The following is a 55,990-nucleotide window of genomic DNA, read 5'->3' as shown; positions in this document are numbered from 1 at the left end:
TGCGCACGCGCTCGATATGCAGACCGTTCGGCCGATCCCATTGTGCGATCACGTCGCCAACCGGGTCGCGCAATTCGGCGATCTCCCTGATGCCGTCGGCCATGGCGCGAATGCGCGCCGGATCGAGCTTCAGCCGGTCCATGAAGGAGGCGGAAAGCCCGGATTCCTGGCCGTTCGAGACATCGATGGCGTTGGCGTCGAGAATGTCTTGCTGCCTGGCGACGATCGCCTCGGCCATGGCGGCAAGTGCAGCATTCTTGGCGGCGGTGGTGGCAATGGCCAACGGTCGGGCGGCAGCGCGGGCGCGGCGGCCGATATCGGCCATCAGCGCCACTGTGTCTTCTCCGGATTTTTCATGCTGCTTCAGCATGCTCATCCTCCGCTTATGGCGCCACCGGCCAGTACTTGGTCGCTAGCCCCTACTTGGGCACCAGAATGACTCACCACAAGGTCGTCGCGGTGGATCATCGCCGAACGCGCCTCGTAGCCGAGCACGGTTTCGATCTCGGCCGTCTTCAGGCCAGCGATCCTTACGGCATCGGCGGCATCGTAGGCAACCAGCCCGCGCGCGATCTCGCGGCCCTCGGGCGACAGGATCGCCACCGTGTCGCCGCGCGAGAAATTGCCGCTGACCAGCTTGACGCCGGCCGGAAGCAGCGACTTGCCCGACAGCAGCGCGCCGATGGCGCCGGCATCGACTGTCAGCCGGCCGGCCGGTTCGAGTTGGCCGGCGATCCAGGTCTTGTAACCCTTGACCGGATTGGAACTCGGCCGGAACAAGGTGGCGCGTTCGCCGCGTTCAATCGCCATCAGCGGCGACAGCCGAGTGCCCGACGTGATGATCATCGCGGTGCCGGCGGCGGTGGCGATCTTGCCGGCATCGAGCTTCGTGCGCATGCCGCCGCGCGACAGTTCGGAAGCGGCCGCACCCGCCATCGCCTCGATATCGGGCGTGATGCGGTCGACCACCGGAATGAATTTGGCGTTGGGGTCACGCGCCGGCGGCGCCGTATAGAGCCCGTCGATGTCGGAGAGCAGCACCAGGAGGTCGGCGCCCATCATGGTGGCGACGCGAGCCGCCAGCCGGTCATTGTCGCCATAGCGGATTTCAGAGGTCGCGACCGTGTCGTTCTCGTTGATGACCGGCACCGCCTTCATCTTGAGCAGCGTCGAGATCGTCGCCCGCGCATTGAGGTAGCGGCGGCGCTCCTCGGTGTCGCCGAGAGTCAGCAGGATCTGGCCCGATTTCAGGCTGCCCTTGCCGAGCGCATCCGACCACGCGCCGGCCAATGCGATCTGCCCCACGGCTGCCGCGGCCTGGCTCTCTTCGAGCTTCAAGGCCCGCTTGCCGAGGCCAAGGATGGTGCGGCCAAGCGCGATGGCGCCGGAGGAGACGACGAGGATTTCAGCGCCGCCCTGCGCAAGCACCGCAATATCGTCGGCAAGCGAGGCCAGCCAGTCTCGCTTGAGGCCCGTCGCGCGGTCGACGAGCAGCGCCGAGCCGATCTTGACGGTGATGCGCCGATATTTTTTCAGCGACTGCATCGTCCTACTTTTCCCAGCGCGTCTCGACCGGAGCCGCGATCCGCGCACGCGCCTCGCCCACCACCGACATCAGCGCCCGCAGCACCGCCTCGACACCTTCGCCGGTGACCGCCGACAACAGCATCGGCGCGCGGCCGGCGGCGCGCTTCAGCGACGCGACCTTCTTCTTGCGTGCCTCGGCGTCGAGCGTGTCGACCTGGGAAAGCGCCACGATCTCGGCCTTGTCGGTCAGGCCGTTGCCATAGGCCTCAAGTTCCGCGCGCACGGTCTTGTAGGCTTTGCCCGGATTTTCCTCCTGCGCCGAAACCAGATGCAGCAGCACGCGCGTGCGCTCGACATGGCCAAGAAAGCGATCGCCAATGCCGACGCCCTCATGCGCGCCTTCGATGAGACCCGGAATGTCGGCGATGACGAACTCGCGCGCGTCGATCCGGGCAACACCGAGGCCGGGATGCAGCGTCGTGAACGGATAGTCGGCGATCTTCGGCTTGGCTGCGGTGACCGCCGCCAGGAATGTCGACTTGCCGGCATTGGGCAGCCCGACCAGCCCGGCATCGGCGATCAGCTTCAGCCGCAGCCAGATGTTGAGCTCCTGCCCCGGCAGGCCGGGATTGGCGCGGCGCGGCGCCTGGTTGGTCGAGGTCTTGAAATGCTGGTTGCCGAAACCGCCATTTCCGCCCTTGGCCAGCAGAAAGCGCTGGCCGACCACGGTCAGATCGCAGATCAGCGTCTCGTTGTCCTCTTCGAACACCTGCGTTCCCGCCGGCACCTTCAGCGTGACATCGGCGCCCTTGGCGCCGGTCATGTTGCGGCCCATGCCGTGGATGCCGGTCTTGGCCTTGAAGTGCTGCTGGTAGCGATAGTCGATCAGCGTGTTCAGCCCGTTGACTGCCTCCAGCCAGACATCGCCGCCACGGCCGCCATCACCGCCATCCGGCCCGCCGAACTCGATGAACTTTTCGCGCCGGAACGACACCGAACCGGCGCCACCGTCACCGGAGCGGATGTAGACCTTGGCTTGATCGAGAAATTTCATGGGATTGTACAGTTTCTACTAGTGGCCTTGCGGCATTGCTCTAAACCTTGGCCCTTGCTCTAAACCAAGGCGCGGCGAAGGGCGAGGCCGTTTTGTGACAATGGCCGCGTGGGATCGGCCGGAGAGATGCCGGAATGAAGCTTGTAACTTACAACATCCAGTACGGCATCGGCCTCGACGGGCAATACGATGTCGGGCGCATCGCTGATGCTGTGCGCGGCGCCGACGTGATCGCTTTGCAGGAGGTGACCCGCAACAATCCCAGGAATAGCGGCCGCGACATGGTCGCCGAGATCGGCGAGGCGCTGCCCGACTACTTCGCCGTCTATGGCAGCAATTTCGAGGCCAATATCGGTTCGCACATCGACAATGGCCGCGCAATCACGAAAACCTTCCAGCTCGGCAACATGGTGCTGTCGAAAACGCCTATTCATCTGTCGCGCAACCTGCTTTTGCCGCGCAGCCGCAGCTTCGAGATGATGAACTTCCAGCGTGGCGCGCTGGAAGCGCTGATCGAGACGCCGCTTGGTTTCATCCGCTTCTATTCCATCCATCTCGATCACCGCAGCCCCGTCGAACGCGCCAGCCAGATCCAGTTCCTGCGCCAACGCATGCTGAACTACGCGCTCGAAGGCGGCGCGCTGTCCGGCGTCGCCGAGATCGGCCTGCCAGAATTGCCGCATCCCGAAGCCTTTGTCGGCATGGGCGATTTCAACATGCTGGCCGGTTCACCCGAATATGTCGAACTCGCCGGCCGGCCGGACCATGAATTCGGCATGCCGCTGACCGCCGACTTTGCCGTCGATGCCGCCTTGCGCCTGAACGCCACCGGCGACGATCTCATCAGCTGGGTCGACCCGAAACAACCCACCGACCCCAGCCGCCACAAGCGCATCGACTATATCTTCACAAGCGCTTCGCTTGCCAGATCCCTGCAGCGCCTGTGGGTCGACCGGAAAGCTGACGGTTCGGACCACCTGCCGGTGTGGGTCGAACTGGGCTGATGGCCTTTCATCCGGCAGTGTTTTCACGTTCGACGATCGCCATCATGATCGTATCGCGGTATTCCCCGTCGATATGGACGGCGTCGCGCTGCACGCCCTCCCTGACAAACCCGACCTTGTCGTAAAGAGAGATGGCGCGAGCATTGTCGGAATGCACGGAAAGCTCGACGCGGATAAAGCCGGTCTTGCGCGCCTGTGCCAAGGTCGCATTGATGAGCCGCAGTCCCAGGCCACGCTCCCGATAGGAAGGAATGATCCCCATTCCGAGGGAGCCGCGATGCGCATGGATGAGCCGATCGTGGCGTGAGATGTCGCACCAGCCGACGACCTCGCCACGAACAACGGCCACGAACCCCGGATCGCCTCTCCCGATACGGTCCATTGCGAAACTTCTGACTTGATCCAGCGGTGGCGCCTCTAGGAAGGACAGGTACTTTCGCTCACGCGCGACGACATCGAGCGCGCGATGAAAGCTTTCGATATCCCCGGGCGTCATCGGCGCGATCGCGACCGTTTCAATATCGCTGCTGTCGACCATTGGCTTGACCGTCGTCACACATCAAAAATGTACCCAGTTCCGCAGGCTGGTCCAGGTCTTGCGATCGAGCCGGTAGCGCTCGACGGGAACCTGGCCGGCGACGATCGAATTCAGCATGCCCTGGCCGGCATATTGGAACCCGCATTTGTGGATGACGCGGCGCGAGGCCGGATTGATGACCCGCGTCGAGGCCTGCAGCACCTGGATCGACGTCCTCTGGAAGGCGAGATCGACCAGCGCATGGGCTGCTTCCGTCGCATAGCCCTTCTTCCAGTAAGGCTCGCCGATCCAGTAGCCGAGTTCCAGCCCGCGTTCGGTGGTGTTGAGACCGGCACAGCCGACGAACGTGTCGGTTCCGGCCAGCGTCAGGGCATAGGCGATGCCGGCCCGGCGCGACCTGGTCATGGCGAGGAAGGAGCGCGCCTCGGCCTCGCCATAGGGGTGCGGCATGCGTGCCAGCATTTCGGCGACATGACGGTTGTCGGCAAGTTCGACCAGTTGCGCGACATCGCCTTCATGGGGCGCCCGCATCACCAGCCGCTCGGTGACCAGCACCGGGCAGTCTATCGCGTAACTTCCGTCTTCTGAGTCTTCCGCTTCGGCAACCATTTGAAAGTCCTCCAGGCACAAGAAAAAGGGGAGATGGAAACCCATCTCCCCTGATCCTTTTCCTGGCTTTGCCAGACACCGGTTCCCGAGATGGGCGCCGGTGTTCTAGTGCGGAACCGGCTACTCCGCGGCTTTGGCAATCGGGTTGACCGATACGTAGGTTCGGCCGTTGGCTTTTTTGTTGAACGTCACGGCGCCGGTCTCGAGCGCAAAAAGCGTATGATCCGTGCCCATGCCGACATTGACGCCGGGATGCCACGTGGTGCCGCGTTGACGAATGATGATGTTGCCCGGGATGACGGCTTCGCCGCCGAACTTCTTCACGCCCAGACGCTTGGAATGCGAGTCGCGACCGTTGCGCGACGAGCCGCCAGCTTTCTTGTGTGCCATCTAACTAACTCCGTTGCGCCGCAAGGCGCCTAAAAGGCCTTATGAACGCGTTCGCGTTCCGTTTCAAGTCCGATCCGGCGACCCAATCGCCAGAAAATTACTTCGCAGCCAATTCCTTGGCCTGCTCGCGCCAGTCCTTGATCTGGTCGGCGCTGAAGGGCATGTGCTCGTCGATCTTGGCGACATCCTTCTCGGTCAGCTTGGCAAGCTGCGCGAAGGTGATGATGCCCTGCTCGTTCAGGTCCTTGGCTGCGACCGGGCCGATGCCCTTGATCACGGTCAGATCGTCCGGTTCACCCTTCGGCGCCTTGAACAGCGGCGCTGCGGCGGTCTCGGCTGCCTTTGTCTCGGCTGCCTTGGCCTTGGGCTCCTTCTTCGGCGCGGCTTCCGCCTGCACCTCGGTGGCGGCCTCGGCCTTCACCTTCTTCGGCGCCTTGGCCGCTGCCGTCTTGGTCGGCTTGGCGCCACCCAGCAGGATCTCGGAGATCCGCACGGTGGTCAAAAGCTGGCGATGGCCGATCTTGCGGCGCGAATTCTGCCGGCGGCGCTTCTTGAAGGCGATGACGGTGCGGTTCTTGCCCTGTTCGACGACTTCGGCGGTGACCACCGCGCCGTCGACGAACGGCGCGCCAAACGTGACATTCTCGCCTTCGCCATGCGCCAGAACGTGGCCGATTTCGACCATATCGCCGACATTGGCTTCAACTTTTTCGATCTTCAGGAGATCGTTGGCGGCAACGCGATACTGCTTGCCACCCGTTTTAATGACTGCGAACATTTTTTGCCTTTCGCTGTTCGGTCGGCCTTGATGAACCGCCTCTGGCAGTTCAGCCGTCTTTTTGTCAGTCTGCGGGTTCAAAAAACAAGCGGCGCGGAAGAACCCTCCACGCCGATTGCGCGCTGTCCCTAACCGAAGGTTGGGGGCGAGTCAAGGCAAACCAGCCGCGCCGTTTCCGAGATTGTCATTGGCGGGCACGGACCGGCTGTGCCGACATGCCCACGGCGTTGCCCCGCCTGGGCTGAGGATGGGTGACTGGTCGGCAATCTGCCTCGGGTCTCGCTGTACCCCACCAGCCGTGAATCCGCCGCTTGCCAAGCAAGCCAAATAACTGACGGATTGGCCTTGTAACCTGCCCGTTCAGCCGTTATCTAGTGCGCCGCGCCGGCAACGGCCGACCATGACCGCGGAGAGGTGGCAGAGTGGTCGAATGCACCGCACTCGAAATGCGGCATGGGTGCAAGCCCATCGGGGGTTCGAATCCCTCCCTCTCCGCCATTTAGCCCAAGAACCTGACATCTCCTGGGCTGCTAGCCGCCTGCCGCATATCGCGCAGCCAACAGGACAAAGCCGCCCGAGCCGGGACACTCTGGCCTTTGCGGAGGCGTAAAGCTTCGGCGATGGGCAGGCCCATTCGGCTCTCCGCACATGGTTTTCTGTCCGCAAGCGCAGCCATGTCGCTGTGAATTTGCCAGCCGGTTTGGCCCAAATGGGGGAAGTGGCCGGCCCAAGATCTCGTAATGGTTGGTTCGCCCAGCCAGTTAGGAGACCACTATGCGCAAAGCCTCTCTCGCCGTCACAGTCGTCGGCACGGCCTTCTTCAGTCTTTCCACTGTCGCATCGGCATGCGTGTCGATGGACGGCAACTTCGTCGTAAACAACTGCAATTATCGCGTCATGGGAAATTGCAAAGGCTCGGATGGCAGTTGGGGTGGCTTCGGACCCATCCGCCCGGGCGGTCGTGAGGTAACTTCCAAAAGACGCGATGCCGGCTGGGACGTCAGCTATTGCAATTACGATTCATGGGTGGCCGGCACATGTCGGCCGAAGGATCCCAGGCAGATGTAAGCCGCTTTCAAGCACGTCACTTTGCGCGCTCGGCTCGTTGCTGACGATGTGGCCGGCGTCGAACACCGGCCACTCTGTCGGTGCACGATAAATCCGTTACTGCTCCTTCTTGAACAGGTCCTGGAAGATCAGCTGGCCCCAAGTGCGGCCGCGTGCGTGCACCAGTGCGCCACCCTCGTTGAGCTTCCCCAGCTTGACCGGTGCGAACCCGAGTTGTTTGGCTAAGGCCGCCACGGGAGCGATCGCGTCCTCGTCGTCGCTCGACAGAAAGACGACCCGGTGCCCGCCCTCGACGATCGGATCGGCAGCCAAAGTGGCTGCAATCAGGTGATTGAACCCTTTGACGAGCTTGGCACCGGTGAACGCCTTTGCGACGAAGGCGGAGGACGGCAGACCGTCCAGCTCTTCAGGGGCTGGAAACACGTTCGTCGCGTCGATGATCGTCTTGCCTTCCCAGCTTGACAGCGCCTTCGCGACATCTGGGTGCGACTCGAAACGAACCGCCAGAAAGACGATGTCCGCCTTGATCGCTTCCGCCAGCGTTTTCGGGATAATCGTGGGTCCGATCGCGGCCGCATCGGCTGCAAAGCTTTCCGGGTCGCGCGTGGTTGCCACGGACACTTCGATGCCGTTGCGGGCAAACGCCTTGGCAAGAGCGTGGCCGATCTTGCCGAAGCCAATAATTGCATAGCTCATGTATATTCTCCTTCAGTTTACCACGCCCTGCGGGCCCGGAATATCGAATGGAATGAACGGCGGGGCGTAGCGTCAGATTTGCGCCAGGCCCCCGTCGACGGCGACCTCGCTGGCGGTCATGAAGCTGCTGTCGGGCGACGCGAGAAACGCAGCCGCCGCTCCAACCTCCGCCGGATCGGCCATGCGCTGGAGCGGGTTCATCGAGGCGAAGGCCTTCAAGCCCTCCTCCCCTATCGCTGCCTTCGCGAGTTCGGTCGCTGTCGGCCCGGGCGACAGCACGTTTACCCGGATGCCGGTGCCCTTCAGGTCCTCCGCCCAGCTCCGCGCAAGATTGCGCACGGCCGCCTTGCTCGCGCTGTAGACGCTGAATGCGGGGGCGCCCGTGGTGCCGGCGCTCGATCCGGTCAGGATGATCGAACCGCCCTCGCCCATCAGCGGCAGCGCCTTCTGGACCGTGAATATCGTACCCTTCACATTGGTGTCGAAGGTTTCGTCAATGTGCTCGGCGGTGATCTCGCCGAGCGGAAGCAGGCCTCCCGCCCCGGCATTGGCGAAGACGATGTCGAGGGTTCCGCGCTCGGCCTTCACCGCCGCGTAGAGCCGGTCGAGGTCGGCCTCGTCGGAAACCGAGCCTTTCACCGCGCGGGCATTGGCCCCGGGGTTGGCCACAGCAGCGTCGAGCACATCCTGCCGACGGCCGAAAATGAAGACGAAAGCGCCCTCCTCGATGAAGCGCTTTGCAGCGGCGAGGCCGATGCCGGTGGCGCCACCCGTAATAACCGCAACCTTACCATCTAGTTTTCCCATAGCTCAATCCTTCCAGGCTCTGTCTTTGGTCGTTCGGGTACGCCCCGAGAACCTCTAGATGGGCCCGTCAGAGTCACGCGGTGAGTGCGGAAGCGCGCACATCGGTGGTGCAAAATCGATCCGCTTTCAGGAACTGACGCCAGCCGTGACGATCCGTGTCCGCCATTCGGAATTGCGCCGCCCCTGTCGACATAAGCTATGATGTCCCGCCCGTACTGCTGTAGCATGCGTTAGATACGGGCTTGGGAAGGCGCACCGCGCGGTGCCGGATTGCACCATGATCGACTGGGATGACATTCGCTACTTTCTTGCCGTCGCGCGCGGAGGCTCGGTGCGGGCTGCCGGCGCGCAGCTCGGGGTGAATCACTCGACCGTGCTGCGACGCGTCGCCCAGCTCGAGGAACGCCTCGGAGCGCACATGTTCGAAAAGCTGCCTTCGGGCTACCGCCTAACGGCTGCGGGCGAGGAGGTCCTCGATCTCGCGAACCAGATGGAAGCGTCGTCGCACCAGCTGGAGACGCGCGTCTTCGGGCGCGACCAGGGTGTGCGCGGGCTTCTGCGGGTGACGCTGGCACCGCCCCTCGCGACACACCTGCTCATGCCGGACTTCGCCGATTTCGCGCGTCTGCACCCGGACATCGAGATGGAAATCCTGTCGTCCGGCGAGCTGGCAAATCTGACCAACCGAGAGGCCGACGTCGCGATCCGCGTCGTCTACGACCGCAAAACCCTGCCGCTCAATCTTCACGGCCTGAAGGGACCGGAGGTGTTCGGCGGCGTCTACATGTCCCGCGATCGCCTGGCCGCGTGGCGTGCGGGCGCGCCTGATCCCATCCGGTGGATCGTCATAAGCGTTCATGGAATTCCAGAGTGGGCCGGCGCGGGTGAGGTTCGCACCACTGGCGTTCCATTCAGGACCACGGACGCCGAGGCGCAGATCGTTGCCGTACGGCAAGGTCTCGGGATCACGACACTGCCGTGCTTCGTCGGAGATGCCGACCCCCTGCTGGTGAGGGTGCCGGGCACCGACCTGCACATGTACGGAACGCTCTGGCTTCTCACACAGGGGGAGACACGCAAGACGAAGCGCGTGCGGCTCTTCACGGAGTTCGTATCCCGCAGGCTCGCCGCCTACGCTCCGCTTTTCACGGGACTGTCCATATCGCGCGACTGACGCTCGGCGGGTCGACGCTGCGGTGGATAAGCGGACAGCGGCACCTATTGCGGTTGCAGATGCTCAGCCAAGAAGTCGATGAACGCCTCAGTCTGGGCCTGATCTGTCGACTGGCCGGCCAGAGAACATTGAACTGATCGGTCTCGGCGGGGGCATGGGCGGTGGAGGAATGGGCGGCGACGGAACAGGAGGTTTCGGAACGGATGCCTTCTCCGAAGATCCCTATGCTTCAGGGCGCGTGACCAGTCGCTGATCTGACCTCAGGCCGAACCATCGGATTGGTGCTCGGCAATCGCACTCAGAAAAACCTGGCCGAACTCCTTCAGCTTTGCCGCCCCAACCCCATTCACTTCAGCGAAGGCGTCGAGGTCGTTTGGGCGGCGCTCTGCCATGTCGATCAGGGTGCGATCGGAAAACACCACATAGGCCGGCACCTGGCGCTCCTTGGCGAGCCGCAGTCGCAAGGTCTTCAGCGCGGCCAGCAGCCCGGTGTCCACATCCGATTGCCCGAAATCCTGCCCGGAGCGCGTCTTGCCGCGCAAGGCGCGGCTGCGTACCTCGACACGATAATGGAACGGCACCTCGCCACGGCCAAGCGCCTGGCCCTTTTCGGCGATGGCGAGCCCGCCATGGCCGGCCGGATCCGGGATCAGGAACCCGCCGGCGACGAGTTGCCGGATCAGCGACAGCCAAAAATCCTTCTTATGCGCCAGTCCGCTGCCGAAGCTGGCGAGCCTCTGGTGGTTCCTGGCCAGCACCTTCTCGGTTTCATGGCCGAGCAGAATGTCGATGACATGGCCGGCACCGAAGCGTTCGCCACTCTGGGCGATGGCTGCCAGGATGATCCGCGCCTCCGCTCCGCCATCGGCGCGCGGCGCCTGGTCGAGGCAGGTGTCGCAATTGCCGCAAGGCTGCGCTTCTTCGCCGAAATAGCCGAGCAGCACCTGGCGGCGGCACTGCGCCGTCTCGCAATAGCCGATCAGCGTGTCGAGCCGGCCATGCGAGCGCCTCTTGTGCTCGGGCGGCGCATCCTCGTCGTCGATGAACATCCGGCGCATGCGGATATCGCCAAGGCCGAACAGCATATGCGCCTCGGCGTCCCGCCCATCGCGGCCGGCGCGGCCGATCTCCTGGTAGTAGGCCTCCAGGCTGCCCGGCATGTCGGTGTGGAAGACATAGGCGACATCAGGCTTGTCGATGCCCATGCCGAAAGCGATGGTCGCCACCATGACGACGCCTGAAAGGGTCATGAAGCTGTTCTGGTTGGCGTCTCGCGCCTCCTTGCTCATGCCGGCATGATAGGCGAGCGCGGTCACGCCGTTCTTCTCGAGGAAGGCCGCCATCTCCTCCGTCTTCTTGCGCGACAGGCAGTAGACGATGCCGCTGCGGCCGGGATGGCGCGCGACGAAGCGCAGCAATTGCCGCTTGCTGTCCTGCTTGGCCTCGATGGCAAGCTTGATGTTCGGCCGGTCGAAGCCCAGCACCAGGGTCTCGACGCGCTCGGCAAATAGCCGGGATTCGATGTCGGTGCGCGTGCCTTCGTCCGCCGTTGCCGTCAGCGCGATGATCGGCACGTTGGGAAAGATGCCGCGCAGACGCGACAGGTCCTCGTATTCGCGCCGGAACGCCGGCCCCCATTGCGAGATGCAATGCGCCTCGTCGACGGCGATCAGGCTGATATCGAGCCTGGCCAGCGCCTCGAGCATGCGCTCGGTCATCAGCCGCTCCGGCGCGAGATAGAGCAGGCGCGTCTGGCCCGAGGCGACGCGACGCCATGCGGCGATATTGGCATCGCGGTCGATCGAGGAATTGATCGTGTCGGCCGCCACGCCGGCAAGCCGCAAGGCGGCGACCTGATCCTGCATCAGCGCCACCAGCGGCGAAACGACAATGGTGAGCCCACCCAGGACCAGTGCCGGCACTTGGTAGCAGAGCGATTTGCCCGCACCTGTCGGCATGACGGCCAGCACATGACGCCCAGCCAGCAGCGCGTCCATGACATCGGCCTGGCCGGGGCGAAAATCATCGAAGCCGAACACGTCTTTCAGCACGCGCCGCTTGGGATCTCGCTCTTCTGTCGCGACGGCCGCCGGTGCCTGCATCACCGCGCGTCCACGGTCGGCGTGCTTATTGGCATGTCATAGCCGAACTCGGCGCAGAAACGCCGGACGCCGACGAGAAATGCCGGGGGCAGACCGTCGAGATAGGTCCTGAATTCTTCATTCCGTTCCCATTTTCTCAACGAAGCCACCCGGATCGGATTGTCCGGATCCTCGCTGAAACGAATACGCGGTGTCAGTCCGAACGACTGCGCGATTCTGTCCTGCTGCGCATCGGGCGCGCCGATCATGTCTTCGTAGCGGACAAAGAGTATCTGCCGGTGCGGTTGTGCCTTCTTCAGCCGGGTCAGCGCGTCGTATTCGGCCAGCCAGCGATGCGGCGTGACGTGGAACCGACGCTCGTGGCGTGTTTGCGGATGCGAACTTGTCAGCGTGTCGAATGGATGGCGCACACAATAGATCAAGCCGATGGAGGGAGGTAGCTTCGCCAGATGCGCAAAACCGCGCGCATCGCGCTTGACGACGAGGTTCGATTCCGGCCGATCCAGCATGTCCAGCATTGTGTATCGCGCTTCGGGCGGATGGACGAAAATATCCCCGAAACACCTCATCAGCCGCTGTGTCAGCGTCGTTCCGCTGCGCGCGCAGCCCGAAATGAAAATTCTGTTGGCGGGCGTTGCGCGTGCGTATGTGCGTCTTTGCATGCGCTGTTTCAGAGACAGCGGCACGAATCGCAGAAACTCCCGCATAACCCTTCGCGCGGCCGCTCCAAACGCAGCCTCAAGCCTGCGCGCGCCCTTCATCCGCAATTCCGCTGGCGCAATGCGGCAACCCGATCTTGCATCAGGGCCACCCGGGACGAAACGCGCCGCCTGCGGGCCACGGCCAAGATGCTCATCGCCGATGCCTGCATCAGGCAGACACCGGGCTGCAATTTCGTGGATTGGAGAGGATGTGGAAACCGGTCAAAACGACTCTCCGCATGGGCACCTTGCCTTAGCGCAGCTGACACCGGACCACAACCAGAACAAGCCGGCCCAAGGAAAGCCTGCGGCGCGAACGCGGAAGCTGACCGATTGATCCAAGGCTCGCCGCAGCACCTTCCCTTGTGAGACCTGCACCCCCGCTGGATTCCGCCACGCACCACGATGTAAGCTCGGCCCGACAAGTCAGGGAGGGCGCGATGCTGCAGGCCATTCAGGATGCTCTCGGCGAGCGGTTTCGGTTGCAGCGTGCTGCCTTCGAGGCGCAGCCTTTCCCCAACTTTGGCATCCGCAAGGATCGCCTGAAACGCCTGTTGGCGTTGACCGAGCGGCATGAAGCCGACATCTGCACCGCCATCGACACCGACTTTGGCGGCCGTTCCGCGCATGAGACGCGTCTTGCGGAACTGTTCGTCGTGCGCGCCGGTATCCGCCACGCGCTGTCGCACCTCAGGGGCTGGATGCGCGAACGCCGCGTTGTCACCACCATGCCGTTCCTGCCCGGCCGAAATCGCCTCGTCCCGCAGCCGCTCGGCGTCGTCGGCATCGTGTCGCCCTGGAATTATCCTTTCCAGCTCGCCGTCGCGCCGGTCACGGCGGCACTCGCGGCCGGCAATCGCGTGCTTATAAAACCTTCCGAATTGACGCCGGCATTTTCAGCGCTGCTGGCCAAACTCGTTGCCGAGCATTTCGCACCCGATGAGCTCAGCGTCATCAGCGGCGACGCGGAGATGGGAAAGACCTTCGTGTCGATGCCTTTCGATCATTTGCTGTTCACCGGCTCGACCGCGGTCGGACGCCAGGTCGCGATCGCCGCGGCCGCCAACCTGACCCCGGTCACGCTCGAACTCGGCGGCAAGTCGCCGGCAATCTTCGATCCGTCATGCGATCTCGACGCGGCGGTATCCAGCATTGCCTATGGCAAGCTGTTGAATGCCGGGCAGACCTGCATCGCGCCGGATTATCTGCTGGTGCCGAAGGGACAGGCAGGCACGGTCGCTGCCAAGCTCGCAACGGCGATCACGAAGCTCTACCCAACCCTGCGCGACAACCCCGATTATACCGCCATCATCAGCGAGCGGCACCACCAGCGCCTGCGCGACATGATCACCGAGGCGCGTAATGCCGGCGCCGATGTCACCGAAATCAACCCGGCCGGCGAGGCATTCGGCGCGACAAACCGGAAATTGCCGCCGACCCTGGTCCGCAACGCCGGCGCAAACCTGCGGCTGATGCGCGAGGAGATTTTTGGGCCGGTACTGCCCATCGTCGAATATGCCGGGATCGACGAGGCGATAGCCCATGTGAACGGGGCGGACCGGCCGCTGGCGCTCTACTGGTTCGGGCGCGACAGCGGCAACCGTCAACGCATCCTGCATGAGACCGTCGCCGGCGGCGTCACCATCAACGACTGCATGCTGCATCTGGTGCAGGAGAACCAGCCTTTCGGCGGCGTCGGCGCCAGCGGCGTGGGCGCCTATCACGGCGAATGGGGCTTTCGCACCTTCAGCAAGGAGAAGCCGGTTTTCCTGCAGTCCCGGCTGAGCGCGGGAGCCTTGTTGCGCCCGCCCTACGGCAAGACGTTCGAGCGGCTCTTCAGCCTGCTCCGGCATATCACCTGACCGACGCAGTCACCGCCATCACGAACACCCGGCGCGTTAAGCCTATGTTCACCATCATGCGGCAGGTTCGCATCCTGCGGTCATGTCTTGAGTACCGCGGCGCCACAAGCGCCCAGGCAACAACCCGCGCCTCTTTTGAGGTGCGGGTCTTCCCTGGCTAGCCGAGGAAATCGGCCCGGTGCGGCGTGAAGCTGTCGACCAGCCGCCCTGCTTCCAGCGCCTTGACGCCGTGCACCAGACCGGACGGCACAATGAAGCTGCCGCCGGTCTCGATGGTTTCGGTCCTACCGTCGATGGTCACCTCGAAGCGGCCCTCGGCGACATAGCTAGCCTGGACGTGTGGGTGCGAATGCAGGGCGCCGACGCCACCCTTGTCGAAGCCGAATTCGACCAGCATCAACTCGTCGGTATGCAGGAGAACGCGTCGCCTGTTGCCGTCCGGGGTCGGCGTCCAGGCGCCCTCGCCGGCATGCGCGAAAATCTTTGTGGTCATCGTCGTCTCCTCATCGCGCAAGCCAGCCGCCATCCACAGGCACCACCGCTCCATGCATGTAGTTCGACGCCGGCGCCAGCAGGAACACGGCGGCATCGCCAATGTCGCCCGCTTCCCCCCAGCGACCGGCCGGGATCCGCGCCAGGATGGCGGCGCTGCGGTCGGGATCGGCGCGCAGCGCCTGCGTGTTGTTGGTCTCGATATAGCCCGGCGCGATGGCGTTGACGTTGATGCCTTTTTGCGCCCATTCGCAGGCGAGCAGCCGGGTGATGCCGAGCACGCCATGCTTCGAGGCCGTGTAAGACGCGACACGGATGCCGCCCTGAAAGCCCAGCACCGAGGCGATGTTGACGATCTTGCCTTTCCGCTCAGCGGCCAAGGCACGCCTTGCAAAGCTTTGGCAGAGCAAGAAAACCGTCTTCAGGTTGACGTCCATGACGTCGTCCCAATCGGCCTCTCTGAGATCGACGGCATCGGCGCGGCGGATGATGCCGGCATTGTTGACCAGCGCGTCGAGCGGACCGCTTTCGTCCCAGATCCGGTCGAGCAACAGGCCGGCGGCCGAAGTGTCGGCAAGGTCGGCGCTCACCGCTTCGAATTGCCCGCCCACCGCCGCAATCTTGTCTGCCGTATCGTCCATCGACGAGCGGCCGACGCCGACCACCGCGCCCCCGGCGCGTGCGACGCACACGGCGATGCCTTGGCCGATGCCAGTGTTGGCGCCGGTGACCAGGATACGTTTTCCGGTAAGGCTGAAGGGGTCGCTCACCGCAGATCCCCCAACGCCACCGGGTCGACATCGGTATAGTCGACATTGTCGCCGGCCATCGCCCAGATGAAAGCATAATTGGAAGTGCCGGCACCGGAGTGGATCGACCATCCCGGCGACAGCACCGCCTCCTCATTGCCCATGACGATATGGCGCGTCTCGTCAGGCTCGCCCATGAAATGGAAGACGCGCGCCGTCTCGGCCAGGTCGAAATAGAGATAGGCCTCCATGCGCCGGTCATGCACATGGCATGGCATGGTGTTCCACACCGATCCTGGAGCCAACTGAGTCATGCCGACCACCAGCTGGCAGGTCTTCACGCCCTCGGCATGGATGAACTGGAAGATCGAACGCTCGTTGCAGGTGTCCTTGCTGCCGAGATCGAGGCGCTTGGCGTCGCCGATGCGGATCAGCCGGCTGGGCCAGGCCTGATGCGCAGGCGCGCTGAGCAGATAGAATTTAGCCGGCGCGGTCTTGTCCACCGAGGCGAAGGACACGTCGGTGGTGCCCATGCCGAGATAGAGCATGTCGCGCGCCTGCAATTCGAAGGACTGGCCGCCGGCCGTGATGACGCCCGCGCCGCCGATGTTGACGGCGATCAGCTCGCGACGGTCGAGAAAGTTCTTCGTGCCGGTCGGCTTAATCGCTTCCAGCGGCAGCGGTGCGCCAGTCGGCACGGCGCCACCAACGATCATGCGGTCGTAATGGGTGTAGGTCAGGCTGATGCGGCCGCGCTGGAACAGGCCGTCAATGTGGAAATTGTGACGCAGCTCATCGGTTCCCATCGCCGCGGCGGCGACCGGGTCGATGGCAAAGCGTGATGTACAGTCGATATGGCTCTGGCTCATTTTCGTCCTGACTTGAGATGGGTCATTTGCCGGCGGCGGCCTTGACCGAACTGGAATAAAAAGCCTGACGTGCATGCAGCCGCTCGCGGTAACGCTGCTGGCTGGCGGTGAGGTGTGCGCGCATCGCCTCGCGCGCGGCCTCGGCATCGCCAGAGGTAATGGCGTTGAGGATCACCAGGTGCTCGCGTTGCAGCCCGCGCTGGTAGCTGTCGGATTGCGCCAGTTCGGTCGACCAGGGCGAAGTCACGTCGCACGGGATGGCGCGCCGGCCGAGCACGTCGAGCATCTCGACATAGAAGGGGTTGCTGGTGGCGCTGGCGATGGCGCGATGGAAGGCGAGGTCGGCCGGACCGGTCGGCTCGCTGGCAAGCAGCAGCCGCTCGAATTCGAAGAAGGCTTCCTGGATCGCCGCCTCCTGCGCGGCGTTGCGACGGATGGCGGCGAGCCCGGCCGATTCGATCTCGATCGCCAGCCGCACTTCGAGCACGTTGAGTGCGATCGAATCCTTGCTGCCCATGTCGGCGGCCAGCGCGCCGAACATTGTCGAGATGTGCTCTGTGACGAAGACGCCGGCGCCCTGGCGCGGTTCGACCAGCCCGTCGGCGGCAAGCTTGGCCAGCGCCTCGCGGATGACGGTGCGGCTGACGCCGAAGGTTTCGGTCAGTTGGCCTTCGGTCGGTAATTTATGGCCGGGCAGGATCTCACCCGCCTGCAACTGCTTGCGGATCGTCGCGACCACGGTCTCCGACAGTTTGGGTTTTCTCTCGACCCTGAGGTCGGTTGCGGTGTCCGATGCCATGTCGCCCCTATTTGAAGACGCTCGGTAGCCAGAGCGAAATGGCCGGAATGTAAGTGACGAGCCCCAGTACCACGAGCCCGGCACCATAGAACGGCCAGATCGAGCGCATCGCTTCCCAGACGGATATCTTGCCCACTGCGCACGCCACGAACTGCACAGCGCCCACCGGCGGCGTATTCAGCCCGATGCCGAAGTTGAGGATCATGATAACGCCAAAATGCACCGGGTCGACGCCGTAGGCTTGCGCCACGGGCAGGAAGATCGGCGTGCAGATGATGATCGTCGGCCCCATGTCCATGAAGGTGCCGAGGAACAGCATCAAGACGTTGAGCAGGAGAAGCACGACCAGCGGATCGTCCGAGATCGCGTTCATGGAGGCTATGAGCGCTGCCGGCACTTTCAGGAAGGCCATCAACCACGAGAACGCCGCCGCCATGCCGATGATGAGCAGCACCATGGCCGTGGTGCGCACGGCACCATGGGTGGCATGAACGAAACCTTCCCAAGTCATCTGCCGGTAAACGAAGACAGTAACGAGCAACGCATAGATGACCGCGACGCAGGAACTCTCGGTCGCCGTGAAAACGCCCGATCGTACGCCACCGAAGATGATCGCGATCAGCAGCAGGCCGGGCACCGCAACAGCGAAGAGATGCGCGACGGCGGTGAAGCCCGGAAACGGCTCGGTCGGATAGCCGCGGGAGCGCGCCACGAAATAGGCGGTGATCATCAGCGACAGGGCCAACAGCAGGCCCGGAATGATGCCGGCCGTGAACAGGTCGGCGATGGAGATCTTTCCACCTGCCGAGATCGAGTAGATGATCATGTTGTGCGACGGCGGTAAGAGCAGCGCGATCAGCGCCGCCATCGACGTGACGTTGACTGCGTAATCCGCTCCATATCCACGCGCCTTCATCTGCGGGATCATCAAGCCGCCGACCGCCGCTGCCTCGGCCACCGCGGAGCCCGAAATGCCGCCGAACAGTGTAGCGGTCGCAATGTTGACCTGCCCGAGGCCGCCGCGCAAATGGCCAACAAGCGAGCCGGCGAAGGCAACGATCTTGCTGGCGATGCCGCCGCGCACCATCAAGTCGCCGGCATAGATGAAGAAGGGAATGGCCAGCAGCGAAAAGACGCTCATGCCGGAATTCAGGCGCTGGAACACGATGAGCGGCGGCAGACCCATGTAGAGGACGGTGGCAAAGCTTGCGACGCCGAGGCAGAAAGCGATCGGCGTGCCTATAAGCATCAGAAGGGTGAAGACGCCGAAGAGGATCCAGAGTTCCATGGCGTCAGACCTTCACGTTCGCCGTGTCGAGTTCGGTTGCGACTTCCGCCGGCGGCAGTTCATCGAGCACATCGTCGATCGGCGCACCGGAGAGACGAAGCACGATGCGCTCCAGCGTGAAGAGCGCGACGAGCACGCCTCCCGCGACCAGCGGGACGTAGTCCCAGCCCCCCGATATGCCGAGCGACGGCAAGGTAGCGCCCCAGGTCAATGCGACCAGTTGGCTGCCATACCAGATCATACCGATGCCGAAGGCGAGCGCGACGAGGTCCGAGATCATCCGCAGCCAACGCTTGCCGCCTTTGGGCAGCACGTAGAGCAGGACGTCGAAGCCGAGGTGATAGTTCTCGCGCACCCCGACGGCAGCGCCGAGGAAAATGAACCAGCTCATCAGCATCACCGAGCCCTGCTCGGTCCAGCTTGGCGAGCGGTTCAGGACATAACGACCGAACACCTGCCAGGCGACGAAGGCGGTCATCAGCACCAGCCCGATGCCTGCGACCCATAGCGCCGCTGTGCTGACGCGCGACATCATGCGCGCGACGCCGGACAGGGGCGGTCTGTGTTCTGGGCTGGAGGTCACCGGTTCTCTCCGCAAGAGGATGGCGGCGCGGAATGCCCGCGCCGCCGCTTGATCACTGCACGGCCTTGATGGCTTCGACCATGGCCTTCAGCTTGTCGTCCTTGACGTGCTTCTCGTAGACCGGACCCATGGCGTCGATGAAGGGCTGCTTGTCCGGCGTCGTGATCTGCGAACCGGCCGCTTCGACTTTGGCGCGCGATTCCTTGACCTTGGCGGTCCACAGCTCGCGCTGCCTGGCGACGCTCTCCTTGGCGGCCGCCTTGAAGATCGCCTGATCCTCCGGCGTCAGCTTGTCCCAGCTCGACTTCGCCATGACGAAGGCTTCCGGCACCATAGTGTGCTCGTCGAGCGAATAGAACTTGGCGACTTCCGCATGCTTGGCGGTGTCGTAGCTCGGAAAATTGTTTTCCGCGCCGTCAATGACCCCGGTCTCGATCGCCGAATACACCTCGCCATACGGCATCGGCGTCGCGTTGGCGCCGAGTGCCGCCACCATGTCGACGAAGATGTCGGACTGGATGACGCGGAACTTCATGCCGGCCAGATCGGCTAATGAGTTGATCGGTTTCTTCGAATTGTAGAAGGAGCGCGCGCCACTGTCATAAAAGGCGAGCAGCACCAGCCCGACCTGTTCGAACGCCGCCGCGATCTGGTCGCCGACCGCCCCGTCCATGACCTTGTGCATATGGTCTTCCGAGCGGAAGATGTAGGGCAGCGAGGGCACAGTGGTTTCGGGAATGAGCCCGTTGAACGGCGCCATCGAGATGCGGTTGAGGTCGATCACGCCGGTGCGAACCTGCTCGATCGTGTCCTTTTCTTCGCCTAGCTGCGCGGAATGATAGAGCTCGACCGCATAGCGGCCGGCCGTACGCTCCTTTACAAGCTCGCCGAAATATTTGACTGCCTCGACCGTCGGATAGCCGTCCGGGTGGGTGTCGGACGAGCGCAGAACCGTCTGGGCACTTGCCGTTCCGGCCATCAGTGCGGCGGCGAGCAGCGCAGCTCCCGTCAGTCTTGAAAAATGCAACATGGTTTCCTCCCTTTGCATTGCGGGCGAGTTGCCCCTTCAGAGCCGATACGCCTTTTTCGCCAGCGTATAGGTCAGTTCCCGCGCCAGCTCATGCGCCTCGTCCTCGCGCAGCCTGTGCTCGGCGACGAGACGCGCCAGGAACGCGCAGTCGACTCGCCGCGCCACATCGTGACGCGCCGGGATCGAGGGAAAGGCACGGGTGTCGTCGTTGAAACCGACGGTGTTGTAGAAGCCGGCCGTCTCGGTGGTCATCTCGCGGAAGCGCCGGATGCCTTCCGGGCTGTCGTGGAACCACCAGGCCGGCCCGAGCTTCAGCGCCGGGTAGACGCCGGCCAGCGGAGCCAGCTCGCGCGCATAGCTGGTTTCGTCGAGCGTAAAGAGAATGACGGTGAGGTCGCGCTCCAGCCCGACGCAGTCGAGCAGCGGCTTCAGCGCCGTCACATAGTCGGTCCGGGTCGGGATATCGAAGCCCTTGTCGCGGCCGAATTTTTGGAAGATTGCGGGCGAATGGTTGCGCCAGGAGCCGGGATGGATCTGCAGGACCAGCCCATCGTCGAGGCTCATCTTGGCCATCTCGGTCAGCATCTGGGCGCGGAACAGTTTTCGCTCGCGCTCATCGTCGGAACCACGGCGAACCCGATTGAACAGCTCTTGCGCCGCCGCATCCGAAAGATTGGCGGTCTCGGCCGTCGGATGGCCATGATCCGACGAAGTCGCGCCGAAGCTTTTGAAGAAGGCGCGCCGCTGGCGATGCGCGTCGAGATATCCGGCCCAGCTGCCGGTGTCGCAGCCGGTGATCTCGCCGAGCCGATCGAGATTGGGTGAAAACCCCTCGAAATCAGGATCGACGACGGCATCCGGCCGGTAGGCGGTGACCACACGGCCCTGCCAGCCGCTGTCGCGGATCATCTGGTGCCATTTGAGATCGTCGAGCGCGCCTTCCGTGGTCGCGATGACCTCGATGTTGAAACGCTCGAACAGCGCGCGCGGGCGAAAATTCTCCCACTGCAGCAGCGTTGCAATCGTGTCGTAGTGGCGGTCGGCCGTCGCGGCGGTCAGCGGTTCGTCGATGCCGAACAGATCGGCAAGTACGTGGTCGAACCACAGCCGGGTCGGTGTGCCCCGAAACAGATAATAGTGCTCGGCAAAGCGCCGCCAGATCGTCCGGCCGTCGGTTTCGACAGGCGCGCCGTCCAGCGTCGCGACGCCGAGATCCTCGAGGCGGACGCCCTGGCTGAACAGCATGCGGAAGATGTAGTGATCCGGGACGATGAGCAGTTGCGCCGGATCCGGGAATGGCTCGTTCAGCGCATACCAGCGCGGATCGGTGTGGCCATGCGGGCTGACAAGGGGCAGGTCCTTGATCCCGGCATAGAGATCACGGGCAATCGCGCGCGAATGCGCCTCGGCGGGAAACAGCAGATCCGCATGGGTCAGTGTCACGGTCATCCTCCCAAGGCCACTATCGGTAGGGGCGGCAAGAAATAATGTCAACATACAAAAATCCGATTGTTGTATGATGACTTTTCGACCCATTGTGTGGCAGGAAATCGAATGTTACGCCGCTTTGCCGATCCCTGCCGAGGCCACTCATGTCATCCGACCAGACCAGTCGCACCACGACGACCGAACGCCTTTCCACGAAGACGGTGCGCGCGCTGCCGGCTTCGATCGCGACACCTGCGTATGATCGCAGCCGCGTCGTCCCGGGCATCGTGCACCTTGGTGTCGGCGCCTTCCACCGCGCCCATCAGGCAGCCTATGTCGACGATTGCCTGGCGGCAGGCGACGCGGATTGGGGCATAACAGGCGTTTCGCTGCGCAGCACCGACACGCGCGACGCTCTCACGCCGCAGGACGGGCTCTACACGCTGGCGATCAGAAGCAGTGGAACCGAAAGGCTTCAGGTCATCGGTTCGATCGGTGTGATGCTGGTGGCGCCGGAGGATCCCAGGGCGGTGCTGGTCGCGCTGACCGATCCGCGCACCCGCATCGTCACGCTGACGATCACTGAAAAGGCCTATCTGAGGGCGGCAGGCGGCGGATTGGACGCCGCACATCCCGATATCGCCCATGATCTGGCCAATCCCCGGATGCCGAAGACAGCGCATGGTTTTCTGACCGAGGCGCTTGCCCGGCGACGCGCCGCCGGCACGCCGCCCTTCACTGTCCTGTGTTGCGACAATTTGCCGGCCAACGGCGCCACGCTGCACCGGCTGTTGGTCGAATTCGCCCAGTTGCGAGATGCCGGGCTCGCGCAATCGAGCGATGTCGGAATTGCCGACCACATCGCACAACAAGTCGCGTTTCCCTCCAGCATGGTCGATCGCATCGTGCCCGCAACCACTGACGCCGATCGGGTGCGGATCGCTGAAGAACTCGGCGTCGAGGATGCCTGGCCCGTGATGACCGAGCCGTTTTGTCAGTGGGTGGTCGAAGATAAGTTCCCGACTGGCCGGCCCGCGTGGGAACAATTCGGCGTCACCATGGTTCGCGATGTCGGCCCGTTCGAGGACATGAAGCTCAGGCTGCTCAACGGCTCGCATTCGGCCATCGCCTATCTTGGCCTGCTCAGCGGTCATGCCACCGTCGACCGCGCCTTCGCCGACCCGGCGATCCGGCAATTCGTTGATGCATTGTGGGCCGAAGCCATCCCGACCCTGCCCGAGGATGCCGGATTGGACACGAGCGCCTATACTGCGGAGCTCGCGGAGCGTTTTTCCAACACTGCACTTGCCCATCGCACGGCGCAGATCGCCAATGACGGCAGCCAGAAACTGCCGCAGCGCATCGTCGCCTCCGCCATCGAATGCCTCGAAGCCGGTACTGAATTGGTCCATCTAACCCTGGTGGTGGCTGCCTGGATCGCCGCTTGCGCCGCGCGAGGAAAAACCTTGCCGGCGGGACATTTCACCGATCCGCTCGACGCGGCGCTGACGGCACTTTTGAGCGAGCAGCTGCCGGCCAACGAAACCGTGACCGCGGTGTTCGACCTGGCCGGCTTCGCTGGGGATCATGCCGAGCGGCAGACGTTGATCGAACTCGTGGCTGTCCATCTCGTCCACCTGCGGCGCGATGGTCCGGTTCTGGCCTTCGCCGCGCTCGGCATACAGAGCGAGCAGGCCTGAGCTACGGCCTCGCGGTTATGATGTCGGCGGGACAGCGCCCCTAGGCGCGAAGGATCGCGACAGAACGCCCGTCCTGCGCGCTACCAATGGCATGAATTCCAGAGTCTGCGCTCAGGCCTTACGCCGGCAGGATGGCGCCTTCCAGCGTGGTGAGCTGGCTAAGGAACTGTTCCGCCTTGCTGCGAGCCTCGTCGTCCTTGGCATCAGTGGCGTCTTCCTTGGCTTCCTGGATGCGGCGCGCGAGATCGGCGCGGTCGACATCCTTCACCGCGACAGCCGATTCCGCCAGCAGCGTGCAGCCGGCCGGAACGATGTCGGCGAAGCCGCCGAACACCACATAGCGCTCTTCGCCGCCCGCCGCGGTCTTCACCGTGACGACGCCCGGCTTGATCGTGGTCATGACCGGAGCGTGATGCGCCATGACGGTCATCTCGCCTTCGGCGCCGGGAATGACGACGGATTCGACCTGCTCGGAAACGAGCAGACGCTCCGGCGAGACCAGTTCGAACTTGAAAGCTTCAGGCATGATCAATTTAGTGAGTAGGGAATAGGAACTAGGCAGTAGTAAGTGGCCCTAACCGGTCCACATTACGCAGCTGCTATTCCCCACTCACTACTGACTACTCCCTATTCCCTAAATTAAGCCGCTTCAGCCGCGAGGCGCTGTGCCTTCTCGACCGCTTCCTCGATGCCGCCGACCATGTAGAAGGCAGCTTCCGGAAGGTGATCGTAGTCGCCGTTGCAGAGGCCCTTGAAGCCCTTGATGGTGTCGGCGAGGTCGACCAGCTTGCCCGGCGCGCCGGTGAACACTTCGGCGACGAAGAACGGCTGCGACAGGAAGCGCTCGATCTTGCGGGCGCGGGCCACGGTTTGCTTGTCCTCTTCCGACAGCTCGTCCATGCCCAGGATGGCGATGATGTCCTGCAGCGACTTGTAGCGCTGGAGGATCGACTGCACCTGGCGCGCGACGCCATAATGCTCGTCGCCGACGACCAGCGGGTCGAGCATGCGCGAGGTCGAATCCAGCGGATCGACGGCCGGATAGATGCCCTTTTCGGCGATGGCGCGGTTGAGCGTCGTCGTCGCGTCAAGGTGGGCGAACGAGGTCGCCGGCGCCGGATCGGTCAAGTCGTCGGCGGGCACGTAGATGGCCTGCACGGACGTGATCGAGCCCTTGGTGGTGGTGGTGATGCGTTCCTGCAGCGCGCCCATGTCGGTGGCGAGCGTCGGCTGATAGCCCACGGCCGAAGGAATACGGCCAAGCAGAGCCGACACTTCCGAGCCAGCCTGGGTGAAGCGGAAGATGTTGTCGACGAAGAACAGCACGTCCTGGCCCTGGTCGCGGAAATATTCCGCAACCGTCAGGCCGGTCAGGCCGACGCGGGCGCGCGCGCCCGGCGGCTCGTTCATCTGGCCGTAGACGAGTGCCGCCTTGGAGCCTTCGCCGCCGCCCTTCTTGTTGACGCCGGATTCGATGAACTCGTGATAGAGATCGTTGCCTTCGCGGGTGCGCTCGCCGACGCCAGCGAACACCGAGTAACCGCCATGCGCCTTGGCGATGTTGTTGATCAGTTCCTGGATCAGCACGGTCTTGCCGACGCCGGCGCCGCCGAACAGGCCGATCTTGCCGCCCTTGGCGTAGGGCGCCAGCAGGTCGAGCACCTTAATGCCGGTGATCAGGATCTGCGCTTCCGTCGACTGCTCGACATAGGTCGGAGCCGGCTGGTGGATGGAGCGCATTTCGGTCGCGTCGACCGGGCCTTCTTCGTCGACCGGCTCGCCGATGACGTTGATGATGCGGCCGAGCATGCCCGGGCCGACCGGCACGGTGATCGGCGCGCCGGTGTCACGCACTTCCTGGCCGCGAACCAGACCTTCGGTCGAGTCCATGGCGATGCAGCGCACGGTGTTTTCACCCAGGTGCTGGGCGACTTCGAGCACCAGTCGGTTACCGACATTGGTCGTCTCGAGCGCGTTCAGGATCGCCGGCAGGTGATCGCCGAACTGCACGTCGACAACGGCGCCGATGACCTGGCGGACCTTGCCGGCAACGCCGGTTGCCTTGCTGGCCACTGCCGATGTCTTGGCAGCGGCGGCCTTCGCCGGCGCTGCTGCCTTGGCCGGGGCAGCCTTCGCGGCTGCTGCTGGAGCCTTTGCCGCCTTCACGGGGGCTGCGGTTTTCGCGGCTGCGGCCTTGGGGGCTGCCGTCTTGGATGTCGCCTTCTGGGGGGTCGCTGCTTTCGCCATCGTCTTTACCCTTTTTCGTCCTTTGTTTCTCACGCGGTCCGATCGCGGGTCGATGACCCGCGAACCGCGCCTAGAGCGCCTCGGCGCCCGAAATGATTTCGATCAGTTCCTTGGTGATCTGCGCCTGCCGCTGGCGGTTATAGGTGATCGACAGCTTGTTGATCATGTCGCCGGCGTTGCGCGTCGCATTGTCCATGGCGCTCATCTTGGCGCCCATTTCGCCGGCCACATTTTCGAGCAGCGCCCGGAAAACCTGCACGGAGATGTTGCGCGGAATGAGGTCGGAGAGGATTTCGCCCGGCTCCGGTTCATATTCGTAGACGGCGTTGCCGCCATCCGTCGCCTCGGCAGGAGCCGAAGCAACGCCGGCCGGAATGATCTGCTGCGCGGTCGGGATTTGGCTGATCACCGACTTGAACTGCGAATAGAACAGCGTGCAGATGTCGAAGCCGCCCTCATTGAAGAGGTGGATGACCTTCTTGGCGATCGCATCGGCATTGACGAAGCCGAGTGTCTTGACCTCGCGCAGATCGACGCGGTCGATGATCATCGACGCATAGTCGCGGCGCAGGATGTCGAAACCCTTCTTGCCGACGCAGATGATCTTGACCTGCTTGCCGTCCGCCAAAAGCTTGCGGATATGGTCGCGGGCAAGGCGGGCGATCTGCGAATTGAAGCCGCCGCACAGGCCGCGCTCGGCGGTGCAGACGACGAGCAGATGCACGTCATCCTTGCCGGTGCCGGTCATCAGCGCCGGGGCATCGCCGCCGCCGCCGATGGCCTGGGTGATGTTGGCCAGCACGGAACCCATGCGCTCCGAATAGGGGCGCGCCGCTTCCGCAGCCTCTTGCGCACGGCGCAGCTTCGCCGCGGCGACCATCTGCATCGCCTTGGTGATCTTCTGCGTCGCCTTGACCGAGGCGATACGGTTACGAAGGTCTTTTAATGAAGGCATGCTTCAAACCTGATCCCGTCTTGCAATTCGCTCAGGCGAAGGTCTTGGCGAAAGCGTCGATCTCGGCCTTCAGCTTGGCGCGCAGATCGTCCGACAGCGCCTTTTCCTTGCCGATGGCATCGAGGACGTCCTTGCCGGCCGAACGCATGTGGCTGAGCAGGCCATGCTCGAACTTGCCGACCTGGTTGACCGGCAGCTTGTCGAGATAGCCGTTGACGCCGGCGAAGATCACCGCGACCTGCTCTTCCGTCTTCAGCGGCGAGAACTGCGGCTGCTTCAGGAGTTCGGTCAGGCGCGATCCGCGGTTGAGCAGGCGCTGCGTGGCGGCGTCGAGATCGGAGCCGAACTGCGCGAAGGCCGCCATTTCGCGGTACTGCGCGAGCTCGCCCTTGATCGAGCCGGCAACCTGCTTCATCGCCTTGATCTGCGCGGCCGAGCCGACGCGGCTGACCGACAGGCCGACGTTCACCGCAGGACGGATGCCCTGGAAGAACAGGTTGGTTTCGAGGAATATCTGGCCGTCGGTGATCGAGATCACGTTGGTCGGGATGTAGGCCGACACGTCGTTGGCCTGCGTCTCGATGATCGGCAGCGCGGTCAGCGAACCACCGCCCAGATCGTCGTTGAGCTTGGCGGCGCGCTCGAGCAGGCGCGAGTGCAGGTAGAAGACGTCGCCCGGATAGGCTTCGCGGCCCGGCGGGCGGCGCAGCAGCAGCGACATCTGGCGATAGGCGACGGCCTGCTTCGACAGATCGTCATAGCTGATCAGCGCGTGCATGCCATTGTCGCGGAAATATTCGCCCATGGTGGCGCCAGCGAACGGCGCCAGGAACTGCATCGGTGCCGGATCGGAAGCGGTGGCGGCGACGATGATCGAGTATTCGAGCGCGCCGCGCTCTTCCAGCACCTTGACGAACTGCGCGACGGTCGAGCGCTTCTGGCCGACGGCGACATAGACGCAGTAGAGCTTTTCCTTCTCGGGGCCGTTGTCGTGCACCGACTTCTGGTTGAGCATCGTGTCGAGGATGATGGCGGTCTTGCCGGTCTGGCGATCGCCGATGACCAGCTCGCGCTGGCCGCGACCGACCGGGATCAACGCATCGATGGCCTTGAGGCCGGTCGACATCGGCTCGTTCACCGACTTGCGCGGGATGATGCCGGGCGCCTTGACGTCGACGCGCTTGCGCTCGACTGCCTTGATCGGACCCTTGCCGTCGATCGGATTGCCGAGCGCATCGACAACGCGGCCGAGCAGGCCGGGGCCGACGGGGACGTCGACGATCGCGCCGGTGCGCTTGACGATATCGCCTTCCTTGATGTCGCGGTCGGCGCCGAAGATGACGACGCCGACATTGTCGGCTTCGAGGTTGAGCGCCATGCCGCGGATGCCGCCGGGGAATTCGACCATTTCGCCGGCCTGGACATTGTCGAGGCCGTAGACACGGGCGATACCGTCACCGACGGACAGCACCTGTCCGACTTCGGAGACCTCGGCCTCCTTGCCGAAATTCTTGATCTGGTCTTTCAGAATTGCGGAAATTTCCGCGGCGCGGATGTCCATCAGCCGACCTCTTTCAGTGCAAGCTTGAGCGAATTGAGTTTGGTTTTGAGCGACGTATCGATCTGGCGCGAGCCCATCTTGACCACCAGCCCGCCGAGCAGCGACGGATCGACGGTGACGGAGATGGCCACGTCCTTGCCGGCAACGCTCTTCAGCGCCGCCTTGAGTTCGGTCTGCTGGGCAGCCGTCAGCTCGTGCGCCGACGTCACTTCAGCAGCGGTCTCGCCACGATGTTCGGCTGATATCTGGCGGAACGCCCTGATCATGCCGGGAATGGCGAACAGCCGGCGGTTGCGGGCGACGACGCGCAGGAAATTGCCAGTGAGGCCGGCAATCCCCGCCTTGTCGGCAATCGCCGCAATGGCCTTCGCCTGGTCCTCGCTGGAGAACACCGGGCTATTGATCAGCCGGCTGAGATCAGCGCTGCCCGCGAGCATGGCTTCGAAACTGTTGAGGTCGGCTTCGACCTTGGCCACGGAATTTGCCTGCAGGGCGAGTTCGAACAGCGAACCCGCATAGCGTTCTGCGACACCTGAGATTGGCGATGACGATTGAGCCACGGACCGTCTTTTCTCTTGTCTGACAGGCCGTAGATTGTTGGCGCGAGCAAAAACTCTGGCTAAATCTTTGACCTTACTGCATTTTTTCGAGCACGGAGGCGCGGCTTCCGCTATCCCCGGCCGAAAGTCGATTGCCGTCTAGCACAGGCATTTTAAGACCGCAATGCGTCGTTCCGCATGGTTTTCAGGCACTATTGTCGCATCCGGGGAAAGTCACCCGTCTTCCATCGCGGAATACCCAACGATTCAAGGCAGAAAGCCGAAGGCAAAGGCGAGCGGCAACGCCGCCAGGACCAATTCCAGCACAATGGAAACCCAATTGAAAGGCGTGTTGGCGCCATCAGACATCATCGACAGCAGCCGGCCGAAGGCGGTGAACAACCAGGAAAAGCCGAGCGCCATGTAGATCAGCGGCTGCGCCAGCAGGATACAGCACAGGCCGACACCGAGATAAAAGCCCGACATCCTGCCGCGCCCCTCGGCGATCGCGGCAGCCTTCTCTGGCTTGACCTGCAAGCGCAGGGCACGGAAGGCGAGACCAGGTGCCAGAAAAAACAAAAGACCGAGCAGCACGGTGAAGACGGCGCTCGACCAGGCCAGCCATTCGCCCTGGCTCGTCGGCCATGGAAGCGCAAAATCCATCTCGTCCCCTCGAAATGCCTGTTTTGAAATTCCGGGCATTCTAGCGAAGGAAAGAAAGGACGCCAGATGGAGTCCGGCAATTTGCGGAAGCCTGTCAGCCCAGCGTGAATTCGACCGCCGCCTCGGCATGGATGCGCGTTGTGTCGAAGACCGGAACGTCGAAGTCCTGCTGGCCGATGAGCATGGTGATCTCGGTGCAGCCCATGATGACGCTGTCGGCCGCCTCTTCGCGGCGCAGGCGCTCGGTCTCGGCTATGTAAGCCGCCTTTGAAGTCTCCTTGACGATGCCTTGGCACAGTTCCTCATAGATGACACGATGGACCATGTCGCGCCCGGCCGCATCCGGCACCACAGGGCTCAATCCAAATCTGTCGGCGAGCCGGCCCTTGTAGAAGTCCTGCTCCATGGTGAAGCGCGTCGCCAGCAGCGCCGGCCGCTGCATGCCGGCGCGCTTGACCGCCACCGCCGTGGCGTCGGCGATGTGGATCAGCGGGATCGACACCGACGCCTGCACCTCATCGGCCAGCCTGTGCATGGTGTTGGTGCACAAAAGCAGACCTTCCGCGCCGCCGGCCTCGAGTTTGCGCGCTGCTTCGACGAGAAGCACGCCGGCGCCGTCCCAGTCGCCGTGATGCTGCCGCTCGGCGATCTCTGCAAAATCGAAGGACCACAGCAGGAGTTTGGCAGAATGCAAGCCGCCCAGCCGCTCGCGCACGATCTCGTTGAGCAGGCGATAGTAGATGGCGGTCGATTCCCAGCTCATGCCGCCCAGAAGGCCGAGGGTTTTCATAAGGGCTGTTCCTTTTCCTGGGCGATCCCCGATACTATAAACACATGAGAGCATAAGGAGGTCGCAGTGAAAACTGTTGAGCTTCGGCAGGCCAAGGTGGGGCTCTCGGCAATCGTCGGGGCCGCAGGAAACGGCGAGCCAACCATTATCACGAGAAACGGCAAGCCGACCGCCATGGTCATTCCGGTTGCTGAGGGGCGAAAGCTTTATCCGCAAGACAGCCAGAAAAACTTCGGGGACTTTTTGCTTCGGTATCCGGGCGGCATCGAACTTGAGCGAAATGAATCGCCATTGAGGGACGTCGAATTTTGATCCGCTCTCTATAAGCTCATTTACCGAGAGTGGCCGGCGGCGTTCAACTCACAAAAAGCTCTGCGGATCAATATCGACCTGCACCCTGACCGAACCGCGCTGTTTTGGCCCGTTGGCCAGCATGGCCCTGATAAAACCTTGCATATCGGCGCGCCGCTCGCCCTGGATCAGCAGGCGGAAGCGATGGCGGCCGCCGAGCAGTGACAGCGGCGCCTCCGCCGGGCCGAGCACGAACAAATCCGTCGCCTCGGGCGCGGCGCGGCGCAGGCCACGTGCATGGCCTTCGGCTTCAGCCCGCGTCACCGCACTAACGATGACGCCTGCGAGCCGGCCGAAGGGCGGCAGTGCGGCCCGTTCGCGCTCGGCGATCTCACGTTCGTAAAACGCCTCGGCGTCGCCCGAGACGATCGCCCGCATCACCGGGTGGTCGGGCTGAAAAGTCTGCAGCAGGCCAAGGCTCTTCTTGCCGGTGCGGCCGGCGCGGCCGGTGACCTGGCTGAGCAGCTGAAATGTGCGCTCGGCGGCGCGCGGATCGCCATTGGCAAGGCCAAGATCGGCATCGACGACGCCGACCAGGGTCATGTTGGGAAAGTTGTGGCCCTTGGCGACGAGCTGCGTGCCGATGACGATGTCGGCCTCGCCATCGGCGATCGCCTCCAGCTCCAGCCGCAGCCGCCTTACGCCGCCCATCAGGTCCGACGACAAGACGATGGTGCGCGCGTCGGGAAAATGCGTAACGACCTCTTCGGCGATCCGCTCGACACCTGGCCCGCAGGCGACCAGATGATCGAGCGTGCCGCATTCCGGGCAGGCTTCGGGGCGGCGCTCATTGTGCCCGCAATGATGGCAGACCAGCTGGCCGCGAAAACGATGCTCGACCAGCCAGGCCGAGCAGACCGGGCAGCCGAAGCGGTGGCCGCAGACCCGGCACAGCGTCAGCGGCGCATAGCCGCGCCGGTTGAGGAACAGCAGCGACTGCTCCTGCCTCTCCAGCGTCTGGCGCATCTGGTCGAGCAGCACCGGCGACAGGAAACCGCCACGCGCCGGCGGCGCGCGCCGCATGTCGACCGCCTTCAGATGCGGAAGCGCCGCCTCGGCGAAGCGAGCGGAAAGCACCGCTCTGTTGTATTTACCTTGGCTGGCATTGACCCGGCTTTCAACCGATGGCGTCGCCGACGCCAGCACGACCGGAAAGCTGCCGATATGGCCGCGCACCACCGCCATATCGCGCGCATTGTAGAAGACGCGGTCCTCCTGCTTGTAGGCAGGGTCGTGCTCCTCGTCGACGACGATCAGGCCAAGCTCCTTGAACGGCAGGAACAGCGCCGAACGCGCACCGGCGACGACCCGCACGCCGCCTTCCGCCACTTGCCGCCAAACCCGCTCGCGCATCCGCGGCGGCAGGTCGGAATGCCATTCACCCGGCTTGGCGCCGAAGCGCTGCTGGAAGCGCTCGAGAAAGGCATGCGTCAGCGCGATTTCCGGCAGCAGGATCAGCACCTGCCTGCCCTGGTCGAGCGCAGCCGCCACCGCTTCGAAATAAACCTCCGTCTTACCTGATCCGGTGACGCCGTCGAGCAGCGCGACGTTGAACACGCCGGCTGCGACATTGGCGCGCAGCATCTGCGCCGCGGCGCTCTGGTCCGGCATCAGTTCCGGTGTGGCGTAGGCGGGATCGGGCGCGGCCACCACCGGGCGCGGCGGGATCATCACGGTCTCGAACACGCCTTGCGCCCTCAGGCCGTCGATCACCGTCGACGACACGCCGGCGGCGTGAGCGAGGCCGGAGCGCGTCCAGGCAAGGCCGCCTTCGGCCGTCTCCAGCACGCGCTGCCTGGCGCTCGTCATCCGGTCGGGTGCGAGAAGCGTGCGCTGCAATCCCTCGATCCACGGTTCGGGGTCGAAAGCCTCCGGCGCCCTGAGCAGCATGCGCGCCACCATGCCCGGCGGCGACAGCGTGTACTGCGCCACCCAGTCGACGAAGCGGCGCATCGCGCGGTCGATCGGCGGGCAGTCGAAAACCTGTTCGATGGGGCGCAGCTTTTTCGCGTCGACCTTCTCGACCGCGCCATCCCAGACGATGCCGGCGACCTGGCGCGGACCGAGCGGCACGCGCACGATCGAGCCCGGCACCACGCGCATGCCGGCCGGCACGGCATAGGTGTAGGGGCGTTCGGCGGGCATCGGCACCAGCACCGGTGCGGCTGCGACAAAGGGCGAATCTTCGATCATGAGGCGTGACCTTGCCCTGACTTTGGTCTAGATCAAAGGCCGACCCCGAATGTGCATGACATGCACATGAAAATCTTCAGGAGACCCGCCATGAAATTTTTTGTCGACACCGCCGACGTCAAGGATATCCGTGAGCTGAACGATCTGGGGCTGCTCGACGGCGTCACCACCAATCCGTCGCTGATCCTCAAATCCGGCGGCAAGATCGCCGAGGTCACCAAAGAGATTTGCGACATCGTCAAGGGTCCGGTCTCGGCTGAAGTCACCGCCACCGAATATTCCGAGATGATGCAGCAGGCCAAGGTTCTGGCCAAGATCGCCGACAATGTCTGCATCAAGGTGCCGCTGACGCTGGACGGGCTCAAGGCCTGCAAGACGATCCGCACCGAGATGAACCGCCTGGTCAACGTCACGCTGTGCTTTTCGGCCAACCAGGCGCTGCTGGCGGCCAAGGCCGGTGCCTCGTTCATCTCGCCCTTCGTCGGCCGCGTCGACGACATCGGCATCGACGGCATGGAGCTGATCCAGGAGATCAGGCAGATCTACGACAATTACGATTTCCAGACCGAGATCCTGGTCGCTTCGGTGCGCACCGTGAACCATGTCAAGCAGGCGGCGCTCATCGGCGCCGATGTCGTGACCGCGCCGCCGGCGACCCTGAAGGCACTGGTCAAGCACCCGCTGACCGATAAGGGCCTGGAACAGTTCCTTGCCGACTGGGCAAAAACCGGCCAGAAGATCGGCTGAGAATGGCGATCGGCTGAAGCCAATTCGCTTGTGATGAAAAGGCCGGGCAACCGGCCTTTTTCATGTGCGCTTCAAGCGGGCTGCCGATCAGTCCGCGCCATCGTCCTCGGGTGCGCTTGCCGGCTGGCGCCGGCCCATGATGATTTCGCGTTTGCCGACATGGTTGGGTGTGCCGACCAAACCTTCCTTTTCCATACGCTCGACCAGGGACGCGGCGCGGTTGTAGCCGATGCCGAGGCGGCGCTGGATGTAGGACGTCGAACACTTCTTGTCGCGCACCACCACCTTGACCGCCTCGTCGTAGATCGCGTCGCTGTCTTCGGCTGCAACGGATCCCTTGTCGAAGACCGCGCCCTGGTCTTCTTCGATTTCTTCCTCGTCCTCATCGGCCGTCACGGTTTCCAGATATTCGGGGCGCCCTTGCGCCTTGAGATGCGCGACGACATGCTCGACCTCCGCGTCGGAAACAAACGGCCCATGCACGCGCGAAATGCGCCCGCCACCCATCATGTGCAGCATGTCGCCCTGGCCAAGCAACTGCTCGGCGCCCTGCTCGCCCAGGATGGTGCGGCTGTCGATCTTCGATGTAACCTGGAAGGAAATCCGGGTCGGGAAGTTGGCCTTGATCGTGCCCGTGATGACATCGACCGAGGGGCGCTGCGTTGCCATGATCAGGTGAATGCCGGCAGCGCGCGCCATCTGCGCCAGTCGCTGGATCGCGCCTTCGATCTCCTTGCCGGCGACCATCATCAGGTCGGCCATCTCGTCGACGATGACGACAATGTAGGGCATCGGCGCAAGGTCGATTTCCTGCTGTTCGAAAAGCGGTTCGCCGGTGCCCTTTTCGAAGCCGGTCTGCACCGTCATGACAACCGTCTCGCCCTTGTCGCGGGCAGCGGCGGCACGCTCGTTGTAGCCGTCGATGTTGCGCACACCGAGCCGCGCCATCTTGCGATACCGGTCCTCCATTTCGCGCACCGCCCATTTGAGCGCCGTCACGGCTTTCTTGGGGTCCGTGACGACGGGCGTCAGAAGATGCGGGATGCCGTCATAGACAGAGAGTTCGAGCATCTTGGGATCGACCATGATCAGCCGGCATTCTTCCGGCTTCAACCGATAGAGCAACGACAGGATCATGGTGTTGATGGCGACCGACTTGCCGGAGCCGGTGGTTCCGGCCACCAGCAAATGCGGCATCTTCGCCAGCTCGGCGATGACCGGCTCGCCGCCGATCGTCTTGCCGAGACAAAGCGCCAGCTTGCAGCTGGTCTTGCGAAAGCCTTCCGATTCGATCAGCTCCCGGAAATAGACGGTTTCGCGCATCTCGTTCGGGAGCTCGATGCCGATGACGTTGCGGCCAGGCACGACGGCGACGCGCGCCGAAATCGCCGACATGGAGCGGGCGATATCGTCTGCAAGCCCGATGACGCGAGAAGATTTGACGCCCGGCGCCGGCTCGAACTCATAGAGCGTGACGACCGGGCCTGGGCGAACATGAATGATCTCGCCACGCACGCCGAAGTCCTCGAGCACGCTTTCCAGCAGATCGGCGTTCTGCTCGAGCCGCTCCTGCGACATGTAGAAGCCTTGTCCCTCCGGTGGCTGCTGCAACAGCTCTTCCGAGGGAAGCTCATAGGGATCGCCCGCGGTTGACAGCACGACCTTTCCAGCCCCAGGCAAGCGCGCGGAGCGGGCGCCAACGGCCCTGGCAGGGACGTTCACACTTGGCGCGGCCGACGCGGAAACGGCGTCGCTTTTGGCGGCTGGGATTGCGACAGCCTCGACCGGCGACGGCGCATTGCTCGCTGGCACGCCAGGTTGGGCGACGCTCCGGTTCGAATTGGCCGGCCAAACATCCGGCAACGGCTTCAAGGCCTGGCCCGGAAGGCAGTCGATGACACGAAACAATGCGGTGGCATCGGATCCTGTCGACGGGCGAATGTCGATCGGCATAGTGGTCGCTGGCGCTACGGCGACCGGTGCAGGCGACGCTGGACCGGTCTGCCGGGCCGGCGACGAAACGTCGACCAGATAGGGTGCCATAGCCTCGAAGAACGCATGATCCGAAAGATATGGCCAGCGCAGCCTTTCGGAAGTGGTCGTTTTGGCGCCCGGAGCAACGGACGCGCGCGCGGATGCCCGTGCCGTAGCGACCGACCTCGGCGGCACCGGCGCAACGGCTGGCGCCTTCTCCCTGGCGCGCTCCGGGGCAACAAAAGCAGCAGCCGGCGGTAATGACCCTTGCGAGGCGTGGCCGGCCAGCGGCTGGGAAGCAGGGCTTTTCACCGACGCCGGCAATGCCAGTAGCGAAGGCGCGGAGGACGCCCCGTTGATCATCGATTGCGCAACGGTTTGCTCTGCTGGGCGCGTCGCGGCGTGTTCGACAACACGCTCGTGCTGCGGATGATGCTTCCTGGCCTCATAGTCCGGCGTGCGTGTAAAACGCACGTTGGGTGCAAGGAAGAAATATTCCTGCCAGGCAGGGCTCTCGATATCGCCGATTTTCGAAGGCGTATCCTCTGACCCACCCCGAGGCTCCATATAGGGCCGCTTGTTGCCGCCGAGATCGACCACCGGTGCGGAATAGCCGGCCCGGCGTGTGGTGGGCTGCCGGCCGTCCGGCTCCTTGCGAGCCGGAGGATCAAAGTCGCCTGCCGCGGAAGAACTTCGCTGACCACCCCTGTCGCCGATGCTCTCCAAGCGCTTCCCCTCGGGGCCATCAGGCAATGCAGCCGTCGATAAATTGACCCGGGAAAAACGCTTGGCTTCCATTCTCAAGACTCACTTTGAAATGTCTGCCGAGCAATAGGGAGCGAGTGGTTAACAGTTGCTTCCCGGATGGATCGCCGACCATCCTGGGCACCAAAATCTTCGTGGTGGTCTGCGAGCGACACGGCACGATCGTCGTCTCGCCGCATCCACGCTGGTGGCGCGATCTACTCGCTGTGCCGTAGCAGATCGATGGGTCTTCGGACAATTTCTGTTCGAGAATCTGGTCATGGTCCCGCGATCACCCCATCATGCCTGGGGCCAGACCGTTTCCGTGAAGGGATGAGGTGCGCTAGCCGGTCTTGCCGTGCCGGACAAGGTCCTGGGCAATGGACAGCTGCAGCGCTTCCGCCAACTCTCGCGCAGCGCGATTCTCGGCGTCGATCTGCGCCCGGTATGCGGCGAATTCCTGACGCGGCCTGTCGAAGGACGACGTGATCGAACGTTTGCCGGATGCGATCACCACGCCGGTCTTCGCATCGGCCAGCGTATAGCTGCCGGTCAGCGTCACGGAACCGGCGGTCGGTTCGTCTTCATCCGTTCCGACCTGCACGAGTGCCGCGGACTCGACCGCTTCGGTCACGCCGAGATTGAGCGAATATGCCGGCGAGGCCGGCTCGCCGGCGCCTCGTCCAAACCCGAAAATCAGATTGTTGCGCACCTGTTGGCCGTAACGCGTATTGACCGGCTTGATGCCGATCAACGCCAGTTCGGCACTGGCACTGGCCTGCGAACCCGACAGTGGCGCGCTCGAATAGAGCGGCCGCACCGTGCAGGCCGAGACAAGCGCGAGCGAACCTATCAGGCCGGCAAGCGCTATGCGGCGCAGCAAATGGCTCAACTCTGTCTTTTCCCGATCAGGCAACGACATTGACGATCCTCTGCGGCACGATGATCACCTTGCGCGGAGCCTTCCCTTCGAGTGCTTTCTGCACGAAGTCGAGAGCCAATACCGCTTTTTCGACCGCACCTTGGTCCGCGTCGCGGGCAATTGTCAAATCCCCCCGCTTCTTGCCGTTGACCTGTACCGGATAGGTGACTTCGTTGTCGACGACCAGCGCCGGATCGAAGACCGGCCAAGGCCGTTCGGCAACGAGATCGGTGCCGCCAAGCGTTGCCCAGCACTCCTCGGCCAGATGCGGCATGACCGGCGCGATCAGATGCACGAGAATCTCCACCGCCTGCCGGCAGGCGCCTTTCAGCGCTGCATCGGCCTTGCCTTCGGCCACCTCGTTGAGCGGCGTGGTCAGCGCGTTGGCCAGTTCGTAGATGCGGGCGATGGCGCGGTTGAAGGCGAGCTTCTCGATATCCTCTCCGACCGCCTTCAGGATCTTGTGCGCGGCCTTGGACACCACCGCGGCCTCACCGCTGCTGGCCGCTAAGGGCTTGATGCCGGCCAGTGTTTCGGCCGCCGTCGACACCAGGCGCCAGATGCGCTGGATGAAGCGATGCGCACCGGCAGCGCCATCGTCGGTCCACTCGACATCGCGCTCGGGAGGAGAATCCGACAGCATGAACCAGCGCGCCGTATCGGCGCCGTAGCCATCGGTGATGTCTTCCGGGCTCACCGTGTTCTTCTTCGATTTCGACATCTTTTCCAGCGGACCGATGGTGACGGCCTCGCCGGTGGCGATGTCGATGGCGCTGCGCTTGCCGTCGACATCCTCCAGCCGAACTTCGGTGGGCGCCAGCCAGCGGCCATTCGATGCCGAGCCGACGCGATAGGTTTCGTGCACCACCATGCCTTGCGTGAACAGGCCCTTGAACGGCTCGGCCAGATCGACATGACCGGCCTCGCGCATGGCGCGGGTGAAGAAGCGCGAATAGAGCAGATGCAGGATCGCGTGCTCGATCCCGCCGATATACTGGTCGACCGGCAGCCATTCGTTGGCCGCTTTGGGATCGGTCGGTTCATGCGCCCACGGCGCGGTGAAGCGGGCGAAGTACCACGACGAATCGACGAAGGTGTCCATCGTGTCGGTTTCGCGCCGCGCATCCCTGCCGCATTGCGGACATTTCACATGGCGCCATGTCGGATGCCGGTCGAGCGGATTGCCCGGGCGATCGAAATCGACATCGTCGGGAAGCTTCACCGGCAGGTCCGCCTTCGGCACCGGCACCACGCCGCAAGCCTCGCAATGGATCATCGGGATCGGGCAGCCCCAGTAGCGCTGGCGCGAAATGCCCCAGTCGCGCAGGCGGAAATTCACCTTGCGCTCGGCCATCGGCCGGTTGCCGATCGTCTTCTGCTCCAGCAGTTTGGCGACCTCGTCGAAAGCCTGATCCGGCTTCATGCCGTCGAGAAAGCGCGAATTGATCATCACGCCGTCATCGACATAGGCTTCATCGATGATCTGGAACGTCGCCGGATTCTCGCCTTCCGGCATCACCACCGGAATCACCGGCAGGCCGTATTTGTTGGCGAAGTCGAGGTCGCGCTGGTCGCCGGACGGACAGCCGAAAATGGCGCCGGTGCCGTATTCCATCAGCACGAAATTGGCGACATAGACAGGCAGCATCCAGTTGTCGTCAAACGGATGGACGACGCGGATGCCGGTGTCGAAACCCTTCTTCTCAGCTGTCTCCAGCGCAGCCACCGAGGTGCCCATATGGCCGATATCCTCGATGAACTTCGCCAGCGCCGGATTGTGCGCAGCGGCCTTCTTGGCCAACGGATGATCGGCGGCGACAGCCATGAAGGAAGCGCCGAAGATGGTGTCGGGCCTTGTCGTATAGACTTCCAGCTCATGCTCGCCATCAGAGGCGTCGGCCAGAGGCCAGCGGATCAGCAGGCCTTCCGAGCGGCCGATCCAGTTCTGCTGCATCAGCTTCACTTTTTCCGGCCATTCGTCGAGGCCGTCGAGCGAATCCAGCAGATCCTGGGCGAAGTCGGTGATCTTGAAGAACCACTGCGTCAGTTCGCGCTGTTCTACCAGCGCGCCCGAGCGCCAGCCGCGTCCATCGATGACCTGCTCGTTGGCAAGCACGGTCATGTCCTCCGGATCCCAGTTGACCTTGGAGGATTTGCGCGTCACCAGCCCCTTCTCGACAAAATCGAGGAACAGCATCTGCTGGCGGTGGTAATAGTCGACGTCACAGGTGGCGAATTCGCGCGCCCAGTCCAGCGACAGCCCCATGACCTTGAGCTGCTCGCGCATGGTGGCGATGTTCTGGTAGGTCCACTCCTTGGGATGGACCTTGTTCTGCATCGCCGCGTTTTCGGCCGGCATGCCGAAGGCGTCCCAGCCCATCGGATGCAGCACGTTGAAGCCCTTGGCCCGTTTGTAGCGCGCCACCACGTCGCCCATCGTGTAATTGCGGGTATGACCGATATGGATGCGCCCCGACGGATAGGGGAACATCTCCAGCACATAGTATTTCGGGCGCGGATCGTCATTGTGCGCTTCGAACAGCTTCTTGGCGTCCCAGGCCTTCTGCCATTTGGGCTCTGACGCGCGCGGATTGTATCGTTCGGTTGCCATGGGACGTTTTTCACTTAAAAGCAGGCGCGAACTGCGGGCGATGGCTCGGCAGTTCAGGGAATGTGGTCCGGGTGTTCACCATGGTTTGGCAAACCCGTCAACCATATGGGTATCGCGTCTGACAAAAACGCCGGTCAAAACAGCAGGATTTGCATATGGGTGACGCCGTTCAGCAATTTTTCGCGGTCAAGGCGAAGATCGCCGCCGCCGAGCGCGAGGCCGGCCGCGAAGCCGGCGTCGTGACGCTGGTCGCGGTCTCAAAGACCTTCGACGCTGCCGACATCGGCCCGGTCATCGAGGCCGGCCAGCGCGTCTTCGGCGAGAACCGCGTGCAGGAGGCGCAAGGCAAATGGCCTGATCTGAAGGACGCATTTCCCGACATCGAACTGCATCTGATCGGCCCGCTGCAATCCAACAAGGCCAAGGAGGCTGTGGCGCTGTTCGACGTCATCGAGACGATCGATCGCGAGAAGATCGCCGCCGAACTGGCCAAGGAGATCGCCAGGCAGGGCCGCGCACCGAAGCTCTACGTCCAGGTCAACACCGGCTCCGAGCCGCAGAAGGCAGGCATCGAGCCCCGCGACGCCGTGGCCTTTGTCGCCCGCTGCCGCGACGTGCATGGCCTCGCCATCGAGGGCCTGATGTGCATCCCGCCGGCCGATGAGAACCCCGGCCCGCACTTCGCGCTGTTGGAAAAGCTCGGCAAGGAAGCCGGCGTCGCCAAACTCTCGATGGGCATGTCTGGCGACTACGAGACGGCGATCGCCTTCGGCGCCACCAGCGTCCGCGTCGGTTCGGCGATCTTCGGCAGCCGATAGTTCCGATGCACAGACCGGTCTCTAGTCGCTAAATTCCAACATATTCGATTGGCTGCAGGCCACCACACCTTCGTCATCCTAGGGCGGAGCGACGCGAAGCGGAGCGCAGACCCTAGGATCCATGCCGTGACGACAAGGAAAATGCAGCGGTGCAGAATTCTGTTCCGCTGCATTCTTCGGCAGATGTCGCGGGATGGATCCTCGGGTCTGCGCTGCGTCGCTGCGCTCCTTGCTCCGCCCGTGGATGACGACGAGAGAGATGTTTATCCCGAGGTTTGCGATCTGCCGCCGAAAGAGGCTATAGATTCTCGCTGCCAATAGCTTCCAACCCATGTCGAGGGACTAGCAACACATCTGTTCGAGCGGAAACCCTGCCATGCTTCAACGGCATCTGGTATATGACTAGCGAAGCCATCTAGCGAGTAGTGCCCTTGAACTGGCATCTTAAGGACGCGAAGAACAATCTGTCGAAATTCGTACGGCAGGCGCGGGAACAAGGGCCACAAACCATCACGGTGCGCGGAAAGCCAACTGCTGTCGTACTCTCCCCCGAGAACTACGACCGACTGGTCGGCGCAACATCTTCGCTTGCGGAATATCTTCTCTCAGGTCCCGTGTGGGATGACGACTTCGTCGAGGAGGTCAATCGCCGCCCGAAGACGAAGATCCGAGTTATAGACTTATAATCCGCATACTCATGCGAACCTCGTTCGGTGAATGCAGCGGGCGCTTTCTGATGGCGGCATTAGATGCGGTGAGGGGTTATAGGCCAACTCGGCGGGCTCGTTGAGCCAGCAATTGGAAACGAAACGTACCGTTCCTATTTGGTTTGCGTCATCACAAACTCTCTGGAGCCGCCACCATGCGTTACAATCAGCTTGGAAATACGGGGATGTTCGTCTCCGAAATCTGCCTCGGCACCATGACCTTCGGTGCTGCCGGTGAAAATGCCCAATGGGGCCTGATCGCCAGTCTCGACCAGAGGGGCGTCAACGAGATCGTTGCCCATTCGCTCGCCGCCGGCGTCAATTTCTTCGATACGGCCGACGTCTACTCCTTTGGCGAATCCGAACGGCTGCTCGGCCAGTCGCTCAGGGATCTCGGCGTGAACAGGCAGAATGTGGTCATCGCCACCAAAGCCCACGGCGCCATGGGCGACGGTCCGAACCAGCGCGGCTCTTCACGCGGCCACATCATGGATTCGGTCGATGCCAGCCTGAAGCGGCTGCAACTCGACCATATCGATCTTTACCAGCTGCACGGCACCGACACCGTGACGCCGATCGACGAAACGCTGCGGGCGCTCGACGATCTCGTTGCCAGCGGCAAGGTTCGCTATGTCGGCGTCTCCAACTGGGCGGCATGGCGCATCGCCAAGGCGCTCGGCATCGCCGAGCGCAAGGGCTTTGCCCGTTTCGAGACCGTGCAGTCCTACTATTCGATCGCCGGCCGCGACCTCGAGCGCGAGATCGTGCCGCTGCTCAACGAGGAGAAGCTCGGCCTGATGGTGTGGTCGCCGATGGCCGGTGGCCTGCTCTCCGGCAAGTACGGCCCCGGCGCGCCCGGCAATGGCGAAGGCCGCCGCGCGTCCTTCAACTTCCCGCCGGTCAATGAGGACCGTGCCTGGGCGGCCGTTACCGTCATGCGCGAAATCGCCAAAAAGCATGATGTCAGCGTCGCCACGGTGGCGCTCGGCTATGTCCTGGCCAAGCCCTTCGTGATGAGCGTCATCATCGGCGCCAGCCGCATGGAGCAGCTGGAGCAGAACCTTGCCGCGACGGAAGTGAAGCTCGACAGCGACGATCTGCTTCGTCTCGACGAGGTCAGCGCCCTGCCGTCCGAATATCCCGGCTGGATGCTGGAGCGCCAGGCAGCGGGCCGCCGCCCGGCGCCGTTCACGCCGAAAGCATAAATACAGCCCACGCTGACATCCCGGGAGCCGTGGCTCCCGGGATGTCAGGTCAGCCGGACGCTCTCACCCAGAAAATCGAGAAAGGCACGCACCCGCGCCGGCAGATGCCGGCCCTGGCCGACATAGACGGCGTGGGTGGGCTCCTCGTCACCGGGATTGAATGCCTCCAGCAGCGACACCAGCCGACCGGCGGCGATATCGGCCGCCACATGCCAGTGGGCCAGCCGGGCGACGCCCGCGCCCGCCAGCGCCATCAGCCGCATCGCCTCGCCATCGCTGACCAGCGTGTTGCCGGTGATGGGAACCATGATGGCGCGGCCGTCCGCGTCGAGGAACGGCCAGCCATCGATATGCCTGACGAACCCGAAGCCCATGCGGTTGTGCCTGTCGAGATCCGCTGGCGTCAGCGGCGTGCCGTGCGCCTCCAGATAGGAAGGTGCTGCAACGACGACCACCGGGCTTTGCCCGAGCTTGCGCGCCACCAGCCGTGACTCACTCAGCGGCCCGGCACGGATGGCGACATCGGCCCGTTCCGCCATTAGGTCGATGACGCTGTCGGTCAGCACCAGATCGACTGAGATTTCGGGGTAGCGTTCGAGGAACCGAGGCAGAAGCGGGATCAGCCGGTGCACTCCGAAGGGCACGTAGCTGTTGACGCGCAAACGTCCGCGCGGTGAAGCACCCGCCGCTGCCTCCTGCTCGGCCGCCGCCATGTCGGCGAGGATGCGCAGGCCGCTGTCGTAGAAGGCTGTGCCTTCCGGCGTCAGTTGCAGCTTTCGCGTCGAACGGCTGACCAGCCGCGCGCCAAGCCGGGCCTCCAGCCGCGCGATCAGCTTGCTCACCGCCGATGGCGTCATGCGCAAGGCGCGTGCGGCAGAGGAAAAACTGCCTTCCTCGACAACGCGCACGAACACTTCGATCTCACCGGAGCGATTGATGTCGGGTCTGGCCATTTGTGAATCTATTTCACAGAAAATGTGCCCAAGGCAAGTCTGGTTCACAATGCGTCGCAGCACGATCTCACGGGTCGGGGCGCGGGACGGCGCTCTTCCTCATCGAAGTGGAAATCGCCATGCCTCTTGCTCTTTACGCCCTTGCCGCCGGTGCCTTCGGCATCGGCGTCACCGAATTCGTCATCATGGGTCTGCTGCTCGATGTCAGCAAGGATCTCGGCGTTTCGATCTCGGCCGCCGGCCAGCTCATTTCTGGTTATGCGCTCGGCGTCGTCATCGGCGCGCCCCTGCTGACCATCGTCACCGGCAACTGGCCGCGCAAGACCGTGCTTCTGGCGCTGATGGCGATCTTCACGCTTGGCAATCTCGCCTGTGCGTTGGCGCCCGACTACTGGACGCTGATGGGCGCCCGCATCATCACCGCCTTTGCCCACGGCACATTCTTCGGCGTCGGCTCTGTCGTCGCCACCGGACTGGTCGCACCCAACAAGAAGGCTTCGGCGATCGCGCTGATGTTCACCGGCCTGACCATCGCCAACATCCTCGGCGTGCCCTTCGGCACCTGGCTCGGCCAGGCCTTCGGCTGGCGGGCGACCTTCTGGGCGGTGACATTGGTCGGTCTGGCGGCCTTCGCCGTCATCCTGGTTCTGGTGCCGCGCAGCCAGACGGCTCCCGAAAAGAGCGATCTGCGCGCCGATCTCGCCGTTTTGCGCCGCACCCCCGTCCTGCTCGGTCTCGCCACCACCGTGCTCGGCTATGCCGGTGTCTTCGCCGTCTTCACTTATATCGCTCCGCTGCTGACCGAGATCAGCGGCTTTAAGGAAGCGGCCGTGTCGCCGATCCTGCTCGTCTTCGGTGGCGGCCTCATTGCCGGCAACTTGCTTGGCGGCAAGGTCGCCGACCGCTGGCTGGTGCCGGCCGTGCTGGGCAGTCTCGTGGTGCTGGCCCTGGTGCTCGCCACCATGACCTTCGCCATCCACAGCCAGGTGATGGCCGTCATCTATGTCGGTCTGCTCGGGGCCGCCGCCTTCGCCACCGTGGCGCCGCTGCAAATGTGGGTGCTGGAAAAGGCACAAGGTGCCGGCCAGAGCCTCGCCTCGTCCTTCAACATCGCCGCCTTCAATCTCGGCAATGCGGCAGGTGCCTGGCTTGGTGGTGCGGTGATTGCCCATGGCCTTGGCCTGGGCTCACTCACCTGGGTCGCCGCCCTGCTGCCGCTCGCGGCACTCGGTGTGGCGGGGCTGGCGCTGCGTCTCGATCGCACCGCCACGCTCGGCGAGCCTGCCTCCATCCGGTCGTGACCGTCCTCTGCAAACCCGCTTTCCACACCCTTCGTTCCACAGGAGCAAAAAGATGGACTACCGACGTCTCGGTGCATCGGGCCTGAAAGTGCCCGCACTCTCATTTGGCGCGGGAACCTTTGGCGGTTCCGGCCCGCTGTTCGGCGCCTGGGGCAACAGCGACGCCAGGGAAGCGCGGCGGCTGATCGACATCTGCCTGGAGGCCGGCGTCAATCTGTTCGATACTGCCGACGTCTATTCGAACGGCGCCTCGGAAGAGGTGCTTGGCGAAGCGATAAAAGGCCGCCGCGATGCCGTGCTGATCTCGACCAAGACCGCGCTGCCGATGGGCGATGGGCCGGCCGACTATGGCTCGTCTCGGTCGCGGCTGATCAGATCCGTGGATGATGCGCTGAGGCGCCTCGGCACCGATTACATCGACCTGTTGCAACTGCACGCTTTCGACGCCGGGACGCCGATCGAGGAGGTCTTGTCGACGCTGGACGAACTCGTGCGCGCCGGCAAGCTGCGCTATGTCGGCGTCTCCAATTTCTCCGGCTGGCAGGTGATGAAGTCGTTGGCGCAAGCCGACAGCCAAGGCTATCCACGCTATGTCGCGCATCAGGTCTACTATTCGCTGGTCGGGCGCGACTATGAATGGGAGCTGATGCCGCTCGGCCTCGACCAGGGCGTCGGCGCGCTGGTGTGGAGCCCGCTTGGCTGGGGCCGCCTGACCGGCAAGATCCGCCGTGGCCAGTCCTTGCCGGAAAAGAGCCGGCTGCACGACACGGCAAGCTTCGGACCGCCGGTCGAGGACGAGCATCTCTATCGGGTGATGGATGCGCTCGATGCGGTGGCGCTGGAAACCGGCAAGACCGTGCCGCAGATCGCCATCAACTGGCTGCTGCAGCGCCCGACCGTGTCGTCGGTCATCATCGGCGCCCGCAACGAGGAGCAGTTGCGCCAGAACCTCGGCGCCGTCGGCTGGACCTTGACGCCGGAGCAGATGAAAAAGCTCGACACGGCGAGCGAAATTACCGCGCCCTACCCCTATTTCCCCTATCGTCGCCAGGAAGGTTTCGCCCGGCTCAACCCGCCGGCGGTGTGAGCACTGGCGTTGAAGCTGCCAATCCCCCCTTGCGGGGGAGATCGGCTGTACCGCGTTCAGTGCAGCACGAACTCACCATCCACCTTGCGCCATTCATTCGGCGCGATCAGCTTCTGGTGGGTATAGCTGATCGAATGCAGCGGCCCGTCCAGCTTGGCCTTCCAGAATTCGATGAACTTGATCAGCACCGGAAACTTCGGCGCCAGATCGTAGTCCTGCCAGATGAAGCTCTGCAGCAGATGCGGGTGGTCGGGAAAGTGATAAAGAATCTTGGCCGTGGTCAAGCCATAGCCTTTGAGCATCAGGTCCATTTCGGCATGGTCGCGCATGACGGTCCCCAGGTTGATTCGCCTGTCCTCCCACGGCTGATTGTGCGCGCCGCTGATTAACCGTCTATTGATTTTTTCTTCATCTGAACCGGCTTTAGCATGCGAAAACATGCAGTTAGCAGCGAACCCCTCCGAGTGCTGACAGCCTCGGAGAAGCTACCTGCGGCATCCCGCCGCGCGAATCCAACGTCTAATGTTGCCGTAACGGCGGAACTGGTAATAATGCCGCCGAATTCGCGGCCGTGTCGCCGCGATCCCGCCGACATTTCAAGCCGGCGACGATTGGTTCGGGAGGAAAGTCAGGAATGTCCGAGGTTCATGTCCATCGCGTCCAGCCGGCGTGGAAGAAAAACGCGCTGATCGACAATGACACCTACCTGAAATGGTATGCCGACAGCCTCAAGAACCCGGACAAATTCTGGGGCAAGCACGGCAAGCGCATCGACTGGTTCAAGCCCTACAGCAAGGTCAAGAACGCCTCCTTCGACGGCAAGGTCTCGATCAAATGGTTCGAGGACGGACTGACCAATGTCTCCTACAACTGCATCGACCGGCACCTGAAGAAGCGCGGCAACCAGACCGCCATCATCTGGGAAGGTGACAATCCCTACGACGACAAGAAGATCACCTATAACGAGCTCTACGAGCATGTCTGCCGGCTCGCCAATGTGATGAAGAAGCACGGCGTCAAGAAGGGCGACCGCGTCACCATCTACATGCCGATGATCCCGGAAGCCGCCTATGCGATGCTGGCCTGCACGCGTATCGGCGCCGTCCATTCGATCGTCTTCGGCGGTTTCTCGCCGGATGCGCTGGCCGGTCGCATCGACGACTGCAAGTCGACCTTCGTCATCACCGCTGATGAAGGCCTGCGCGGCGGCAAGCCGATCCCTTTGAAGGAAAACACCGACAGGGCGATCGAGATCGCCGCGAAGGCCGGAACGAAAGTCGAAAAAGTGGTGGTCGTGCGCCGCACCGGCGGCAAGACCGGCTGGGTTTCCGGCCGCGACGTCTGGTACCACGACGAGATCGCGACGGTGAAAGCCGAATGCAAGCCCGAGAAGATGAAGGCCGAGGACCCGCTGTTCATCCTCTACACATCGGGCTCGACCGGCAAGCCGAAGGGCGTGCTGCACACCACCGCCGGCTATCTCGTCTACGTCTCGATGACCCACCAATATGTCTTCGACTACCACGACGGCGACATCTACTGGTGCACCGCCGATGTCGGCTGGGTCACCGGCCACAGCTACATCGTCTATGGCCCGCTCGCCAATGGCGCCACCACGCTGATGTTCGAAGGCGTGCCGAACTATCCGTCGCAGTCGCGCTTCTGGGAAGTCATCGACAAGCACAAGGTCAATATCTTCTACACCGCGCCGACGGCCCTGCGCGCGCTGATGGGCGCCGGCGATGCGCATGTCACCAAGACGTCGCGCAAGTCGCTGCGCGTGCTGGGTTCGGTCGGCGAGCCTATCAATCCGGAAGCCTGGGAGTGGTATTTCAACATCGTCGGCAACGGCAAGGTTCCGATCGTCGACACATGGTGGCAGACCGAGACCGGCGGCATCCTGATCACGCCGCTGCCCGGCGCCACCGACCTCAAGGCGGGTTCGGCGACACGGCCCTTCTTCGGCGTCAAGCCGCAGCTGGTCGACGGCGAGGGCAAGGTGCTGGAAGGTGCCGCCGACGGCAATCTGTGCATCACCGATTCCTGGCCCGGCCAGATGCGCACCGTCTATGGCGATCATGATCGTTTCATCCAGACCTATTTCTCGACCTACAAGGGCAAGTACTTCACCGGCGACGGCTGCCGCCGCGACGCCGATGGCTATTACTGGATCACCGGCCGCGTCGACGACGTCATCAACGTCTCCGGCCATCGTATGGGCACGGCCGAGGTCGAATCCGCACTGGTCAGCCACGACAAGGTTTCGGAAGCCGCCGTCGTCGGCTATCCGCACGACATCAAGGGCCAGGGCATCTACTGCTACGTCACGCTGATGGCCGGCGAGCAGCCGAGCGAGGATCTGCGCAAGGAGCTGATCGCCCATGTCCGCAAGGAGATCGGGGCCATCGCTTCGCCCGACAAGCTCCAGTTCGCGCCCGGCCTGCCGAAGACGCGCTCCGGCAAGATCATGCGCCGCATCCTGCGCAAGATTGCCGAGGACGATTTTTCAGCGCTCGGCGATACCTCGACGCTCGCGGATCCGGCCGTCGTCGATGATTTGGTCGCCAACCGGCAAAACAAGAAGAGCTGATGATGCAGGCCGCGCTCGGCACTGTCAGTGAACTCTGGCGCTATCCGGCGAGTTCGCTTGCCGGCGAGCGTCGGGAAACAATCTCGGTCGATATCGAGAGCATCGAGGGCGACCGCATGTTCGGCCTCGTCGACGCGTCCGACAATGAGATCGCGCGACCGGACCGCGACCCGAAATGGCACAAGGTGCCGCGCATCCGCACCCGGCTGTCGCCGACCCTGGAACTCGAGATTGCCGTTCCCGGGGACAACTGGCTGGCTGCGCCAAGTATCGAGAGCGACCGCGCGGTGTCGGCCTATCTCGGCTTCGAGGCCTCGATCCGACCGTTTCGCCGCGAGAATGCCGGACCTGACTATTCCGGCCCGCTGACCGCGGAGCGCTACCGCAAGGCGCCCATCCATCTGTTGACCACCGCCTCGCTGGCACGGCTCAAAGCGTTGCATCCGGAAGGGGTCGCCGACCCACGCCGCTTCCGCCCCAACATCGTCGTCGACATGACGGCAATCGAAGGGTCGTTTCCGGAAACGGAATGGATCGGCCGCAAGCTTGCCATCGGCGATCTCCTGCTGACTGTCTCCGAACCCTGCCGCCGCTGCGGTTTCACCATCGTCGCCCAGGATGGCTTCGACCATGATCCGGCGATCCTGCGCAACCTGGTCCGCCACAACGCCCACAATCTCGGCGTCTACTGCACGATCGACCGGCCGGCGCGCGTCGAAGTCGGCGACGCGATGCGCTTCGTGTAAGCTATCGATACAGATCTGCCCGCGTCGGCGGCAGGCCGCTTGGGCCGCGCGCGCGCTTGGTGACGACGGTCTGGAAAATCTGTGCCGAGGCACGTTCGAAGGTGATCGAACAGCCGGTCAGGTAGAGCAGCCATAGCCGCGCCCTGGCCTCGCCCACCTCGGCGATAGCCTCGTCGAAACGCGCGTGCAGGCGCTCGGCCCACAGGCGACAGGTGCGGGCGTAATGCTCGCGCAGATTCTCGACGTCGTAGACCAGGAAGCCGTGCGCCTCGAGATTGCCTGTTGTCATGCCGATCGTGTCGAGTTCGCCGCCGGGGAAAATGTATTTGATCAGCGCCTTGAACTCCGGCCCCTTGCGCAGGGTCTTCTTCATGTCGCCCTTTCTGCGCCTGGTGATGGCGTGATGCAGATAGATGCCGCCGGGCTTCAGCAGGCGGTGGACAGTTGAGAAATAGGTCGCGTGGTTGGCGAGCCCGAGATGCTCGAACATGCCGATCGACGAGATCTTGTCGAACGAGCCGGTGAGTTCGGCATAGGATTTGATCTCGATGGTGATGCGGTCCTCCAGACCCTCGGCGCGGATGCGTTCACGGGCAAGATTGGTCTGGGCCTGCGACAGCGAGACACCGTGGCCGATGACGCCATAGTTCTTCGCGGCATGGATGAGCATCGCTCCCCAGCCACAGCCGATGTCGAGCAGTCGTTCGCCAGGCTTCAGCCGGAGCTTGCGGCAGATATGGTCGAGCTTGTCGATCTGCGCTTGATCGATGCTGTTGGCGAAATCCTTGAAGTAGCCGCAACTGTAGACCATGCGCTCGTCAAGGAAGAGCCGGTAGAAGGCGTTCGAAATGTCATAGTGATGCTGGATCGCCTCCTGGCTCGAACCGCTGACATAGGGATTGCGCCCCGACAGATCGGTCCGCGCCGTCATCTGCCTGCGTGCCAAAAGCACGGAAGGCAGGTCGCGCAGGATCGCCATTTTCGGCAGCGATTTGAGCTTGGTTCTGAGCTTGCCTTGCGACGGCAGGGCGTAGAAGTCGAAAAACGTCCCGTCTTCGATATCGATCGTCTTGGAAATCCACATTTCGATCAGCGTCGACAGGGATGGTCGCTTCACCACCTGCCAGACGATGTCCTGGTCGTTGATGGTGAGCACTGGACCCGTGGCGGGGCCGATCCGCTCCCCGGTCCACAGCCTGACGGCAAAGCCCGGTTTCAGCGTCTCGACAACCGTCCGCACGATCCGCGCCGCTCTCTCGGCTGCCTCCATGCATCCCTCCCACAGGGGCCGACCCGGATTGCCGGCTCGGCTCTATGCCATGATCTTGCCTGCCCGGCCGACAGCCCGCAACCCAGTGTCGTGCCAAAAGCACCTTCCCACTTTTTCAAACCTGCGCCTTGTCTTTTGCTGCAACGCACCCCATCATGAGTATGTGTTCAACAAATCGAAAGGAGGTGATCCGATGTCGAGTGATTTCGTTTTCCAGAACGTGGCCTCAGCGGATTGCACTTTCGGGAAGCAGTCTTCCCGTTAAGGCGCGAAATGCGCGGCGGGTGACCTCATAGGTCATCGCCATAGGGCCGCGCCACGGACGGAAACACGGAAGGCCGCCGGCTTCGAAAGAAGCGGCGGCCTTTTCCGTTTGCGGACTAGACTACTGGGTCAATGCGACCTTTTCGGTGTTGCGGATGATTTCCTGAAAGGCGTCGTCCAATTCGGCTCCGGTGGACACGTCGAAGAAATGCCTCTTGGCGGCGGAGGCGTCCTTCGATGAACAGTCCTTCAGCACCGCCTTTGCCTGGTCCCGCTCGGTTGCCGACATGTCCTTGTTGTTCAGATCGAAGCCGATGGTGAAAATCTCGATGCCGTCATTTTTCATGTTGCCGCACAGCGTTCCGGCGTTGCCGCGCGCAAGGTTGCCCTGGCTGTTGTAGCTGTCCCCAGCACCGGCGAAGGCGGTATTGAATTGGCCATCGGTCATCAGGATCGCGACCTTGGCGATCTTCTTCGGATCGGCGTCCGAGGCGCCTTTGCCGAGACCGGCATTTCTGATCGCAGTGCGCCATTGCGGCGACAGCATATAGTAGGTCCACTGAATGGCGATCGCGCCGGCCGTGTAGCCATCGGCCTGGAAGTCCTCGATCGATTCAAGCAATGCATCGGAATCGGCGGTCAGCGGGATCACTTCCGCATCAGGGCACCTGTTCATGTCCCCGCCGAGATGATCGTCCCGATTGACCAGGGCATAATATTTCTTGCCTTCCTTGTCGGTGCGAACCGTGTCTGGGCCGTCGGCGCTCATATCCGCGTTGCCGTTCTTGTCCTTGCGCTCCGTGGCGCAGTTGTCGGGATGTGGCATCGCCGCGCCGACGATGGAGATGTAGTCGCTGAAGGAGGGCAGCAGATTTTTGCCCGTCTTGGCGACGAGAAGCGGACTGCCGGCGACGGGTGGCAGTTCAGAGCTCCCTTGCTTCTCGGCATAGACGTTTTCCGCCAGCTTGCCGGCGTTCACACCTGATGCGTAAGGCACAATCGCGACGCGGATGCGGGGGTTCTTCGGATCCTGGTTCTGCAGCATCGTCCGGACGGCGTTTTTTGCAGCAGCTTTCAGATCGCCGATTTTGTCGACCTTGCCGCGCTTCCTCATCGATCCGGTCACATCGAGCATCATCGCCACTTCGATGGTCTTGTCCGAATAGAGCGCCGTCGTGGAGGCGGCGACGCGTTTCATGTCGCCCGTGCCAAAAATCGGAAAGTACAGCGCGACATCGACATGGGCGTCGGCCTGGACCGTCTTGGCGGTCTTGTTGACAGTCAGCTTGTCGAGTACGATCTGGTCGGCCTGCAGAATGCCTGCCTGGCTGTTGGCGTCGAGAAAGGCCTGCACCGATTTGTTGGCATCGGCTTCCTTGATGACACCGGTCGTCAGGTCGCGTGCCGTCGACGTGACCGCGGCGTCGACCACGCCCTGAAGGCTCGTTTTCGCATTGTAGAGCTGCGATACGTTGACCGAAAAGCCCACGGCCAGCGCCAAGACCGAGGCGCTAAGGCCGAACAGGACTGCGAAATTTCCACCGCGATCCCTGGCGAACCCGCCAACCGCGAGAACAAGACCCCCGTAATTCCGCATCCTACAGCCTCCACTCGCCTCGGCCTCGTCGCCGCGGAAAGGGCAATGCAGGATTCCCGCCGGATGACGCCCTAGCTTGGCGGAGAGCTGGCTTTCCAGTAGCAAGTCATTGTTTTTGTTAAATCTTGGAACCAACAAAGGTGAACGGTTGGTAAACGGGAACGCGCCGTGGCGCTGGCGTTTACCAGCCGCTTACCATGATCTGGCCCGAGGCACCGCGACGCCGTCGACGGCGTCCTGTTGCGGCACAAGCTCACTGTGCCGAAGCGGACCATGTGTCCCGAAAGTTGCGGCCGGAGAAAACCTCCTGACCACCCTGGAGCAGTTGCAACGGTAGGCCTCGCGACTACGCCAGCATCTGTGCGCTGACGGTCCTGTCGATGCCGTGGTAGGGCGGGTTGAACAGATTGCCTTGCTGTTCGTAGGTCCACACCTTGAACAGGCTGAGCCGGTGGGGGCCGAAACTGTGCAGCAGCGGCACGTCGGTGGCGTCGCGGCCGCGGGCGATGACGATACGGCCGATTCTCGGCGTGTTGTGGCGAGGATCGAACGTGTACCATTTGCCGTCGAGGAACACTTCCAGCCACGCCGAGAAGTCCATCGGCGCCGGATCGGCTGGCACGCCGATATCGCCGAGATAGCCGTTCACGTAGCGTGCCGGAATATTCATGCAGCGGCAAAGCGTGATCGCCAGATGGGCGAAGTCACGGCAGACCCCGACGCGCTCCTCATGCGCCTGCGCCGCGGTGCGGGTCGAGCGCGCATAGCCATAGCCGAACGAGAGCCGGTTGTGGACATAATCGACGATCGCCTGCACGCGCGCCCAGCCGGACGGAATGTCGCCGAAGAGCTGCCAGGCCAGGCTGCTCAGATGATCCGTCTCGCAATAGCGGCTGCCGAGGAGATAACCGAGAACTTCGTCGGGCAGATCCGCCACCGGCACTTCCCTGGCCAGGGTGTTTACCTCGTCCGTCTCGCCGCTATCCTCTACGACCGCGTCGTACAGGATGCGAAAACCACCGGCGGGCGCTGTGAAGCGTCGGCAGGCATTGCCATGCAGATCGTGGTACAGCCTTGTCGGCACCGCGGGCGAGGTCAGCACCCGCGTCTGCCGCTTGATGTCGGCCTGCCTATCCCGATGGATCTCGAGCACTGAAATCACCGGCGTGGCGGCTACGCATTCGATGGCGATTTCGTAGCCGAGCCGGATCAGCATCGTTGGTCCCCCTTCGATCGTTGCTGTGAGAAGCAGTCTTTCCCAAACGCCCGGAGGATACCGTGGTTCCCCGGGCCGAGCGAAAAGCACGCCCCCATGTCTTCCCCTGCCGCGGTCGAGACGTTAGGTTCGGCAACCCGACCAGCTCCCCGAACTCAAGGAAAATCATGCATTCAGGCAGAAAATTCGCGGCCTTCCTCTTCGACATGGACGGCACCCTCATCAATTCCATCGCCTCGGCGGAAAGGGTGTGGAGCGATTGGGCACGCCGCCAGGGCCTCGACGTCGCCGCCTTCCTGCCGACGATCCATGGCGTGCGCGCGATCGAGACCATCACCGGCCTGGCGCTGCCGGGCGTCGATCCGGCACACGAGGCTGATCTGCTGCTGAAGGCCGAGGCGGCCGATCTCGATGGCATTCTCCAGATCGCCGGCGCCGTGGCATTTCTCGATTCGCTGCCGCCCGAACGCTGGGCGATCGTAACCTCCGCCCCACGTGAGCTGGCGCTGTTGCGCATGAAGGCCGCCGGCATCCCCGTGCCGGGCGTCATCGTCGCGGCGGAAGATGTCTCCCGCGGCAAGCCGGCGCCCGATTGCTTCCGGCTTGGCGCGGAACGACTCGGCGTCGACGCGCGCGATTGCCTCGTCTTCGAGGATGCTCCAGCTGGCATCGCGGCAGCCGAAGCGGCGGGCGCGGCGGTCATGGTCATCAGCGCCACGCACAAGCACCCCTTGCCAACGCAACATGCCGCGATCGCAGGCTACGACATGGTCGGCATCACGGTCGACGAGCGTGGCTGGATCGCGCTCGAGCCGCAGCGCAACGCTGCGTAGGGAGGCATCTAGAAGTCGCTGGTCAGGCCCTTTACTTCCCAGTCGCCGTAGCGCCCTGGCTCCTTGCCGCCGCGGCCGCCGATCTCCTTCGGCAGCGCGGCCTCCTTTTCGCGGTAGTGTTCCCGCCGCGCTGCGGCCTCGGCCAACGCACGGCGTGCGGCCGGCGCTAGCTCTCTTTGCGATGCCGCTTCGGCAGGAGCGGCGCCTGTTTTACTGATTTCGTCGGTCATGCGATAATCTCGGCAGATTGAGCTCGGTCAATTGAAACAGGAACTGGCGTTTCCCATCATATAGCCATGAACCCACGACGATCGACCCCTTTTCGCTATCCCCCGGACAGGAGCAGACGATGAACACCATCCGCACCGCCATGCTTCTTGCCGCGATGACCGCGCTGTTCATGGGCGTCGGCTTTTTGATCGGCGGAACCGGCGGCATGATGATCGCGCTGCTGATCGCCGCCGGCACCAACCTGTTCAGCTACTGGAATGCCGACAAGATGGTGCTGTCGATGAACCGTGCCGTCGAGGTCGACGAAAGGAACGCGCCCGAATATTACGCCATCGTCAAGGCAATGGCCAAACAGGCCGGCCTGCCGATGCCGAAGACCTATCTGATCGACAACCCGCAGCCGAACGCCTTTGCCACCGGCCGCAATCCGCAGAATGCGGCGGTGGCTGCCTCCACCGGCCTGTTGCAGGCGCTGACGCCTGAAGAGGTCGCAGCTGTCATGGCGCACGAGCTCGCCCATGTGCAGCACCGCGACACGCTCACCATGACGATCGTCGCCACCTTTGCCGGCGCCATTTCGATGCTCGGCAATTTTGCCTTCTTTTTCAGCGGCAACCGCGACAACAACCAGTTCGGCTTTGTCGGCGTGCTGGCGGCGATGATCGTGGCGCCCTTTGCCGCGATGATCGTGCAGATGGCGGTCAGCCGGACCCGCGAATACGAGGCCGACCGGCGTGGCGCCGAAATCTGTGGACACCCGCTCTGGCTGGCATCGGCGCTTGACAAGATCGCCCGCGGCGCCGAACGCATCCGCAACCCCGATGCCGAGCGAAATCCCGCGACAGCGCATCTCTTCATCATCAATCCTCTTCACGGCGAGCGCATGGACAGCCTGTTCTCCACCCACCCCGCCACTGAGAACCGCATCGCAGCCTTGCAAGCGATGGCGCGCGACATGGCCGGCAGCCAAACCCGGGCTGCACCGCGCCAGGCCCCAACGCCACGCCAGGCGGACGAACTACGGCCATCCGGCCCATGGGATCAGGCAGCGCGGCCCGAGCAGTCGGCGGAGCCCGCCCAGCCGAAGTCCAACCCGTGGGGTCGCAATCCGACCGGGCCCAAGGGCCGGTGGTCGTGAGCGTGGCGGACAGAGGACCACGACGCACTGTTTCAAGTGATCAGGAACACAGGGACGGCGGCGACTTCGTTGCCGGCCTCGCCGCCCGCAAGGCGGCGGCGCGCCTGCTTGCCGCCGTCATCGACGCCAGGACGCCGCTTGATGGGCTGACCGATCACGAGAACGGCCACCCGCAATACAAGGCGCTCGACTTGCGCGATCGCGGCCTGGTCCGCGCCATCCTGGTCACCGCGCTGCGCTATCGCATGACCATATCAGGGCTGCTGGCGAGGCGCCTGGAAAAACCGCTGCCGCCCAATGCCACCGCTTTGTCGCACATATTGCATGTGGCCGCAGCACAGATCCTGTTCCTCGATATTCCCGACAGCGCCGCCGTCGACATTGCGGTGACCCATGCCAAGTCCGATCCGCGCACGGTGCGCTTCTCCGGCCTCGTCAATGGCGTTCTGCGCACGTTGGCACGGGCCAAGGAAACGGAATTGCCTGCCG

General features: G+C 63.3%; 53 protein-coding genes and 1 tRNA gene (2 of these 54 only partly in view). 18 read left to right on the top strand and 36 right to left on the bottom strand.

Annotated elements, in window-relative coordinates; all coding sequences use genetic code 11:
- The 3 genes in view from NKJ04_RS18445 to obgE are tightly spaced (at most 4 nt apart) and all read right to left on the bottom strand, a layout consistent with a single transcriptional unit that may run on beyond the window.
- Positions 1–370 carry the 5' portion of a glutamate-5-semialdehyde dehydrogenase gene (locus tag NKJ04_RS18445; protein WP_352440998.1) on the bottom strand. Its footprint begins 917 nt before the window's first position, so the window shows 370 of its 1,287 coding nt (coding positions 1–370); it begins with the start codon at positions 368–370; its stop codon lies beyond the left edge, outside the window.
- Positions 371–372: 2 nt separating this feature from the next.
- A complete protein-coding gene (proB, locus tag NKJ04_RS18440) occupies positions 373–1,545 on the bottom strand; it encodes a glutamate 5-kinase (RefSeq protein WP_352677034.1) in 1,173 nt (390 codons plus the stop codon).
- A gap of 4 nt (positions 1,546–1,549) precedes the next feature.
- On the bottom strand, positions 1,550–2,581 hold the full coding sequence (gene obgE / locus NKJ04_RS18435) for a GTPase ObgE (RefSeq protein WP_352677032.1): 1,032 nt from the start codon (positions 2,579–2,581) through the stop codon (positions 1,550–1,552).
- 134 nt (positions 2,582–2,715) lie between these two features.
- Here obgE and NKJ04_RS18430 point away from each other — a divergent pair, with 134 nt between their 5' ends.
- Positions 2,716–3,585: an endonuclease/exonuclease/phosphatase family protein gene (locus tag NKJ04_RS18430; RefSeq protein WP_352554290.1), complete on the top strand. Its 870-nt coding sequence runs from the start codon at positions 2,716–2,718 to the stop codon at positions 3,583–3,585.
- Between the two features lie 7 nt (positions 3,586–3,592).
- On the opposite strand, the gene NKJ04_RS18425 is transcribed toward NKJ04_RS18430, so the two are convergent.
- The 4 genes from NKJ04_RS18425 to NKJ04_RS18410 form a co-directional block, all read right to left on the bottom strand.
- Positions 3,593–4,123 carry a GNAT family N-acetyltransferase gene (locus NKJ04_RS18425; RefSeq protein ID WP_352554291.1) on the bottom strand — a complete coding sequence of 177 codons (531 nt, stop codon included), beginning with the start codon at positions 4,121–4,123 and terminating at the stop codon, positions 3,593–3,595.
- Between the two features lie 21 nt (positions 4,124–4,144).
- Positions 4,145–4,732 carry a GNAT family N-acetyltransferase gene (locus NKJ04_RS18420; RefSeq protein WP_023811776.1) on the bottom strand — a complete coding sequence of 196 codons (588 nt, stop codon included), beginning with the start codon at positions 4,730–4,732 and terminating at the stop codon, positions 4,145–4,147.
- Between the two features lie 120 nt (positions 4,733–4,852).
- Positions 4,853–5,122, bottom strand: coding sequence for a 50S ribosomal protein L27 (rpmA, locus tag NKJ04_RS18415; protein ID WP_013529063.1), 270 nt, complete (start codon positions 5,120–5,122; stop codon positions 4,853–4,855).
- A gap of 97 nt (positions 5,123–5,219) precedes the next feature.
- Positions 5,220–5,900, bottom strand: coding sequence for a 50S ribosomal protein L21 (locus NKJ04_RS18410; RefSeq protein WP_352441000.1), 681 nt, complete (start codon positions 5,898–5,900; stop codon positions 5,220–5,222).
- Between the two features lie 408 nt (positions 5,901–6,308).
- Here NKJ04_RS18410 and NKJ04_RS18405 point away from each other — a divergent pair.
- Positions 6,309–6,398 (top strand) — tRNA-Ser (locus NKJ04_RS18405).
- A 276-nt stretch (positions 6,399–6,674) separates the two neighbouring features.
- On the top strand, positions 6,675–6,968 hold the full coding sequence (locus NKJ04_RS18400; RefSeq protein ID WP_352461316.1) for a hypothetical protein: 294 nt from the start codon (positions 6,675–6,677) through the stop codon (positions 6,966–6,968).
- A 96-nt stretch (positions 6,969–7,064) separates the two neighbouring features.
- Here the strand turns inward: NKJ04_RS18400 and NKJ04_RS18395 are convergent, their stop codons facing one another.
- Entirely contained in the window at positions 7,065–7,664 is a 600-nt protein-coding gene (locus tag NKJ04_RS18395; protein ID WP_352441002.1) for an NADPH-dependent F420 reductase, read from the bottom strand.
- A 72-nt stretch (positions 7,665–7,736) separates the two neighbouring features.
- Positions 7,737–8,471: an SDR family NAD(P)-dependent oxidoreductase gene (locus tag NKJ04_RS18390; RefSeq protein ID WP_352677028.1), complete on the bottom strand. Its 735-nt coding sequence runs from the start codon at positions 8,469–8,471 to the stop codon at positions 7,737–7,739.
- Between the two features lie 277 nt (positions 8,472–8,748).
- On the opposite strand from NKJ04_RS18390, the gene NKJ04_RS18385 reads away from it, so the two are divergent.
- A complete protein-coding gene (locus tag NKJ04_RS18385) occupies positions 8,749–9,645 on the top strand; it encodes a LysR family transcriptional regulator (RefSeq protein WP_352677026.1) in 897 nt (298 codons plus the stop codon).
- A 260-nt stretch (positions 9,646–9,905) separates the two neighbouring features.
- Here NKJ04_RS18385 and recQ read toward each other — a convergent pair whose 3' ends face one another.
- Positions 9,906–11,747: a DNA helicase RecQ gene (gene recQ / locus NKJ04_RS18380; RefSeq protein ID WP_128304053.1), complete on the bottom strand. Its 1,842-nt coding sequence runs from the start codon at positions 11,745–11,747 to the stop codon at positions 9,906–9,908.
- Entirely contained in the window at positions 11,747–12,508 is a 762-nt protein-coding gene (locus NKJ04_RS18375; protein WP_128304054.1) for a sulfotransferase family protein, read from the bottom strand. The genes recQ and NKJ04_RS18375 overlap by 1 nt, the downstream gene beginning before the upstream one ends.
- Positions 12,509–12,888: 380 nt before the next feature.
- Here NKJ04_RS18375 and NKJ04_RS18370 point away from each other — a divergent pair, with 380 nt between their 5' ends.
- Positions 12,889–14,310, top strand: coding sequence for a coniferyl aldehyde dehydrogenase (locus tag NKJ04_RS18370; protein ID WP_352677024.1), 1,422 nt, complete (start codon positions 12,889–12,891; stop codon positions 14,308–14,310).
- Between the two features lie 157 nt (positions 14,311–14,467).
- On the opposite strand, the gene NKJ04_RS18365 is transcribed toward NKJ04_RS18370, so the two are convergent.
- The 8 genes from NKJ04_RS18365 to uxaC all read right to left on the bottom strand — a co-directional run bounded on the left by NKJ04_RS18365 (position 14,468) and on the right by uxaC (position 21,569).
- A complete protein-coding gene (locus NKJ04_RS18365) occupies positions 14,468–14,803 on the bottom strand; it encodes a cupin domain-containing protein (protein ID WP_023811768.1) in 336 nt (111 codons plus the stop codon).
- Between the two features lie 10 nt (positions 14,804–14,813).
- The gene (gene kduD / locus NKJ04_RS18360; RefSeq protein WP_352611359.1) at positions 14,814–15,572 is read right to left on the bottom strand and encodes a 2-dehydro-3-deoxy-D-gluconate 5-dehydrogenase KduD; all 759 of its coding nucleotides are present in this window, start codon (positions 15,570–15,572) and stop codon (positions 14,814–14,816) included.
- Complete coding sequence (gene kduI / locus NKJ04_RS18355; protein ID WP_128304057.1) at positions 15,569–16,420, bottom strand: 5-dehydro-4-deoxy-D-glucuronate isomerase; 852 nt, start codon at positions 16,418–16,420, stop codon at positions 15,569–15,571. The genes kduD and kduI overlap by 4 nt, the downstream gene beginning before the upstream one ends.
- A gap of 22 nt (positions 16,421–16,442) precedes the next feature.
- Positions 16,443–17,219, bottom strand: a complete 777-nt coding sequence (locus tag NKJ04_RS18350) for a FadR/GntR family transcriptional regulator (RefSeq protein ID WP_128304058.1) — start codon at positions 17,217–17,219, stop codon at positions 16,443–16,445.
- Positions 17,220–17,226: 7 nt separating this feature from the next.
- Positions 17,227–18,507, bottom strand: a complete 1,281-nt coding sequence (locus tag NKJ04_RS18345; protein WP_127269374.1) for a TRAP transporter large permease — start codon at positions 18,505–18,507, stop codon at positions 17,227–17,229.
- Positions 18,508–18,511: 4 nt separating this feature from the next.
- The gene (locus NKJ04_RS18340; protein ID WP_031213442.1) at positions 18,512–19,042 is read right to left on the bottom strand and encodes a TRAP transporter small permease; all 531 of its coding nucleotides are present in this window, start codon (positions 19,040–19,042) and stop codon (positions 18,512–18,514) included.
- Positions 19,043–19,142: 100 nt separating this feature from the next.
- Positions 19,143–20,120 carry a TRAP transporter substrate-binding protein gene (locus NKJ04_RS18335; protein ID WP_023811762.1) on the bottom strand — a complete coding sequence of 326 codons (978 nt, stop codon included), beginning with the start codon at positions 20,118–20,120 and terminating at the stop codon, positions 19,143–19,145.
- 36 nt (positions 20,121–20,156) lie between these two features.
- Positions 20,157–21,569: a glucuronate isomerase gene (gene uxaC, locus NKJ04_RS18330; protein ID WP_352677020.1), complete on the bottom strand. Its 1,413-nt coding sequence runs from the start codon at positions 21,567–21,569 to the stop codon at positions 20,157–20,159.
- A gap of 143 nt (positions 21,570–21,712) precedes the next feature.
- On the opposite strand from uxaC, the gene NKJ04_RS18325 reads away from it, so the two are divergent.
- Positions 21,713–23,248 carry a mannitol dehydrogenase family protein gene (locus NKJ04_RS18325; RefSeq protein ID WP_023811760.1) on the top strand — a complete coding sequence of 512 codons (1,536 nt, stop codon included), beginning with the start codon at positions 21,713–21,715 and terminating at the stop codon, positions 23,246–23,248.
- A gap of 118 nt (positions 23,249–23,366) precedes the next feature.
- On the opposite strand, the gene NKJ04_RS18320 is transcribed toward NKJ04_RS18325, so the two are convergent.
- From NKJ04_RS18320 to NKJ04_RS18290, 7 genes are all read right to left on the bottom strand, one after another.
- Positions 23,367–23,774, bottom strand: a complete 408-nt coding sequence (locus NKJ04_RS18320) for a F0F1 ATP synthase subunit epsilon (protein ID WP_023811759.1) — start codon at positions 23,772–23,774, stop codon at positions 23,367–23,369.
- A 113-nt stretch (positions 23,775–23,887) separates the two neighbouring features.
- Positions 23,888–25,495 (bottom strand): F0F1 ATP synthase subunit beta, encoded by a 1,608-nt coding sequence (atpD, locus tag NKJ04_RS18315; RefSeq protein ID WP_023811758.1) that lies wholly within the window; start codon positions 25,493–25,495, stop codon positions 23,888–23,890.
- 70 nt (positions 25,496–25,565) lie between these two features.
- Positions 25,566–26,450 (bottom strand): F0F1 ATP synthase subunit gamma, encoded by an 885-nt coding sequence (locus NKJ04_RS18310; RefSeq protein WP_023811757.1) that lies wholly within the window; start codon positions 26,448–26,450, stop codon positions 25,566–25,568.
- 31 nt (positions 26,451–26,481) lie between these two features.
- Complete coding sequence (gene atpA / locus NKJ04_RS18305; RefSeq protein WP_352677018.1) at positions 26,482–28,011, bottom strand: F0F1 ATP synthase subunit alpha; 1,530 nt, start codon at positions 28,009–28,011, stop codon at positions 26,482–26,484.
- The gene (locus tag NKJ04_RS18300) at positions 28,011–28,571 is read right to left on the bottom strand and encodes a F0F1 ATP synthase subunit delta (RefSeq protein WP_023811755.1); all 561 of its coding nucleotides are present in this window, start codon (positions 28,569–28,571) and stop codon (positions 28,011–28,013) included. The genes atpA and NKJ04_RS18300 overlap by 1 nt, the downstream gene beginning before the upstream one ends.
- A gap of 246 nt (positions 28,572–28,817) precedes the next feature.
- Complete coding sequence (locus tag NKJ04_RS18295; RefSeq protein ID WP_013529034.1) at positions 28,818–29,213, bottom strand: AGROH133_08824 family phage infection protein; 396 nt, start codon at positions 29,211–29,213, stop codon at positions 28,818–28,820.
- A gap of 94 nt (positions 29,214–29,307) precedes the next feature.
- A complete protein-coding gene (locus NKJ04_RS18290; protein WP_023811754.1) occupies positions 29,308–30,003 on the bottom strand; it encodes an aspartate/glutamate racemase family protein in 696 nt (231 codons plus the stop codon).
- A gap of 66 nt (positions 30,004–30,069) precedes the next feature.
- On the opposite strand from NKJ04_RS18290, the gene NKJ04_RS18285 reads away from it, so the two are divergent.
- Positions 30,070–30,315, top strand: a complete 246-nt coding sequence (locus NKJ04_RS18285; protein WP_023811753.1) for a type II toxin-antitoxin system Phd/YefM family antitoxin — start codon at positions 30,070–30,072, stop codon at positions 30,313–30,315.
- A gap of 48 nt (positions 30,316–30,363) precedes the next feature.
- Here NKJ04_RS18285 and NKJ04_RS18280 read toward each other — a convergent pair whose 3' ends face one another.
- Entirely contained in the window at positions 30,364–32,547 is a 2,184-nt protein-coding gene (locus NKJ04_RS18280) for a primosomal protein N' (protein ID WP_023811752.1), read from the bottom strand.
- Positions 32,548–32,637: 90 nt separating this feature from the next.
- Here NKJ04_RS18280 and fsa point away from each other — a divergent pair, with 90 nt between their 5' ends.
- A complete protein-coding gene (gene fsa, locus NKJ04_RS18275; protein ID WP_023811751.1) occupies positions 32,638–33,294 on the top strand; it encodes a fructose-6-phosphate aldolase in 657 nt (218 codons plus the stop codon).
- A gap of 87 nt (positions 33,295–33,381) precedes the next feature.
- Here fsa and NKJ04_RS18270 read toward each other — a convergent pair whose 3' ends face one another.
- The 3 genes from NKJ04_RS18270 to leuS all read right to left on the bottom strand — a co-directional run bounded on the left by NKJ04_RS18270 (position 33,382) and on the right by leuS (position 39,545).
- Positions 33,382–36,066 (bottom strand): DNA translocase FtsK, encoded by a 2,685-nt coding sequence (locus NKJ04_RS18270; RefSeq protein WP_352677014.1) that lies wholly within the window; start codon positions 36,064–36,066, stop codon positions 33,382–33,384.
- A 289-nt stretch (positions 36,067–36,355) separates the two neighbouring features.
- Complete coding sequence (gene lptE / locus NKJ04_RS18265) at positions 36,356–36,934, bottom strand: LPS assembly lipoprotein LptE (protein WP_023811749.1); 579 nt, start codon at positions 36,932–36,934, stop codon at positions 36,356–36,358.
- Positions 36,921–39,545: a leucine--tRNA ligase gene (leuS, locus tag NKJ04_RS18260; RefSeq protein ID WP_352677012.1), complete on the bottom strand. Its 2,625-nt coding sequence runs from the start codon at positions 39,543–39,545 to the stop codon at positions 36,921–36,923. Before leuS ends, lptE begins: the two co-directional genes overlap by 14 nt.
- Before the next feature lie 155 nt (positions 39,546–39,700).
- Between leuS and NKJ04_RS18255 the strand changes: the two genes are divergently transcribed.
- The 3 genes from NKJ04_RS18255 to NKJ04_RS18245 all read left to right on the top strand — a co-directional run bounded on the left by NKJ04_RS18255 (position 39,701) and on the right by NKJ04_RS18245 (position 42,275).
- A complete protein-coding gene (locus NKJ04_RS18255) occupies positions 39,701–40,363 on the top strand; it encodes a YggS family pyridoxal phosphate-dependent enzyme (RefSeq protein ID WP_128304066.1) in 663 nt (220 codons plus the stop codon).
- Positions 40,364–40,794: 431 nt separating this feature from the next.
- Positions 40,795–41,049 (top strand): type II toxin-antitoxin system Phd/YefM family antitoxin, encoded by a 255-nt coding sequence (locus NKJ04_RS18250; RefSeq protein WP_352677010.1) that lies wholly within the window; start codon positions 40,795–40,797, stop codon positions 41,047–41,049.
- 176 nt (positions 41,050–41,225) lie between these two features.
- Complete coding sequence (locus NKJ04_RS18245; protein ID WP_352677008.1) at positions 41,226–42,275, top strand: aldo/keto reductase; 1,050 nt, start codon at positions 41,226–41,228, stop codon at positions 42,273–42,275.
- A gap of 44 nt (positions 42,276–42,319) precedes the next feature.
- On the opposite strand, the gene NKJ04_RS18240 is transcribed toward NKJ04_RS18245, so the two are convergent.
- Positions 42,320–43,228, bottom strand: a complete 909-nt coding sequence (locus NKJ04_RS18240; protein ID WP_023811745.1) for a LysR family transcriptional regulator — start codon at positions 43,226–43,228, stop codon at positions 42,320–42,322.
- Between the two features lie 119 nt (positions 43,229–43,347).
- On the opposite strand from NKJ04_RS18240, the gene NKJ04_RS18235 reads away from it, so the two are divergent.
- Both NKJ04_RS18235 and NKJ04_RS18230 read left to right on the top strand, forming a co-directional pair.
- Positions 43,348–44,529, top strand: coding sequence for an MFS transporter (locus NKJ04_RS18235; protein WP_352677006.1), 1,182 nt, complete (start codon positions 43,348–43,350; stop codon positions 44,527–44,529).
- A 52-nt stretch (positions 44,530–44,581) separates the two neighbouring features.
- Complete coding sequence (locus NKJ04_RS18230; protein ID WP_352677004.1) at positions 44,582–45,616, top strand: aldo/keto reductase; 1,035 nt, start codon at positions 44,582–44,584, stop codon at positions 45,614–45,616.
- Positions 45,617–45,672: 56 nt separating this feature from the next.
- On the opposite strand, the gene NKJ04_RS18225 is transcribed toward NKJ04_RS18230, so the two are convergent.
- Complete coding sequence (locus NKJ04_RS18225; protein WP_013529022.1) at positions 45,673–45,945, bottom strand: usg protein; 273 nt, start codon at positions 45,943–45,945, stop codon at positions 45,673–45,675.
- A 305-nt stretch (positions 45,946–46,250) separates the two neighbouring features.
- On the opposite strand from NKJ04_RS18225, the gene acs reads away from it, so the two are divergent.
- Positions 46,251–48,206 carry an acetate--CoA ligase gene (acs, locus tag NKJ04_RS18220; protein ID WP_352677002.1) on the top strand — a complete coding sequence of 652 codons (1,956 nt, stop codon included), beginning with the start codon at positions 46,251–46,253 and terminating at the stop codon, positions 48,204–48,206.
- Positions 48,207–48,208: 2 nt separating this feature from the next.
- Positions 48,209–48,952 carry an MOSC domain-containing protein gene (locus NKJ04_RS18215; RefSeq protein ID WP_352555461.1) on the top strand — a complete coding sequence of 248 codons (744 nt, stop codon included), beginning with the start codon at positions 48,209–48,211 and terminating at the stop codon, positions 48,950–48,952.
- A 1-nt stretch (position 48,953) separates the two neighbouring features.
- On the opposite strand, the gene NKJ04_RS18210 is transcribed toward NKJ04_RS18215, so the two are convergent.
- The 3 genes from NKJ04_RS18210 to NKJ04_RS18200 form a co-directional block, all read right to left on the bottom strand.
- On the bottom strand, positions 48,954–50,222 hold the full coding sequence (locus NKJ04_RS18210) for a class I SAM-dependent methyltransferase (protein ID WP_352677000.1): 1,269 nt from the start codon (positions 50,220–50,222) through the stop codon (positions 48,954–48,956).
- Between the two features lie 385 nt (positions 50,223–50,607).
- Positions 50,608–52,083: a TadE/TadG family type IV pilus assembly protein gene (locus tag NKJ04_RS18205; protein WP_352676998.1), complete on the bottom strand. Its 1,476-nt coding sequence runs from the start codon at positions 52,081–52,083 to the stop codon at positions 50,608–50,610.
- Between the two features lie 346 nt (positions 52,084–52,429).
- Positions 52,430–53,299 (bottom strand): transglutaminase-like domain-containing protein, encoded by an 870-nt coding sequence (locus tag NKJ04_RS18200; protein ID WP_352676996.1) that lies wholly within the window; start codon positions 53,297–53,299, stop codon positions 52,430–52,432.
- A gap of 167 nt (positions 53,300–53,466) precedes the next feature.
- On the opposite strand from NKJ04_RS18200, the gene NKJ04_RS18195 reads away from it, so the two are divergent.
- Entirely contained in the window at positions 53,467–54,132 is a 666-nt protein-coding gene (locus tag NKJ04_RS18195; protein WP_352676994.1) for an HAD-IA family hydrolase, read from the top strand.
- An 8-nt stretch (positions 54,133–54,140) separates the two neighbouring features.
- Here NKJ04_RS18195 and NKJ04_RS18190 read toward each other — a convergent pair whose 3' ends face one another.
- Positions 54,141–54,362: a DUF1674 domain-containing protein gene (locus tag NKJ04_RS18190; protein WP_352676992.1), complete on the bottom strand. Its 222-nt coding sequence runs from the start codon at positions 54,360–54,362 to the stop codon at positions 54,141–54,143.
- A 119-nt stretch (positions 54,363–54,481) separates the two neighbouring features.
- Between NKJ04_RS18190 and htpX the strand changes: the two genes are divergently transcribed.
- The gene (gene htpX / locus NKJ04_RS18185) at positions 54,482–55,501 is read left to right on the top strand and encodes a zinc metalloprotease HtpX (protein WP_352676990.1); all 1,020 of its coding nucleotides are present in this window, start codon (positions 54,482–54,484) and stop codon (positions 55,499–55,501) included.
- Positions 55,498–55,990, top strand: partial view of an RsmB/NOP family class I SAM-dependent RNA methyltransferase gene (locus NKJ04_RS18180; protein ID WP_352676988.1) — the start only. Its footprint extends 899 nt past the window's final position; 493 of the gene's 1,392 nt are visible here — the first part of the coding sequence; it begins with the start codon at positions 55,498–55,500; its stop codon lies beyond the right edge, outside the window. Before htpX ends, NKJ04_RS18180 begins: the two co-directional genes overlap by 4 nt.

Source organism: Mesorhizobium sp. M0618 (genome assembly GCF_040320765.1).
Lineage (GTDB): Bacteria > Pseudomonadota > Alphaproteobacteria > Rhizobiales > Rhizobiaceae > Mesorhizobium.
The sequence above is the reverse complement of the archived record's forward strand: the minus strand, read 5'-3'. Positions and strand labels throughout refer to the sequence as shown.

Excerpts from the sequence above, each read along its gene's own strand:
- obgE (WP_352677032.1), bottom strand. The coding sequence starts at position 2,581 with ATGAAATTTCTCGATCAAGCCAAGGTCTACATCCGCTCCGGTGACGGT.
- atpA (WP_352677018.1), bottom strand. The coding sequence starts at position 28,011 with ATGGACATCCGCGCCGCGGAAATTTCCGCAATTCTGAAAGACCAGATC.
- atpD (WP_023811758.1), bottom strand. The coding sequence starts at position 25,495 with ATGGCGAAAGCAGCGACCCCCCAGAAGGCGACATCCAAGACGGCAGCC.
- NKJ04_RS18215 (WP_352555461.1), top strand. The coding sequence starts at position 48,209 with ATGCAGGCCGCGCTCGGCACTGTCAGTGAACTCTGGCGCTATCCGGCG.
- NKJ04_RS18395 (WP_352441002.1), bottom strand. The coding sequence starts at position 7,664 with ATGAGCTATGCAATTATTGGCTTCGGCAAGATCGGCCACGCTCTTGCC.
- lptE (WP_023811749.1), bottom strand. The coding sequence starts at position 36,934 with ATGTCGTTGCCTGATCGGGAAAAGACAGAGTTGAGCCATTTGCTGCGC.
- NKJ04_RS18245 (WP_352677008.1), top strand. The coding sequence starts at position 41,226 with ATGCGTTACAATCAGCTTGGAAATACGGGGATGTTCGTCTCCGAAATC.
- NKJ04_RS18430 (WP_352554290.1), top strand. The coding sequence starts at position 2,716 with ATGAAGCTTGTAACTTACAACATCCAGTACGGCATCGGCCTCGACGGG.
- NKJ04_RS18295 (WP_013529034.1), bottom strand. The coding sequence starts at position 29,213 with ATGGATTTTGCGCTTCCATGGCCGACGAGCCAGGGCGAATGGCTGGCC.
- NKJ04_RS18270 (WP_352677014.1), bottom strand. The coding sequence starts at position 36,066 with ATGGAAGCCAAGCGTTTTTCCCGGGTCAATTTATCGACGGCTGCATTG.
- NKJ04_RS18370 (WP_352677024.1), top strand. The coding sequence starts at position 12,889 with ATGCTGCAGGCCATTCAGGATGCTCTCGGCGAGCGGTTTCGGTTGCAG.
- NKJ04_RS18235 (WP_352677006.1), top strand. The coding sequence starts at position 43,348 with ATGCCTCTTGCTCTTTACGCCCTTGCCGCCGGTGCCTTCGGCATCGGC.
- NKJ04_RS18410 (WP_352441000.1), bottom strand. The coding sequence starts at position 5,900 with ATGTTCGCAGTCATTAAAACGGGTGGCAAGCAGTATCGCGTTGCCGCC.
- NKJ04_RS18255 (WP_128304066.1), top strand. The coding sequence starts at position 39,701 with ATGGGTGACGCCGTTCAGCAATTTTTCGCGGTCAAGGCGAAGATCGCC.
- NKJ04_RS18390 (WP_352677028.1), bottom strand. The coding sequence starts at position 8,471 with ATGGGAAAACTAGATGGTAAGGTTGCGGTTATTACGGGTGGCGCCACC.
- NKJ04_RS18325 (WP_023811760.1), top strand. The coding sequence starts at position 21,713 with ATGTCATCCGACCAGACCAGTCGCACCACGACGACCGAACGCCTTTCC.
- NKJ04_RS18365 (WP_023811768.1), bottom strand. The coding sequence starts at position 14,803 with ATGACCACAAAGATTTTCGCGCATGCCGGCGAGGGCGCCTGGACGCCG.
- NKJ04_RS18230 (WP_352677004.1), top strand. The coding sequence starts at position 44,582 with ATGGACTACCGACGTCTCGGTGCATCGGGCCTGAAAGTGCCCGCACTC.
- proB (WP_352677034.1), bottom strand. The coding sequence starts at position 1,545 with ATGCAGTCGCTGAAAAAATATCGGCGCATCACCGTCAAGATCGGCTCG.
- NKJ04_RS18320 (WP_023811759.1), bottom strand. The coding sequence starts at position 23,774 with ATGCCTGAAGCTTTCAAGTTCGAACTGGTCTCGCCGGAGCGTCTGCTC.
- uxaC (WP_352677020.1), bottom strand. The coding sequence starts at position 21,569 with ATGACCGTGACACTGACCCATGCGGATCTGCTGTTTCCCGCCGAGGCG.
- leuS (WP_352677012.1), bottom strand. The coding sequence starts at position 39,545 with ATGGCAACCGAACGATACAATCCGCGCGCGTCAGAGCCCAAATGGCAG.
- kduI (WP_128304057.1), bottom strand. The coding sequence starts at position 16,420 with ATGAGCCAGAGCCATATCGACTGTACATCACGCTTTGCCATCGACCCG.
- NKJ04_RS18335 (WP_023811762.1), bottom strand. The coding sequence starts at position 20,120 with ATGTTGCATTTTTCAAGACTGACGGGAGCTGCGCTGCTCGCCGCCGCA.
- NKJ04_RS18190 (WP_352676992.1), bottom strand. The coding sequence starts at position 54,362 with ATGACCGACGAAATCAGTAAAACAGGCGCCGCTCCTGCCGAAGCGGCA.
- NKJ04_RS18280 (WP_023811752.1), bottom strand. The coding sequence starts at position 32,547 with ATGATCGAAGATTCGCCCTTTGTCGCAGCCGCACCGGTGCTGGTGCCG.
- htpX (WP_352676990.1), top strand. The coding sequence starts at position 54,482 with ATGAACACCATCCGCACCGCCATGCTTCTTGCCGCGATGACCGCGCTG.
- NKJ04_RS18400 (WP_352461316.1), top strand. The coding sequence starts at position 6,675 with ATGCGCAAAGCCTCTCTCGCCGTCACAGTCGTCGGCACGGCCTTCTTC.
- NKJ04_RS18345 (WP_127269374.1), bottom strand. The coding sequence starts at position 18,507 with ATGGAACTCTGGATCCTCTTCGGCGTCTTCACCCTTCTGATGCTTATA.
- acs (WP_352677002.1), top strand. The coding sequence starts at position 46,251 with ATGTCCGAGGTTCATGTCCATCGCGTCCAGCCGGCGTGGAAGAAAAAC.
- rpmA (WP_013529063.1), bottom strand. The coding sequence starts at position 5,122 with ATGGCACACAAGAAAGCTGGCGGCTCGTCGCGCAACGGTCGCGACTCG.
- NKJ04_RS18200 (WP_352676996.1), bottom strand. The coding sequence starts at position 53,299 with ATGCTGATCCGGCTCGGCTACGAAATCGCCATCGAATGCGTAGCCGCC.
- NKJ04_RS18205 (WP_352676998.1), bottom strand. The coding sequence starts at position 52,083 with ATGCGGAATTACGGGGGTCTTGTTCTCGCGGTTGGCGGGTTCGCCAGG.
- NKJ04_RS18350 (WP_128304058.1), bottom strand. The coding sequence starts at position 17,219 with ATGGCATCGGACACCGCAACCGACCTCAGGGTCGAGAGAAAACCCAAA.
- NKJ04_RS18210 (WP_352677000.1), bottom strand. The coding sequence starts at position 50,222 with ATGGAGGCAGCCGAGAGAGCGGCGCGGATCGTGCGGACGGTTGTCGAG.
- NKJ04_RS18310 (WP_023811757.1), bottom strand. The coding sequence starts at position 26,450 with ATGCCTTCATTAAAAGACCTTCGTAACCGTATCGCCTCGGTCAAGGCG.
- NKJ04_RS18340 (WP_031213442.1), bottom strand. The coding sequence starts at position 19,042 with ATGATGTCGCGCGTCAGCACAGCGGCGCTATGGGTCGCAGGCATCGGG.
- NKJ04_RS18385 (WP_352677026.1), top strand. The coding sequence starts at position 8,749 with ATGATCGACTGGGATGACATTCGCTACTTTCTTGCCGTCGCGCGCGGA.
- NKJ04_RS18240 (WP_023811745.1), bottom strand. The coding sequence starts at position 43,228 with ATGGCCAGACCCGACATCAATCGCTCCGGTGAGATCGAAGTGTTCGTG.
- NKJ04_RS18195 (WP_352676994.1), top strand. The coding sequence starts at position 53,467 with ATGCATTCAGGCAGAAAATTCGCGGCCTTCCTCTTCGACATGGACGGC.
- fsa (WP_023811751.1), top strand. The coding sequence starts at position 32,638 with ATGAAATTTTTTGTCGACACCGCCGACGTCAAGGATATCCGTGAGCTG.
- recQ (WP_128304053.1), bottom strand. The coding sequence starts at position 11,747 with ATGCAGGCACCGGCGGCCGTCGCGACAGAAGAGCGAGATCCCAAGCGG.
- NKJ04_RS18420 (WP_023811776.1), bottom strand. The coding sequence starts at position 4,732 with ATGGTTGCCGAAGCGGAAGACTCAGAAGACGGAAGTTACGCGATAGAC.
- NKJ04_RS18290 (WP_023811754.1), bottom strand. The coding sequence starts at position 30,003 with ATGAAAACCCTCGGCCTTCTGGGCGGCATGAGCTGGGAATCGACCGCC.
- NKJ04_RS18225 (WP_013529022.1), bottom strand. The coding sequence starts at position 45,945 with ATGCGCGACCATGCCGAAATGGACCTGATGCTCAAAGGCTATGGCTTG.
- NKJ04_RS18425 (WP_352554291.1), bottom strand. The coding sequence starts at position 4,123 with ATGGTCGACAGCAGCGATATTGAAACGGTCGCGATCGCGCCGATGACG.
- NKJ04_RS18375 (WP_128304054.1), bottom strand. The coding sequence starts at position 12,508 with ATGAAGGGCGCGCGCAGGCTTGAGGCTGCGTTTGGAGCGGCCGCGCGA.